52 protein-coding genes are annotated in these 57671 nt (G+C 70.4%); 19 read left to right on the forward strand and 33 right to left on the reverse strand.

Annotated features, from left to right (window positions below; genetic code table 11):
* Positions 1–99: 99 nt before the first annotated feature.
* The 3 genes from ACU6P3_RS13805 to ACU6P3_RS13815 form a co-directional block, all read right to left on the reverse strand.
* Entirely contained in the window at positions 100–549 is a 450-nt protein-coding gene (locus ACU6P3_RS13805; protein ID WP_447197362.1) for an imidazolonepropionase-like domain-containing protein, read from the reverse strand.
* A 17-nt stretch (positions 550–566) separates the two neighbouring features.
* Positions 567–1781 (reverse strand): cyclic dehypoxanthinyl futalosine synthase, encoded by a 1215-nt coding sequence (gene mqnC, locus ACU6P3_RS13810; RefSeq protein WP_344269527.1) that lies wholly within the window; start codon positions 1779–1781, stop codon positions 567–569.
* Positions 1782–1971: 190 nt separating this feature from the next.
* Entirely contained in the window at positions 1972–2841 is an 870-nt protein-coding gene (locus tag ACU6P3_RS13815; RefSeq protein WP_447197882.1) for a menaquinone biosynthetic enzyme MqnA/MqnD family protein, read from the reverse strand.
* Between the two features lie 343 nt (positions 2842–3184).
* Between ACU6P3_RS13815 and ACU6P3_RS13820 the strand changes: the two genes are divergently transcribed.
* Positions 3185–3388 carry a cold-shock protein gene (locus ACU6P3_RS13820; RefSeq protein WP_017948713.1) on the forward strand — a complete coding sequence of 68 codons (204 nt, stop codon included), beginning with the start codon at positions 3185–3187 and terminating at the stop codon, positions 3386–3388.
* A 183-nt stretch (positions 3389–3571) separates the two neighbouring features.
* Here ACU6P3_RS13820 and ACU6P3_RS13825 read toward each other — a convergent pair whose 3' ends face one another.
* The 10 genes from ACU6P3_RS13825 to ACU6P3_RS13870 form a co-directional block, all read right to left on the reverse strand.
* Positions 3572–5956 (reverse strand): AMP-dependent synthetase/ligase, encoded by a 2385-nt coding sequence (locus tag ACU6P3_RS13825; RefSeq protein ID WP_447197363.1) that lies wholly within the window; start codon positions 5954–5956, stop codon positions 3572–3574.
* A gap of 335 nt (positions 5957–6291) precedes the next feature.
* On the reverse strand, positions 6292–7590 hold the full coding sequence (locus ACU6P3_RS13830; protein WP_051764452.1) for a dicarboxylate/amino acid:cation symporter: 1299 nt from the start codon (positions 7588–7590) through the stop codon (positions 6292–6294).
* A 238-nt stretch (positions 7591–7828) separates the two neighbouring features.
* Complete coding sequence (locus ACU6P3_RS13835) at positions 7829–8137, reverse strand: DUF4229 domain-containing protein (RefSeq protein WP_447197364.1); 309 nt, start codon at positions 8135–8137, stop codon at positions 7829–7831.
* Between the two features lie 115 nt (positions 8138–8252).
* Entirely contained in the window at positions 8253–8864 is a 612-nt protein-coding gene (locus tag ACU6P3_RS13840; RefSeq protein ID WP_447197365.1) for a GNAT family N-acetyltransferase, read from the reverse strand.
* Between the two features lie 33 nt (positions 8865–8897).
* Positions 8898–10061, reverse strand: coding sequence for an aminofutalosine synthase MqnE (gene mqnE, locus ACU6P3_RS13845; protein ID WP_030742019.1), 1164 nt, complete (start codon positions 10059–10061; stop codon positions 8898–8900).
* Positions 10062–10216: 155 nt separating this feature from the next.
* Entirely contained in the window at positions 10217–10669 is a 453-nt protein-coding gene (locus ACU6P3_RS13850) for an Lrp/AsnC family transcriptional regulator (RefSeq protein ID WP_030742016.1), read from the reverse strand.
* Between the two features lie 136 nt (positions 10670–10805).
* Positions 10806–11513, reverse strand: coding sequence for a UbiX family flavin prenyltransferase (locus ACU6P3_RS13855; protein WP_447197366.1), 708 nt, complete (start codon positions 11511–11513; stop codon positions 10806–10808).
* Between the two features lie 38 nt (positions 11514–11551).
* A complete protein-coding gene (locus ACU6P3_RS13860; RefSeq protein WP_344269512.1) occupies positions 11552–12115 on the reverse strand; it encodes a Uma2 family endonuclease in 564 nt (187 codons plus the stop codon).
* Between the two features lie 49 nt (positions 12116–12164).
* Positions 12165–13064 carry a menaquinone biosynthesis prenyltransferase MqnP gene (gene mqnP / locus ACU6P3_RS13865; RefSeq protein WP_344269509.1) on the reverse strand — a complete coding sequence of 300 codons (900 nt, stop codon included), beginning with the start codon at positions 13062–13064 and terminating at the stop codon, positions 12165–12167.
* Positions 13061–14512 carry a menaquinone biosynthesis decarboxylase gene (locus tag ACU6P3_RS13870; RefSeq protein ID WP_447197367.1) on the reverse strand — a complete coding sequence of 484 codons (1452 nt, stop codon included), beginning with the start codon at positions 14510–14512 and terminating at the stop codon, positions 13061–13063. Before ACU6P3_RS13870 ends, mqnP begins: the two co-directional genes overlap by 4 nt.
* 98 nt (positions 14513–14610) lie before the next feature.
* Between ACU6P3_RS13870 and ACU6P3_RS13875 the strand changes: the two genes are divergently transcribed.
* Entirely contained in the window at positions 14611–15063 is a 453-nt protein-coding gene (locus ACU6P3_RS13875) for a PLD nuclease N-terminal domain-containing protein (protein ID WP_447197368.1), read from the forward strand.
* A 279-nt stretch (positions 15064–15342) separates the two neighbouring features.
* On the forward strand, positions 15343–16068 hold the full coding sequence (locus tag ACU6P3_RS13880; protein WP_447197369.1) for a DUF4142 domain-containing protein: 726 nt from the start codon (positions 15343–15345) through the stop codon (positions 16066–16068).
* A 360-nt stretch (positions 16069–16428) separates the two neighbouring features.
* Here the strand turns inward: ACU6P3_RS13880 and ccsB are convergent, their stop codons facing one another.
* The 7 genes from ccsB to hemL all read right to left on the reverse strand — a co-directional run bounded on the left by ccsB (position 16429) and on the right by hemL (position 24923).
* On the reverse strand, positions 16429–17469 hold the full coding sequence (gene ccsB, locus ACU6P3_RS13885; RefSeq protein ID WP_447197883.1) for a c-type cytochrome biogenesis protein CcsB: 1041 nt from the start codon (positions 17467–17469) through the stop codon (positions 16429–16431).
* A gap of 65 nt (positions 17470–17534) precedes the next feature.
* On the reverse strand, positions 17535–19562 hold the full coding sequence (gene resB, locus ACU6P3_RS13890; RefSeq protein ID WP_447197370.1) for a cytochrome c biogenesis protein ResB: 2028 nt from the start codon (positions 19560–19562) through the stop codon (positions 17535–17537).
* Positions 19563–19624: 62 nt separating this feature from the next.
* Positions 19625–20362, reverse strand: coding sequence for a cytochrome c biogenesis CcdA family protein (locus ACU6P3_RS13895; protein WP_030742000.1), 738 nt, complete (start codon positions 20360–20362; stop codon positions 19625–19627).
* Positions 20363–20474: 112 nt separating this feature from the next.
* Positions 20475–21158: a TlpA family protein disulfide reductase gene (locus ACU6P3_RS13900; RefSeq protein ID WP_447197371.1), complete on the reverse strand. Its 684-nt coding sequence runs from the start codon at positions 21156–21158 to the stop codon at positions 20475–20477.
* Between the two features lie 77 nt (positions 21159–21235).
* The gene (locus ACU6P3_RS13905; protein WP_447197884.1) at positions 21236–22501 is read right to left on the reverse strand and encodes a polysaccharide deacetylase family protein; all 1266 of its coding nucleotides are present in this window, start codon (positions 22499–22501) and stop codon (positions 21236–21238) included.
* A gap of 326 nt (positions 22502–22827) precedes the next feature.
* Positions 22828–23475 carry a histidine phosphatase family protein gene (locus tag ACU6P3_RS13910; RefSeq protein WP_447197885.1) on the reverse strand — a complete coding sequence of 216 codons (648 nt, stop codon included), beginning with the start codon at positions 23473–23475 and terminating at the stop codon, positions 22828–22830.
* A gap of 116 nt (positions 23476–23591) precedes the next feature.
* Positions 23592–24923: a glutamate-1-semialdehyde 2,1-aminomutase gene (gene hemL, locus ACU6P3_RS13915; RefSeq protein WP_447197372.1), complete on the reverse strand. Its 1332-nt coding sequence runs from the start codon at positions 24921–24923 to the stop codon at positions 23592–23594.
* A 116-nt stretch (positions 24924–25039) separates the two neighbouring features.
* On the opposite strand from hemL, the gene ACU6P3_RS13920 reads away from it, so the two are divergent.
* Positions 25040–25642 (forward strand): hypothetical protein, encoded by a 603-nt coding sequence (locus ACU6P3_RS13920; RefSeq protein WP_447197373.1) that lies wholly within the window; start codon positions 25040–25042, stop codon positions 25640–25642.
* 84 nt (positions 25643–25726) lie between these two features.
* On the opposite strand, the gene ACU6P3_RS13925 is transcribed toward ACU6P3_RS13920, so the two are convergent.
* From ACU6P3_RS13925 to ACU6P3_RS13950, 6 genes are all read right to left on the reverse strand, one after another.
* Positions 25727–26845, reverse strand: a complete 1119-nt coding sequence (locus ACU6P3_RS13925; RefSeq protein WP_447197374.1) for a hypothetical protein — start codon at positions 26843–26845, stop codon at positions 25727–25729.
* A gap of 88 nt (positions 26846–26933) precedes the next feature.
* Positions 26934–29015, reverse strand: a complete 2082-nt coding sequence (gene fxlM / locus ACU6P3_RS13930; RefSeq protein ID WP_447197375.1) for a methyltransferase, FxLD system — start codon at positions 29013–29015, stop codon at positions 26934–26936.
* A gap of 21 nt (positions 29016–29036) precedes the next feature.
* A complete protein-coding gene (locus ACU6P3_RS13935; protein ID WP_447197376.1) occupies positions 29037–30311 on the reverse strand; it encodes a lanthionine synthetase C family protein in 1275 nt (424 codons plus the stop codon).
* Positions 30308–33262: a lantibiotic dehydratase gene (locus ACU6P3_RS13940; RefSeq protein WP_447197886.1), complete on the reverse strand. Its 2955-nt coding sequence runs from the start codon at positions 33260–33262 to the stop codon at positions 30308–30310. Before ACU6P3_RS13940 ends, ACU6P3_RS13935 begins: the two co-directional genes overlap by 4 nt.
* Before the next feature lie 217 nt (positions 33263–33479).
* Complete coding sequence (locus ACU6P3_RS13945; RefSeq protein ID WP_447197377.1) at positions 33480–33659, reverse strand: FxLD family lanthipeptide; 180 nt, start codon at positions 33657–33659, stop codon at positions 33480–33482.
* 282 nt (positions 33660–33941) lie between these two features.
* The gene (locus ACU6P3_RS13950) at positions 33942–34388 is read right to left on the reverse strand and encodes an ATP-binding protein (RefSeq protein WP_447197378.1); all 447 of its coding nucleotides are present in this window, start codon (positions 34386–34388) and stop codon (positions 33942–33944) included.
* A 280-nt stretch (positions 34389–34668) separates the two neighbouring features.
* Here ACU6P3_RS13950 and ACU6P3_RS13955 point away from each other — a divergent pair, with 280 nt between their 5' ends.
* The 5 genes from ACU6P3_RS13955 to ACU6P3_RS13975 all read left to right on the forward strand — a co-directional run bounded on the left by ACU6P3_RS13955 (position 34669) and on the right by ACU6P3_RS13975 (position 38390).
* Entirely contained in the window at positions 34669–35916 is a 1248-nt protein-coding gene (locus tag ACU6P3_RS13955) for an NsdA family TPR-like regulatory protein (protein ID WP_514414747.1), read from the forward strand.
* Positions 35913–36452 carry a GNAT family N-acetyltransferase gene (locus tag ACU6P3_RS13960; protein ID WP_447197380.1) on the forward strand — a complete coding sequence of 180 codons (540 nt, stop codon included), beginning with the start codon at positions 35913–35915 and terminating at the stop codon, positions 36450–36452. The genes ACU6P3_RS13955 and ACU6P3_RS13960 overlap by 4 nt, the downstream gene beginning before the upstream one ends.
* A gap of 111 nt (positions 36453–36563) precedes the next feature.
* Positions 36564–36842: an acyl carrier protein gene (locus ACU6P3_RS13965; protein ID WP_447197381.1), complete on the forward strand. Its 279-nt coding sequence runs from the start codon at positions 36564–36566 to the stop codon at positions 36840–36842.
* Positions 36839–38047, forward strand: coding sequence for an enoyl-[acyl-carrier-protein] reductase FabV (gene fabV, locus ACU6P3_RS13970; protein WP_447197382.1), 1209 nt, complete (start codon positions 36839–36841; stop codon positions 38045–38047). Before ACU6P3_RS13965 ends, fabV begins: the two co-directional genes overlap by 4 nt.
* 19 nt (positions 38048–38066) lie before the next feature.
* Positions 38067–38390 (forward strand): hypothetical protein, encoded by a 324-nt coding sequence (locus ACU6P3_RS13975; RefSeq protein ID WP_447197383.1) that lies wholly within the window; start codon positions 38067–38069, stop codon positions 38388–38390.
* On the opposite strand, the gene ACU6P3_RS13980 is transcribed toward ACU6P3_RS13975, so the two are convergent.
* The 5 genes from ACU6P3_RS13980 to ACU6P3_RS14000 form a co-directional block, all read right to left on the reverse strand.
* Positions 38310–38849, reverse strand: a complete 540-nt coding sequence (locus ACU6P3_RS13980; RefSeq protein WP_447197384.1) for a hypothetical protein — start codon at positions 38847–38849, stop codon at positions 38310–38312. The two genes, ACU6P3_RS13975 and ACU6P3_RS13980, sit on opposite strands and share 81 nt — an antisense overlap.
* 88 nt (positions 38850–38937) lie before the next feature.
* Complete coding sequence (locus ACU6P3_RS13985) at positions 38938–40923, reverse strand: hypothetical protein (protein ID WP_447197385.1); 1986 nt, start codon at positions 40921–40923, stop codon at positions 38938–38940.
* Complete coding sequence (locus ACU6P3_RS13990; protein ID WP_447197386.1) at positions 40920–42083, reverse strand: 5'-methylthioadenosine/S-adenosylhomocysteine nucleosidase family protein; 1164 nt, start codon at positions 42081–42083, stop codon at positions 40920–40922. The genes ACU6P3_RS13985 and ACU6P3_RS13990 overlap by 4 nt, the downstream gene beginning before the upstream one ends.
* Positions 42084–42827 (reverse strand): NUDIX hydrolase, encoded by a 744-nt coding sequence (locus ACU6P3_RS13995; protein WP_447197387.1) that lies wholly within the window; start codon positions 42825–42827, stop codon positions 42084–42086.
* Between the two features lie 447 nt (positions 42828–43274).
* A complete protein-coding gene (locus ACU6P3_RS14000; protein ID WP_447197388.1) occupies positions 43275–44297 on the reverse strand; it encodes a LacI family DNA-binding transcriptional regulator in 1023 nt (340 codons plus the stop codon).
* A 230-nt stretch (positions 44298–44527) separates the two neighbouring features.
* On the opposite strand from ACU6P3_RS14000, the gene ACU6P3_RS14005 reads away from it, so the two are divergent.
* From ACU6P3_RS14005 to ACU6P3_RS14040, 8 genes are all read left to right on the forward strand, one after another.
* Positions 44528–44830: a hypothetical protein gene (locus ACU6P3_RS14005; protein ID WP_447197389.1), complete on the forward strand. Its 303-nt coding sequence runs from the start codon at positions 44528–44530 to the stop codon at positions 44828–44830.
* Positions 44831–44953: 123 nt separating this feature from the next.
* Positions 44954–45616, forward strand: a complete 663-nt coding sequence (locus ACU6P3_RS14010; RefSeq protein WP_447197390.1) for a pectate lyase family protein — start codon at positions 44954–44956, stop codon at positions 45614–45616.
* A gap of 108 nt (positions 45617–45724) precedes the next feature.
* Positions 45725–47530, forward strand: a complete 1806-nt coding sequence (locus tag ACU6P3_RS14015) for a glycoside hydrolase family 43 protein (protein ID WP_447197391.1) — start codon at positions 45725–45727, stop codon at positions 47528–47530.
* A gap of 223 nt (positions 47531–47753) precedes the next feature.
* Complete coding sequence (locus ACU6P3_RS14020; RefSeq protein ID WP_447197392.1) at positions 47754–49526, forward strand: sensor histidine kinase; 1773 nt, start codon at positions 47754–47756, stop codon at positions 49524–49526.
* Positions 49517–50161 carry a response regulator transcription factor gene (locus ACU6P3_RS14025; protein WP_447197393.1) on the forward strand — a complete coding sequence of 215 codons (645 nt, stop codon included), beginning with the start codon at positions 49517–49519 and terminating at the stop codon, positions 50159–50161. Before ACU6P3_RS14020 ends, ACU6P3_RS14025 begins: the two co-directional genes overlap by 10 nt.
* A gap of 163 nt (positions 50162–50324) precedes the next feature.
* Positions 50325–50777 (forward strand): hypothetical protein, encoded by a 453-nt coding sequence (locus ACU6P3_RS14030; protein ID WP_447197394.1) that lies wholly within the window; start codon positions 50325–50327, stop codon positions 50775–50777.
* Positions 50778–51040: 263 nt separating this feature from the next.
* Complete coding sequence (locus ACU6P3_RS14035) at positions 51041–52234, forward strand: amidohydrolase family protein (protein ID WP_447197395.1); 1194 nt, start codon at positions 51041–51043, stop codon at positions 52232–52234.
* 98 nt (positions 52235–52332) lie between these two features.
* The gene (locus ACU6P3_RS14040) at positions 52333–53697 is read left to right on the forward strand and encodes a type I glutamate--ammonia ligase (protein WP_447197396.1); all 1365 of its coding nucleotides are present in this window, start codon (positions 52333–52335) and stop codon (positions 53695–53697) included.
* 286 nt (positions 53698–53983) lie between these two features.
* On the opposite strand, the gene ACU6P3_RS14045 is transcribed toward ACU6P3_RS14040, so the two are convergent.
* Positions 53984–54106 (reverse strand): hypothetical protein, encoded by a 123-nt coding sequence (locus tag ACU6P3_RS14045; RefSeq protein ID WP_344269448.1) that lies wholly within the window; start codon positions 54104–54106, stop codon positions 53984–53986.
* Here ACU6P3_RS14045 and ACU6P3_RS14050 point away from each other — a divergent pair.
* Positions 54105–54524, forward strand: a complete 420-nt coding sequence (locus tag ACU6P3_RS14050) for a hypothetical protein (RefSeq protein WP_447197397.1) — start codon at positions 54105–54107, stop codon at positions 54522–54524. The two genes, ACU6P3_RS14045 and ACU6P3_RS14050, sit on opposite strands and share 2 nt — an antisense overlap.
* A 269-nt stretch (positions 54525–54793) precedes the next feature.
* A complete protein-coding gene (locus tag ACU6P3_RS14055) occupies positions 54794–55105 on the forward strand; it encodes a hypothetical protein (RefSeq protein ID WP_447197398.1) in 312 nt (103 codons plus the stop codon).
* A gap of 149 nt (positions 55106–55254) precedes the next feature.
* Here ACU6P3_RS14055 and ACU6P3_RS14060 read toward each other — a convergent pair whose 3' ends face one another.
* Complete coding sequence (locus tag ACU6P3_RS14060; protein WP_447197887.1) at positions 55255–57513, reverse strand: M4 family metallopeptidase; 2259 nt, start codon at positions 57511–57513, stop codon at positions 55255–55257.
* Positions 57514–57671: the final 158 nt, after the last annotated feature.

Genomic DNA, 57671 nt, shown 5'->3' on the forward strand with positions numbered 1-57671 from the left:
CGGTCGTCCCGGCCGGACCGGATGTCCCCAGGAGCCGGGAGCCAGGAGCCAGGAGCGGGAGCCGGGACTCAGGAGCCGGGAGCGGGAGCCGCGCCCGCCTCACGCCCGCCGGTGCACCAGCCGGCCCGCGCAGACCGTCGCCACGCACCGGCCCTCCGCGTCGAACACCGCCAGGTCCGCCCGGCCGTCCCGCGTGATGGCTCCGGCCCCCGCCACGGGCAGGACGCGGACGCCCACCCGCTCGGCCGCGGCGCCCAGGCCCGGCCCGGCCGCGTACTCCGCCCGCACCGCCGTCGCGCCCGTCTTCAGCACCGCGTGGATCCGCTCGCGCGGCGTCGGCGCGTCGGGCAGCGGGCCCTCGTGGACGCGCGCCGGACCGAGCACACCGTCCCAGTGCCGTACTCGCGCGTCCGGGAAGCGCGCCCTCAACTCCTCGTACGGACCGACCGCTCTCACCCGGTCCCGACCCACGACGACCGCCCCGTCCGGAATCGGCTCGGGATCGTCCCAGGTGCGCCGTACCTCGTCGGCCGCGTGCAAGGTCTCCACCGGCGCGCCGCCCCGGCTCAGTGGGAGGAGATGAGCTTGAGCTCGGGATGGGCCGTGCCGCCCTCGATCGCGGTCGAGGAGATGTGCGAGACCACGCGCTCGTCGACCGGGTCGTTCGCCGGGTCGTCGTGCACGACGAGGTGCTCGTACGTCGTGGCGCGCTGCGCCGGGACCCGGCCCGCCTTGCGGATCAGGTCGATGATCTCCAGCCGGTTCGAGCGGTGCCTGGCGCCGGCCGACGACACCACGTTCTCCTCCAGCATGATCGAGCCGAGGTCGTCGGCGCCGTAGTGCAGCGACAGCTGGCCGACCTCCTTGCCCGTGGTCAGCCAGGAGCCCTGGATGTGCGCGACGTTGTCCAGGAAGATCCGCGCGATGGCGATCATGCGCAGGTACTCGAAGAGGGTCGCCTGCGTCTGCCCCTTCAGGTGGTTGTTCTCGGGCTGGTAGGTGTACGGGATGAACGCGCGGAAGCCGCCCGTGCGGTCCTGCACGTCCCGGATCATCCGCAGGTGCTCGATGCGCTCGGCGTTGGTCTCGCCCGTGCCCATCAGCATCGTGGACGTCGACTCGACCCCCAGCCCGTGCGCCGCTTCCATGATCTCCAGCCAGCGCTCGCCGGACTCCTTGAGCGGCGCGATCGCCTTGCGGGGCCGCTCCGGCAGCAGCTCGGCGCCGGCGCCCGCGAACGAGTCGAGGCCGGCGGCGTGGATGCGCCGGATCGCCTCCTCGACGGAGACCTTGGAGATCCTGGCCATGTGCTCGACCTCGGAGGCCCCGAGGGAGTGGATGACGAGCTGCGGGAACTCCTTCTTGATCGCGGCGAAGTGCTTCTCGTAGTACTCGACGCCGAAGTCCGGGTGGTGCCCGCCCTGGAACATGATCTGCGTGCCGCCCAGCTCCACGGTCTCCGCGCAGCGGCGCAGGATGTCGTCGAGGTCCCGGGTCCAGCCCTTGGCGGTGTCCTTGGGCGCGGCGTAGAAGGCGCAGAACTTGCACGCCGTCACGCAGACGTTCGTGTAGTTGATGTTCCGCTCGATGATGTACGTGGCGATGTGCTCGGTCCCCGCGTACCGGCGGCGGCGCACCGCGTCGGCGGCGGCGCCCAGCGCGTGCAGCGGAGCCGAACGGTAGAGGACGAGCGCCTCTTCGGGGGTGATCCGGCCGCCGGCGGAGGCACGCTCCAGGACTTCGGTGACGTTCACGGACGTAGGGTCGGCCTTCTCGGTCACCGGGGCGGTCCTTCCCACAGAGGCGGTACGGGCGGGTGCGAGCGGTTGCTCACGACCGATCCAGCCTACGCCAGGGGGTACGGGGGACGGCGGCGGGCGCCCGGTGCTCGAGCCCGTGGGGCCGTACGGCGCCGACCGTACGGCCGTACGGCCCCGTGGGCACGCGACCCCGCGCCGCGTCCCGTGCGGCTCAGGGCGAGAGCAACTCGACGCGCACGTCCGGCGGGTAGCCGGTCGTCGCCCCGGTCCTGCGGGCGAATTCCCGCACCCCCGCCAGCTGGGCCTCGCCGAAGCGGAAGTCCAGCGTCGTGAAGTAACGCTCCAGCAGCACCTCGTCGAACAGCTCCCAGCGCGCCGCGTGCTTGGCGACCTTCGCGACCTCCACCAGGGACAGGTCCCGCGACGACAGGAACGCCTCGTGCGCCTTCCGTACGACCACGGGCTCCCTCGCCAGATAGTCCTTGCGCGCCGCCCACACGGCGAAGACGAACGGCAGCCCCGTCCACTCCTTCCACATCTGCCCCAGGTCGTGGACCTTCAGACCGAGCCGGGGGGCGTCGTGCAGGGAGGCGCGCAGCGCCGCGTCCCCGATCAGGACCGCCGCGTCGGCCTCCTGCATCATCAGGCCGAGGTCCGGCGGGCACGTGTAGTAGTCGGGCCGTACCCCGTACTGCTCGCTCAGCAGCAGCTGCGCCAGCCGCACGGAGGTGCGGGACGTGGAGCCGAGGGCGACCCGGGCGCCGTCCAGCTGCTCCAGCGGCGTCTGCGACACGATCACGCACGACATGACGGGGCCGTCGCAGCCGACCGCGATATCCGGGAACGCGACGAGGTCGTCGGCATTGCGGAGGAATTCGACGAGGGTGACGGGACCGATATCCAGGTCGCCGCGCACCAGCCGCTCACTGAGCTTCTCGGGCGTGTCCTTGGTCAGCTCCAGATCGAGGAGGGTTCCGGTGCGCGCGAGGCCCCAATAGAGCGGCATGCAGTTCAGGAACTGGATATGGCCGACGCGCGGCCGGGTCCGGGGCGGGCCGCCGCCGTTCGTCCCCGCCGCCACCTCGCCGCGCGGCGCGCCGCCCGCTTCCGCGTCCGCTCGCGTACCCGCTTCTGCCGCTGCGTTTTCCTCTGGACTGTCCACAGCGCGAGGCTAGCCCCGGGGCGAAAGACGGCGGCTTCCGGGGCGTGGTCCGTCATCATGAGGGGGGCCGCTCAGGCGTCCGGGTGAAGTGATCTTTCCCTCTACCGCCGCCCGCACACTGCGTGCTAGGCTCGTCGCAAGTTGCAGTTTGGTTTCCCTTGCAGTACAGAGCCTGCGGAGCATGTGACCCGCAGGCTCTCGTAGTTTTCAGACTTCTTTGCAGGTTCTGGAGCAGGGCAACCCTTTGGCCCAAGGAGGGCTTATGGCTACCGGAACCGTCAAGTGGTTCAACGCTGAAAAGGGCTTCGGCTTCATCGCCCAGGACGGCGGCGGCCCGGATGTCTTCGTCCACTACTCCGCGATCAACGCGACCGGCTTCCGCTCCCTCGAGGAGAACCAGGTCGTGAACTTCGACGTCACCCAGGGTCCGAAGGGCCCGCAGGCGGAGAACGTCACCCCGGCCTAGTTGCCAGGTCGGCGATCGCGCACTGATCGACAGAAGTACCCAAGGAGCCCTGCTTCCCTTCGGGGAAACAGGGCTCCTGCCTTTTCCGCTTCCTTCTGTCCACCGTCACTTTTGCGTTTACGTTCACATGTGCGTTCTGTATGGCTTACGCGGAATCCGTACACAATTCGGCTCGCCGCCGTCTCAGGCGCGGTACAGGCTCTCGATCTCGGCCGCGAAATCACGGGCGATCGCCTGGCGCCGCATCTTCAGCGAGGGCGTCAGATGGCCCGCCTCCTCGGTGAAGTCCACCGGCAGGACCCGGAACCGGCGGATCGATTCGGCGCGGGAGACCAGCCGGTTCGCCTCGTCTATGGCGCGCTGGAGCGACCCGCGCAGATCCGGGTCGTCGGCCAGCGCGCGCATCGGGATGTGCTGCTTCCGCTTCATCAGCCGCCAGTGGGCGAGCCCCTCCGGTTCGAGGGTGATCAGCGCGGTGACGTACGAGCGGTTGTCGCCGAGCACCATGCACTGGCTCACCAGGGGGTGCGCGCGCAGCCAGTCCTCCAGGGGCGCGGGGATGACGTTCTTCCCGCTCGACGTGATGATCACGTCCTTCTTCCGGCCGGTGAGGGTGAGGTAGCCGTCCTCGTCCAGCGAGCCCAGGTCGCCGGTGGCCAGCCAGCCGTCGGACCAGCCCGAGGCGTTCTCCCCGGTGGGTTCCGTACGGCTGCTGTCGCCGGGCCCGTGCGGGAGGACCGCCTCGCCGCGCTCGCCGTCCCAGTAGCCCCCGAACACCTGGCCGCCGCGCAGCAGGATCTCTCCGTCGTCGGCGATCCGCACGGCCGTCCCCGGCAGGGGCGGGCCCACGGTGCCCATACGGGGCCGGTGCGGCGGGATGACGGTCGCGGCGGCCGTGGTCTCCGTCAGGCCGTACCCCTCGAAGGTGGTGATGCCCGCGCCCAGGTAGAACGCGGTCAGCCGGCGCCCCAGCGGGGAACCGCCGCAGATCACATGCCTGACCCGGCCGCCGAGGGCGGCGCGGACACGGCGGTAGACCAGCGGGTCGTAGAGCGCCCGGGCCGCCCGCAGGGGCAGCGCGGGGCCGGGCCCCGTACCGCGCAGCGCCGCCTCCGTCGCCTCGCCGTACTCCTGGGCGACCTTCGCGGCGCGGTCGAAGGACGCGGCCCGGCCCATCCGCTCCGCCGTGGCGCGGGCGGTGTTGTAGACGCGCTCCATGACGTACGGCACGGCCAGCAGGAAGGTCGGCCGGAACGTGGCCAGGTCGGCCAGCAGGTCGTCGGTCTTGAGGGAGGGCGCGTGGCCGAGCCGTACCCGCGCGCGCAGGCAGCCGATGGCGACCATCCGGCCGAAGACGTGCGCGAGCGGGAGGAAGAGGAGGGTGGAGAGCCCGGCACCGGGGGCGGCGGCACCGGCGGTACGGGGCGCCCCCGCGCTCCCCGCGTCTCCCGGGGCACTGCCGGGGTCGCTGGTGACGCCCGCGCGGTCGCTGGTGGCTGTGGTTTCTGTGTCTGTGGTGCCTGTGGTGCGGGCGTTCCCGGTAGTCCCGGTGGTATCGGTGCCATCGGTCGCGTGTGCGGCACCCGCCGCCTCCGCGGCCGCCGCGGCGTCCGCCGATTTGAAGACGGGGTACAGCAGCTCGATCGCGTTGTCGACCTCGGCGAAGAAGTTGCCGTGGGTGAGCACGCAGCCCCTCGGGCGGCCCGTGGTGCCCGAGGTGTAGCAGATCGTGGCCACGGACTCCGGGCCGAGCCCCGTGCGGCGCTTGGCGACCTGCCGGTCCGGGACGTCCGCACCGGCCGCGCACAGGGTCTCGACGGCGCCGCCGTCGAACACCCAGAGGTGGGCCAGGCCCGGCAGCCGCTCGCGCTCCTGGCCGATCAGCCACTGCTGGTGCGCGTCCTCCACGACGCAGGCGACCGCCCCCGAGTCCTGGAGGATCCAGCGGGTCTGGAAGGCGGAGGAGGTCGGGTAGATGGGGACGGTGACCAGGCCGGCGGCCCAGGCGGCGAAGTCCAGCAGCGTCCACTCGTAGGTCGTACGGGACATGATCGCCAGCCGGTCGCCGGGGCGCAGACCGTGCGCGATCAGTCCCTTGGCGACGGCGTGGACCTCGGCGGCGAAGGCGGTGGCGGTGACGTCCTGCCAGTCGCCGGGCCGCCCCGCGGATCCGGCTCCCGGCCCGGACCCCGGACCGGCCCCGGCCCCGGCCCCGGAGCCCGTCCTGGCCCGGCCCAGGGGCAGGAGCCTGCGGCCGGGACCGGTCCCGGGCAGATGCCGACCGCTGCCGGTCCACCCACCCCCGGTCCGCCCGCCATCGGCCCGCCCGTCACCAGGTCGGCCGGCGCCCGGTCCGGGGCCGGGCCGGTCCGCCGCGCGCACCGGGCACTTGCGGCTGAGCACCACCGCGTCGGGGTCCTCACGGGCGTTGTCGAAGGGGATCTCGGCGAGGGACCCGGTCCGGACGGGCGGTGCGAGGGGCGGTACGTACACCTCTCTGACGACCCCGTTCACGCGCAGCTTCTCGGGCTCGGCCGGCGGCGGGGAGGCGGACGTCGGGACGGGCACGTGTAACTCCTGGCTCCTTGGTGCGGGTGATCCGGGGAGCAGCGTTCCGTGTTCCGCCGCCGGACGCCAGGGTCCCAGGTCAGGAAGGTTCCTGAACGCCCGTCACGGACGAGCCGGACCGGGCGGGAGCCGGGCCCGTGGCTCTGGCGCCCGCGCCGGCCCTCCGGCCGTGGCCGTTCTCCGGCCGTGGCCGTGCTCTGCCCGTGGCTCCGGCGCCGGCCGTGGCCGGCAACGCACCGTACGGCACAAGACCCGGCCACCGTACGCGTACGCGACGGCGCCCCTGCCCGGCTGGGCAGGGGCGCCGTGCGGCGAACGGTGCGGAAGCGAGCGGATCAGGCCGCCGCCGGGACCTTGCCCTCCACCGCGTCGGCGTCGGCCGGGTCGGCGACCGGCGACGACGACGCCGTGCGGTAGGCGTCGTGGTCCAGGATCTTCTCCCGCGAGGCCACGATCAACGGGGTGACGACCTGGCCGGCGACGTTCGTCGCCGTCCTCATCATGTCCAGGATCGGGTCGATCGCCATCAGCAGGCCCACGCCCTCCAGCGGCAGGCCCAGGGTGGACAGGGTCAGCGTGAGCATGACCGTCGCGCCCGTGAGGCCGGCCGTGGCGGCGGAGCCGACGACCGAGACGAAGGCGATCAGCAGGTAGTCCTGGATGCCCAGTTGCACGTCGAAGATCTGCGCGATGAAGATCGCCGCCAGTGCCGGGTAGATCGCGGCGCAGCCGTCCATCTTGGTCGTCGCGCCGAACGGGACGGCGAAGGAGGTGTACTCCTTGGGCACCCCCAGTCGCTCGGTGACCCTCTGGGTGACCGGCATCGTGCCGACCGAGGAGCGCGAGACGAAGGCCAGCTGGATGGCCGGCCAGGCGCCCTTGTAGAACTGGAGCGGGTTGACCTTCGCCACCGTCGCCAGCAGCACCGGGTAGACCACGAACAGCACCAGCGCGCAGCCGATGTAGACGTCCGCCGTGAACGTCGCGTACTTGCCGATGAGGTCCCAGCCGTAGTCGGCGATCGCGAAGCCGATCAGACCGATCGTGCCGATCGGGGCGAGCCGGATGACCCACCACAGGGCCTTCTGGAGCAGTTCCAGCACGGCCTCGCTGAGGGTGAGGATCGGCTTGGCCCGGTCTCCGAGCTTGAGCGCGGCGATGCCGGCGACGGCGGCCATGAAGACGATCTGGAGCACGTTCAGCTCGGTGAACGGCGTGATGACGTCCGTGGGCACGATCCCCGTCAGGAAGTCGAGCCAGGAGCCCGAGCCCTCGGGTGCCTTGCCGTCCTTCGGGGTGAGGCCGGTGCCCGCGCCCGGGTTGGTGAGCAGGCCGATCGCCAGGCCGATGGCGACCGCGATCAGCGAGGTGATCATGAACCAGAGCAGGGTTCGGGTGGCCAGCCTGGCCGCGTTGTTGACCTTGCGCAGGTTGGTGATCGACACGAGGATCGCGAAGAAGACGAGCGGCGCGACCGCCAGCTTCAGCAGCTGGACGAAGATGCTGCCGACCTTGTCGAGGGTGGTGTACAGCCAACTGATGTCCTGGCTGCGGGCGAGCCAGCCGAGCAGCACGCCGAGGACCAGGCCCGCGACGATCTGCGCCCAGAACGGGACCTTGAGAACCGACTTCATGTCCGAGACGTTAACACTTGAACTTTGAGGGTCTCAAAGTGCTTCTTTGGGATAGGAAGAGAGGCGATGAGGGGGCGAAAGCCTCAGAGCGCCATGAAATCCATGGAAAACGCACCACCCCGGCTCCGGAAGAATGGTTCCCGGAGTCGGGGTGATGTGAGGAACGTTACGTAAGCGGTGCAGGTGAGCGGCGCTGCGGAGGCGGCGCCACGCGAGCGCCGGAGGCGGCGCTCCACGGTCACCGCGCCGAGCGGTCCTCCTGGCCGCGGACCGCCTCGAGCCGGGCGTCCAGCTTGGCCTTCGCGCCCTCGACCCGGGGGGCGATCTGCACGGACATCTCGTCGCGCTGCTTGCGCAGCAGGACGAAGCTGAGCGGCGCCGAGAGCAGGATGGAGAGCAGCAGGATCCACAGGAGGCTCGAATCACCGAGTCCCTTGGGCACGATCCCGAACTGCACGAGAGCGGCCACCACGACGAAGCAGCCGACGAAGACGCCCAGGCGCATCGCGGTGTAGCGCAGCATGGCGTGCGACTTGGCAGCGGTCACGGCGGTTCCTCCCTCTCCTCTTCACCCCTCGCCGTTTCCGGTCTCCGTACGACGGGGGCTGACGGTGGCTGTCATCCAGTGAAGCACGCCCGCTTTGTCGGGCGTGCACCGGCCTTCAGCGCGTCCCCGAGTCCTCGGAGCCGTACGCGCCGTACGCGCCGTCCGAGCCCTCCGGGGCGTGCGCGCCTTCCGGGCCGGCCAAGGTGTGCAGGGGCAGCAGCATCATGATGTCGTCCCGGTCGTCACCCGGCGCGACCCTGATCGCGTCGGGCACCCGCCCCACCTCCTTGTAGCCGCACGACGCGTAGAAGCGGTCCACGCCCGTGCCGCCCCGGCAGGTGAGCCGGATCGCCTCGATGCCCTCGAACCCGGCGGCGGTCTCCGCCGCCGCGGCCATCAGGTCACGCCCGTACCCCTTGCCCTGGTGACGCGGGTGGACCATCACCGTGTACAGCCACAGCCAGTGCCGCATCAGGCGGTGGGTGTTGAGCGCGAAGAACGCCGTGGCCGCGACGGCGCCTTCCTCGTCGCGGCCGACGAGCAGCCGCATCCGGCCCTCGGCCATGGCCGTGAGGTGCTTGACCAGCTGCGGCCGGATCTCGTCGGGCGTGACCGGCGGTACAAAGCCGACCGCGCCGCCCGCGTTGGACACGTCCGCCCACAGCGCGAGCACGCCGTCGCGCAGGGCCGGGTCCACCGCCGGATCCAGTTCGAAAGTGAGCGCCATGCCCGGAATGCTCCTCGCTCCTCAGCCCCGTCCTCAGACCCGCATCGGCTGCGGGGACTCGCGGCGGTCCGCGTCCGGCCCCGGGTACTCGCGGATGATCTCGTAACGGGTGTTCCGCTCGACGGGGCGGAAGCCGGCGTCGCGGATCAGGTCGAGCAGGTCCTCGCGGCCGAGCTTGTTGGGCGTGCCGTAGTTGTCCGCGTCGTGCGTGATCTTGTACTCGACGACCGAGCCGTCCATGTCGTCCGCGCCGTGCTGGAGGGCGAGTTGGGCGGTCTGGACGCCGTGCATCACCCAGAAGACCTTCACGTGCGGCACGTTGTCGAAGAGCAGTCGCGAGACGGCGAAGGTCTTCAGCGCCTCGGCACCGGTGGCCATGGTCGTCCGCGCCTGGAGCCGGTTGCGGATCTTGCCGTCCTTCATGTCCACGAAGTCGTGCTGGTAGCGCAGCGGGATGAAGACCTGGAACCCGCCGGTCTCGTCCTGCAGTTCGCGCAGCCGCAGCACGTGGTCCACGCGGTGCCGGGGCTCCTCGATGTGCCCGTACAGCATGGTCGAGGGCGTCTTGAGCCCCTTCTCGTGCGCGAGCCGGTGGATGCGCGACCAGTCCTCCCAGTGGGTGGCGTGGTCCACGATGTGCTGCCGGACCTCCCAGTCGAAGATCTCGGCGCCGCCGCCGGTCAGCGACTCCAGGCCGGCGTCGATCAGTTCGTCGAGGATCTCGGAGGCCGTCAGACCGGAGATCGTCTCGAAGTGGTGGATCTCGGTGGCGGTGAACGCCTTGAGGGAGACCTGCGGGAGGGCTTCCTTGAGCGCGCTGAGCGACCGCGGGTAGTAACGCCACGGCAGGGTGGGGTGGAGGCCGTTGACGATGTGCAGCTCGGTGAGGTTCTCCCCCTCCATCGCCTTGGCGAGGCGGACGGCCTCCTCGATGCGCATGGTGTACGCGTCCTTCTCGCCGGGCTTGCGCTGGAAGGAGCAGTACGCGCAGGAGGCGGTGCACACGTTCGTCATGTTGAGGTGGCGGTTGACGTTGAAGTGGACGACGTCACCGTTCTTGCGCGTGCGCACCTCGTGGGCGAGTCCGCCGAGCCAGGCCAGGTCGTCCGACTCGTACAGGGCGATGCCGTCCTCGCGGGACAGCCGCTCACCGGCCCGGACCTTCTCCTCCAGCTCGCGCTTGAGCCCCGCGTCCATGTCGGCCGCCTCCCATACGTCTACCAATCGGGCCTGTCGAGCCTACGCCCCCGCTCGGACACCACGGACGCGGCCCTCCCGCCGACGCGCGGAAGCGCGCCCGCGGAGGCGTTTCCGCAGGCGCGCTTCCGCGCGTCGGCGGACCCGTCGCCGCCTCACTCCTCGGGCAGCTCCCCCACCCGGTTCTCCCACTTGGTGGAGAGCACGATGGTGGTACGGGTCCGGGAGACGCCCTTCGTCCCGGTGAGGCGGCCGATGGTCTTCTCCAGGCCGTCCACGTCGCTCGCCCGCACCTTGAGCATGTACGAGTCGTCGCCCGCGATGAACCAGCAGTCCTCGATCTCCCCGAGGTCCCGCATCCGGCGGGCCACGTCCTCGTGGTCGGCGGCGTCGGAGAGCGAGATCCCGATGAGCGCGGTGACCCCGAGGCCGAGCGAGGCCGAGTCGACCGTGGCGCGGTAACCGGTGATCACGCCCGCCGCTTCGAGCCGGTTGATCCGGTCGGTGACACTGGGACCGGAGAGCCCGACGAGCCGGCCGAGCTCGGCGTACGAGGCTCTGCCGTTCTCCCGCAGAGCCTGGATGAGCTGCCTATCCACGGCGTCCATATGCCTGAAGCCTTCCATTACTCAGCGATGCCACGTTTTACAGATAAAATCTAAGGCACGCAAGGGCCAGGGCATGCACTGTACGGAGAAGCACGACGGCGCCGGGTCACCGCCCCCGCCTTTACCCGTCCCCCCGTCACCCCCCGTCACCCCCGTCGCCGGCACGGCGCGAGCCGCCGCCGAGTTCCCCTGCCCAGCGGCGGTAGAGCCGGTGCGGTACGCCGGCCGCGTCCAGCACCCGCCCGGCGACGAAGTCCACCAGGTCCTGGATATGGGTCGCGCCCGCGTAGAACGCCGGGGACGCCGGCAGCACCACCGCGCCCGCCTCGTCCAGCGCCACCAGGTGCTTGAGCGTCTGCCCGTTCAGCGGGGTCTCCCGTACGGCGACCACCAGCGGGCGCCGTTCCTTGAGTGTCACGCTCGCGGCCCGCTGGAGCAGGTCCTTCGACAGCCCGAGCGCGACGCCGGCCACACTGGCCGTGGACGCGGGCACGATGAGCATGCCCTTGACGGGATACGAACCGGAGGACGGTCCGGCGGCCAGGTCCCCGGCGGGCCAGTGCCGCACGTCGCGCAGGTCCGGTGCCGTCCCCAGCGGCTTCCCGTCCGCGCCCCGCGCCAGCCAGGCGGCGAGATCGTCCCGCCAGTGCGCGTCGCGGAACGCGATGCCCGTCTCGTCCAGCAGCGTCAGCCGCGACGCCCTGCTGACCACGAGGTCGACGCTCTCCCCCGCGTCCAGCAATCCCCGCAGCACGGCCGCCGCGTACGGCGTCCCCGAAGCGCCGGACACCCCGACGACCCACGGAACGCGCCGCCGCTGACCGTCCACATTCGCCTGCTCCACGCGTACGAGCCTATCGGCGCCCGGAGCCGGGGCCGAGGTCAGGTGTGGCGGGGGTCCACCGGCAGTTCGCTCGTGTCGAAGGTGAGGCGGCCGACCGCGGTGTCAACCGTCACGGGCTTCCCGTAGGGAATCGTGTCGCGCCCGAGATAGCCCTCCGGCCCCGGGTTCCACAGGGTGACGCAGTGCGCCTTGTACGGGTCGAAGACGAGGTAGTGGGCGATGCCACGGGCCGCGTACGCCCGGTCCTTGACCGTGTAGTCGTTCCGGACGCTGCTCGGCGAGACCACTTCGATGACGATCTCGATCAGGTCGGGCGAGTAGGCGCCGAGGTTCTTCTCCACCTCTGCCCGGGGGATCACCGCGAGGTCGGGGCAGAACTCGTTGTCCCCGTCGAACGGGAAGGCCACGTCACTGGTGATCCCCCATTCGTCGGCCACCTGGTCCTCCAACGCGTTCCACACGCGCCGAATCGTCTGCCCATGGTGTGGTTTGACCGGACTCATCACGATGTTGCCCTCGACAATCTCCGTCCGGTAGCCAGGGAACATGTCCTCGAACCGGCTGAGCTGTGAGTGCAGGCGTTCGGTCTCCGAGATGGTCACGTCGGCCTCCCTGTCCCTGTCCTGCACTCGATGGTAGGGCCGACGGTAGCTACACCGTCAGACCCCGCACCAGCAGATCGAGCAGCGCGCACACGAAAAGGGCGATCCCGATAAAACCATTGACCGAGAAAAACGCCCTGTTCAGGCGGGACAGGTCGTGCGGCCGCACGATCGTGTGCTCGTAGAGGAACGCCCCCGCCACGATCAGCAGGCCCAGCCAGAAGAAGACCCCCGCGTCCGTCGCCAGGGCGTACCAGACCAGCAGCACCGTCGTCACGGCGTGCGCGGCGCGGGCGCCGTGGAGGGCGGCCGGGATGCCGAAGCGGGCCGGTACGGACATCACGCCGTGGGCGCGGTCCGCCTGGACGTCCTGGCAGCCGAAGATCAGGTCGAAGCCGCCGATCCAGACGCCGACCGCGAGACCGAGGATCACCGCGTCCCACGACCAGGTCCCGGTCACCGCTATCCAGGCGCCGACCGGGCCCATCGCCTGGGCGAGGCCGAGGATGGCGTGCGGGAAGTTCGTGAACCGCTTCCCGTACGGGTAGACCACCATCGGCACCACGGCGACGGGCGCGAGCGCGAGGCAGAGCGGGTTCAGCAGCGCGGCGGCGCCGAGGAATATGACGACGGCGATCAGCGCGCCGGTCCAGGCGGACCGTACGGACACCGCACCCGTGACCAGCTCCCGGCCGGCGGTGCGCGGGTTACGGGCGTCGATCTCGCGGTCGATGATCCGGTTGCAGGCCATCGCGAACGTGCGCAGGCCGACCATCGCGACCGTGACCAGCAGCAGGGTCCCCCAGTGGATGCTCCCGTCCTGGCGGAACATCGCGGTGAGCGAGGCGATGTAGGCGAAGGGCAGCGCGAAGACCGAGTGCTCGATCATCACCAGCCGCAGAAAGGCCCTGGTCCTGCCCGGCTGCGGGACGGCGGCGGCGCTGCTCACAGGCCGTACTCCTTCCAGCGCTTCGTCACCGTGGCCGCCGTCGCGGGGTCCGACTCGACCATCTGCGGCCAGCCGCCGTCCCGGGTGTAGCCCTCCTCGGGGAGCTTGCGCGTCGCGTCGATGCCCGCCTTGCCGCCCCAGAACTGCTGGTAGGAGGCGTGGTCGAGATGGTCGACCGGGCCCTCGACGACGGTGAGGTCGCGCGCGTAGTCCGTGTTCCCCAGCGCGCGCCAGGAGACCTCGTGCAGATCGTGGACGTCGCAGTCCGCGTCGACGACCACGATCAGCTTGGTCAGTGACATCATGTGCGCGCCCCAGATCGCGTGCATCACCTTCTGTGCGTGTTTGGGGTACTTCTTGTCGATCGAAACGATCGCACAGTTGTGGAATCCGCCCGACTCGGGGAGGTGGTAGTCCACGATGTCCGGCACGATGATCTTCAGCAGCGGCAGGAAGAACCGTTCCGTCGCGCGGCCCAGCGGCCCGTCCTCCGTCGGCGGCCGGCCGACCACGATCGACTGGAGCAGCGGCCTCCGCCGCATCGTCACGCAGTCGATGGTCAGCGCCGGGAACGGCTCCTGCGGGGTGTAGAAGCCCGTGTGGTCGCCGAACGGCCCCTCGGGCAGCATGGTGCCCGGCTCCAGCCAGCCCTCGATGACGACCTCGGCCTGCGCCGGGACCTGGAGCGGCACGGTCTTGCAGTCGACCATCTCGATCCGCCGCCCCTGGAGGAAGCCGGCGAAGAGGTATTCGTCGATGTCGCCGGGGAGCGGCGCGGTCGAGGCGTACGTGACGGCGGGCGGGCAGCCGAACGCGATGGCCACGGGCAGCCGTTCGCCGCGCCGGGCCGCCACCTGGTAGTGGTTGCGGCTGTCCTTGTGGATCTGCCAGTGCATGCCGATGGTGCGGCGGTCGTGCCGCTGGAGCCGGTAGAGCCCGAGGTTGCGGATACCGGTCTCGGGGTGCTTGGTGTGCGTGAGGCCGAGGTTGAAGAACGACCCGCCGTCGCCGGGCCAGGTGAACAGCGCGGGGAGCTGGTCGAGGTCCACCTCGTCCCCCGTCAGGACCCGCTCCTGGACCGGGGCGTCCTTGACCTTCTTCGGCGGCACGTGCGCCATCGACCCGAGCTTGCCGAACGCCTCGCGCACGCCGACGAACCCGTGCGGCAGCTCGGGCTTGAGCAGTCCGCCGATCTTCTCGCCGATCTCGCCGTACGAGGACAGCCCGAGGGCCTTGAGCAGCCGCCGGTCCGTGCCGTACACGTTCATGGCAAGGGGCATCGAGGACCCGCGTACGTTCTCGAAGAGCAACGCGGGCCCGCCCGCCTTGTTCACCCGGTCGACGATCTCCCCGACCTCCAGGTGGGGGTCGACTTCGGCCTTGATGCGCTTGAGGTCGCCCTCGCGCTCCAGAGCCCGCAGCAGCGAGCGGAGATCGTCGTAAGCCATGTGGTCCAGTATCCGCCACTCGCTACCCTGGACCTGTCACGGGGGGCCGCCCGGCCGGTCCCGATCTCCGTTCCCACTCCGTTCCCAGGGGGACCGCCATGCTTCGGGTGCTGATGATTCTGGTGCCACTGGCTCTCAGCATCTACGCGTTCATCGACTGCATCACCACCGAGGAGAAGGAGATCCGTTACCTCCCCAAGCCGATCTGGGCGATCCTCGTGCTGCTCTTCCCGCTGGTCGGGTCCATCTCGTGGCTGATCGTGGGCCGCGACCGCGCGAGGACCGCGCGGCGGGGGAACTGGGTCGCGCCCGACGACAATCCGGAGTTCCTCAACTCGCTCAAGGACGACAAGGCAAAGGGCGACCGGCTGAAGGACGACAGCGCGTCGAAAGACGCCCCGGCGAACGACGCGGGCGGCGAGCAGCGGCGGGAGCAGCAGGAGCAGTTGGCGCGCTGGGAGGCCGAGCTGAAGCGGCGCGAGGAAGAGGTCGAGCGGCGCGAGAAGGGCTCCGGGGGCGGCGGGAAGGGCACCGACGAATCCCCCTCCTGACCGGCCTCCTGACCGGCCTCCTGACCTGCCTGCCGACCGTGTTGTCCTTCTGACGGGGCCACCTGACAGGTCCTCCTGACGTGGTCCACCTGACGGGTCCTCCCGGCGCGGGCCCGGTGTGCGCTCGGGGTGTGACTCGGGGTGTGCGGGTCCGCCGCGCCTGACTCACGGTGAACGCCCGGGCGGTCGCGTCCGTATTCCTCTCTGCGCGCCGTGCCAGCCGCATCGTTCCGCTCCCGACGACCCGAAGGACATTTCACTGCTCAACCGGGAGGCGTCATGCGCACGAATCGACGCGCAGATCAGTCGAGGATCTCCATGCGGGCGGTCGTGGCCCTCGCGACCGCCGTCGTCGCGGCCGTGGCCGTGACGGTCTTCGTACAGAACGACCAGGGCGAGGCGAGCGCGGGGCCGGTCGCCGCGAACGCGCCTTACCAGCCCAACAGCGACCACGACAGCGGGAACGCGGGGCACGCGGCTTCCGGCCGGACCGACGCGGCGGAGGGTCAGGCGGCGTCAGGACCCCAGCCGGTGACCGAGGTGGACAAGACGTTCCTCGTCGCGGTCCGGCAGGCCGGGCTGTGGGAGATCCCGGCCGGCAAGCTCGCCCAGACGCAGGCGACCAGCGAGCAGGTCAAGCGCGCCGGGCTGCACCTGCTCGACGGGCACAGCAAGCTCGACCAGCTCGTACGCGAGGACGCCCGGATCCTCGGGGTCGACCTGCCCGACGAGGCCACCCCCGAGCAGCAGGAGTGGGTCACGAACCTGGAGAACGCCAAGGGGGCCGAGTTCGACCGCATGTTCGCCAACGTCCTGCGTGCCTCGCACGGCAAGATCTTCGCCACCATCGGCGAGGTGAGGGCGGCCACGCAGAACGACCTGATCCGGCGCCACGCACGGCAGGCCAACCAGACCGTCCTGGACCACATGGAGGTCCTGGAGGACACCGGGCTGGTCGACGGCTCGACCCTCGCGGACGTCGAGAAGGCCGTGACACCGAAGTAGACCTCCGAGTAGCCGCAAAGGCCGTCAAGTGGACTTTATGCAAAGGCAGTTCATAATCCTTTGCATTGTGCAATGATGGCTCTCGGGGGCCCGGCGCACGTACGGCCTCTGCTCGGGAACGGAACTGGCACGGTGCCGTGGCTCGATCCGCACGCCGCCCGTCCTCCGGGCCTCCCACCACCGCCGTCGGGCCTCATCGCCGTCGGCCGCTCAACCGAGGGCGCACACACCCCCCATCGCGCCTCCACAGCATCATCGGCGAATCTTCGCCGAATACACCGATGCCCCGCACGGAGTCAAGTCCGTGCGGGGCACTTTCGCATGAAGAGGGTGTACGCGGGCGCACGCCCCCCTCTTGCGTCACACGCCGGCGTACGAGTGCTTGCCGGTCACGAAGATGTTGACGCCGTAGTAGTTGAACAGCCAGCAGCCGAAGGCGATCAGCGCCAGGTAGGCGGCCTTGCGGCCCTTCCAGCCGGCCGTGGCACGGGCGTGCAGGTAGGCGGCGAACGCGACCCAGGTGATGAACGACCAGACCTCCTTGGGGTCCCAGCCCCAGTAGCGGCCCCAGGCGTCGCCGGCCCAGATCGCGCCCGCGATGATCGTGAACGTCCACAGCGGGAAGACGGCGGCGTTGACGCGGTACGCGAACTTGTCGAGCGTCATGGAGGCCGGCAGCCGTTCCATGACGGAGGTGGCGAACCTGCCGGGTGTCAGGCCGGCGGCCAGCTTGGTCTCGTACCGCTCCCGGAAGAGGTAGAGCAGGGTGGCGACCGCGCCGACGTAGAAGACCGCGCCGCAGAAGATGGCCGTGGAGACGTGGATCCACAGCCAGTACGAGTGGAGGGCGGGCACGAGCTGGGCGCTCGCGGTGTAGAGGACCGTGACCGCGAGTCCGAGGTCGAGCAGGACGGTGAGCACCAGCGGCAGGCCCAGCCACCGGACGTTCTTCCTCAGCGCGAGCAGTACGAGGTACACGCCGACGACCACGGTGGTGATCGTGATGTTGAACTCGTACATGTTGCCCCACGGCGCGCGCCGCACGGACAGCGCGCGAGTGAGGACGCCACCGGCCTCCAGGGCCCAGGCGAGGACCATGAGGGAGACGGCGATCCGGCCGTAGAGGTCGCCCTGTTCGTCCCCGCCGTGCGCGCCGGGGCCGTCCGGGACGTCGCGCGCGCCGGGCGCGGAGCGGGTGACGACCTTCGGCCGGTCCAGGACGGCGGTGCCGCCCTTGCCCTCGGCGGCGTCGGCCCGCGCCCGGGCAGCGGCCGGGCCGGCCGCCTTCCCCGTGCCCGTACGGTCGCTCGTCAGCGCGGCCGCCGTGCGGGCGACCTTGCTGCGACTGCCGAAGAGCCACTCCGCCATATGGGCGAAGAAGGCCAGCAGGTAGACGGCCATGGCCGAATAGATCAGCACATTGCTGGTGTTCGCCAGGCTCTCGTTGGTTGCTGCGGCGGCGAGATTCACTTCTCAGGCCCTTCGACAGGCTTCGCTTCAGGCTTCTCTGCGGACTCGGACTCGGACGGGGACTCGGATGCGGGCTCGGATGCGGACTCGGCCGAGGACTTCGGGCGCCCTGGGGGCTTCGGTGACTCCTCCGACGCCGCGGACTTCGGTGGCTCCGGCTCCGCGGAATCTCCAGTGTCGCTCGGCGCGGTGGACGCGTCGCCCGGCACGGCAGGTGCATTGCCCGACGCGGCGGGTGCGTCGCCCGGTGCGTTCGGTGCGTCGCCCGGCGCGGTCGGCGCCTTCTCGTGCACCGCGGCGGCCAGTTCGCCCAGTTCCTCGGGGAGCTTCGCGGACTCGCTGCGGCCGAGCCCGGCCATCTCGACCACGGTCACGCCGTCGGCCCCCCGTACGGCCCTGACCCAGACCCGGCGCCGCTGGATGAACAGCGAGGCGGCCAGTCCGCCGATGGCGGCGATCGCGCCGGCCAGCGCCCAGCCGTCACCGGGCTGTTCGGTGATCTGGAAGCTGGCCCACTCCTTGACGTCCTTCTCGAAGGTGATCGAGCCGGCGCCGTCCGGCAGCGTGAGCTTCTCACCGGGCAGCAGCGTCTTCTTCAGGACGTTGCCGTCCGCGTCCTTGAAGGGCTTCATCTTGCGGGTGTCCAGCTGGTACACGTTCTGCGGCAGCCCGGAGTCGACGCCCAGGCTGCCGTGGTACGCGCCCACGTTGAGCACCGGGAAGTCGAGCGCGGGGAACTGGGAGAACATCTGACCCGAGCCCTTGCCGCCGTACGTCGGCACGAAGAAGGCCGCGAAACCCAGTTGGTCCCGTTCGCCCTTCTTGTCGCGATATCCGTCCATGACCTTGATGGCGCCCGTGGACGAGACGTTGTTGTCGACGGGCAGCAGCGGCACCGCGCCGTTGTAGACGACCTTGCCGCGCCCGTCCCGGACGGTGACGACCGGCGCGTACCCGTGCGCGTTCAGGTAGACCTTGGTGTTGTCGATCACCAGCGGCTTGTTGACCTCGACGACGGACCTGCGCTCCTCCGTGCCGTTCCCGACGGTGTAGCGGAGGTCGGCCTTGTACGTGCGCGGGGTGCCCCGCTGCGGTCCGGTCCGCTCGTACGTCCCCGTGAACTTGTCCAGGGTGAAGGCGAACGGTTCGAGGTCGTCGGGGTCGAACAGCGAGCCGGACTTGAAGTCGTCGTACTGGAGGAGCGTGTTGGCGAAGCCGTCGCCCTCGACGATCAGCTTGCCGCCCTCGGACTTCAGCAGCTGTCCGCAGGCGAACGCGACCAGCATCACGATCAGCGCGACATGGAAGATCAGGTTCCCCGCCTCGCGGAGGTAACCCTTCTCGGCGGCGACCGCGTCACCGGCGACGTGCGAGCGGAACCGGCGCTTCTTCAGCAGCGCGCGCGCCGCCTCGCGGACGGCCTCCGGCTCGGCGGCGGTGCGCCAGGTGGTGTACGCGGGGAGCCGGTCGAGCCGCCCCGGCGCGCGCGGCGGGCGGGCCCGCAGCTGGCCGACGAACTGCCAGGTACGCGGGACGATACAGCCGATCAGCGAGACGAACAGCAGGATGTAGATCGCGGAGAACCACACCGAGCTGTAGACGTGGAAGAGCTGGAGCTTGTCGTAGACCGGCGCGAGGGTCTCGTGCCGGTCCTTGAACTCCTGCACCTTGAGCTCGTCGATCCCGGTCTGCGGGATCAGCGAGCCGGGGATGGAGGCGAGGGAGAGCAGGAAGAGGAGGATCAGCGCCACGCGCATGGAGGTGAGCTGCCGCCAGAACCAGCGCAGCCAGCCGATGATCCCGAGGGTGGGGCCGCCGACGACCGTCCCGTCGCGACCCTCGCCCTCCTCGCGCGGGGCGGTGGACAGGCGGGCGGCGGCGGCATCGTCGCCCGAATCGGCCGTGCCGCCCGAACCGGCCGAAGCCCCCGAACCGCCCGAGCCGGCCGAAGCCCCCTGGCGCTCCGGGCCGGGGGCCGTGTTCTGACCGGCGGCCGTGGTCTCGTCGGTCTCTGTCTCGCTCATGGAATCACTCGCGGAATTCTTGCTCGTGGGTGGCGTAGGGGCCGAACGCCTCGGTCATGGCGCTAGATCCCCACCGTGAAGCCGTCGGACCAGGACTGCGTCTGCTGCACGAGCAGGTCCCAGGCCCCGGTGATCAGCGCCAGCCCGGTCAGGATCATCATCACGCCGCCGATCCGCATGACCCAGGCGTAGTGCCGCTTGACCCAGGCGAAGGCGCCGAGCGCCCTGCGGAACGCCACCGCCGCGACGACGAACGGCAGCCCGAGGCCCAGGCAGTACGCCACGGTCAGTATGGCCCCGCGCCCCGCGCTGCCCTGACTGAGGGCGAGGGTGTTGACGGCGGAGATGGTCGGCCCCAGGCAGGGCGTCCAGCCGACCCCGAAGAGCGCGCCCAGCAGGGGGGCGCCCGCGAGGCCGGTCACCGGCCGCTTGTGCAGGCGGAACTCCCGCTGGGTGAGCCAGGGCATCAGCCCCATGAAGAACGCGCCCATGAGGATCATCAGCGCGCCCAGCACCTTGGACACCACGTCCCGGTAGCTCTGGAGCGTCGCGCCGAAATACCCGAACAGGGCCCCGCCCGAGACGAAGACCACGGTGAACCCGAGGACGAAGAGGGCGGCGCCGGCCGCCATCCGGCCCCGCCGGGCGTCCGCGAGGTCGGTGCCGCTGACACCGGTGACGTACGAGAGGTAGCCGGGCACGAGCGGCAGCACGCACGGCGAGAAGAACGAGACGAGCCCGCCGAGCAGCGCGATCGGCAGCGCGAGCAGCAGCGCCCCGCTGTAGACGGTCTCGTTCATGCCGGAGGTCGCGGCGAGCGCGGTGTACGTGCCGGGGGACGCGGCGAGCGCGGCGTACGCGTCGGAGGGCGCGGCGAGCAGTCCGGGGGCCGCGGCGAGAGCCTGCACGGGATCACTTCTCCGCGATCAGCGGGTCGATCATCTTGCGCAGCTTGGTCTCGTCCAGCGCCATCAGCGAGCGGGCCGCGACCTTGCCCTCCCGGTCCAGCACGATCGTGGAGGGGATGGCCTGCGGGTTGAGGTTGCCCTTGGGGAAGCCGGTGACGATCAGCTTGCCCGTCGGGTCGTAGAGGCTCGGGTAGCGGACGCCGTAGTCCTCCTCGAAGGCGAGGGCGGGGCCCTTGTTGGGATCGCGGGTGTTGATCCCGACGAACGCCACCCCCTTGGCCTCCGTCTCCTCCGAGACCTTCGCGAAGTGCGGGGCCTCGGCGCGGCAGGGGCCGCACCAGGAGCCCCAGACGTTCAACACGACGATCTTGCCCTTGAGGTCGGCGACGTCGAGCTTCTCCCCCTCCAGGGTCTCGCCCGCGAGCGTGTTGACGGGCTTGCGCTCACCCTTCGCGACGGTGGAGATACCACCCGTGTTCGTCACGAAGTTGGTGTCGCCGCCACCGCCGGACGTGCCGCCGCCCGAGCACGCGGAGAGCGTCAGCGCGGACACGGCGACGGCCGCGACGGACAGCAGCGCGCCGCGGGGACGGCGGCGCGGCGTGGGCTGCACAGCACGAAGGCGCCGGCCCGTCGGCAGGACGGGCCGGCGCCCGGTCGGGCGTCGGGGGGCGCGGCCTGAGTTCATGTGAAAAGTTTCGCATGGGCGATTCAGGGATCTTGCCCACCCCCCTGCTTGCCCGTTACGGGCGCTAAAGCTGCTTGTCAAGCCGCCTTAAAGAAAGCGTTCCACCCGCCCGCCGGTGCCTGTCCCGGCTGCAGGGTGCGCAACTTCGTGAGGACGGCGGGGTCCTGGACGTCGAGCCAGTCGACGAACTGCCGGAAGGACACCAGCCGCACGTCCTTCTTTCCCGCCATTCCCTTCAGCGCCTCTTCCACGGCGTCCATGTAGATACCGCCGTTCCACTCCTCGAAGTGGTTTCCGATGAAGAAGGGGGCGCGATTCGACTCGTACGCCCGGTTGAAACCGCCGAGGTACGCCTCCGTGGCCTGCTTGCGCCATGCCGGGTAATTCGCGGGGGGACCCTTGGTCGAATTCTGCGACTGGTTGGCGAGTATGTTGTAGTCCATCGAAAGGACTTCGAAGCTGTGGCCGGGGAAAGGCATTCCCTGGAGCGGCAGGTCCCATATTCCCTGCTTCTGCTCCGGCCACATCTGGTGGCCACCCGGGGAACTGGCGTCGTAACGCCAGCCGAGCTTCTTCGCGGTCGGCAGCAGGTTCTCCTGCCCGAGCAGGCACGGGGTCCGACCGCCCGTCAACTCCTCGCGGTAGTCGAAGGGCAGCGGCTCGAGGTCCTTCCAGCCCGTATTCGTACGCCACTCGGTGACGAAGGACACGGCCTGGTCTATCTCGCTGCGCCACTGCCCGGGAGTCCAGTTGGCCCCGGAACCGGAGCCGGCGCAGAAGTGGCCGTTGAAGTGGGTGCCTATCTCGTGGCCGTCCAGCCAGGCCCGGCGCACGTTCTCCAGGGTGGCCTTGACGTGGTCGTCGGTGAGATAGCCGATGTCGGAGGCGCCGACCGGGTTGTTCGGCGGGCGGTAGAGCGTCTTCTTCGACTCGGGCAGCAGGTAGATCCCGGAGAGGAAGAAGGTCATGGCCGCGCCGTGGTCCTTGGCGAGGTCCAGGAAACGCGGGAAGAGACCGTTGCCGACCTCGCCCGCGCCGTCCCAGGAGAAGACGACGAACTGCGGCGGCGTCTGACCGGGCTCCAGGGGAACGGGCTGGGGCGGCTGGTGCGGCTGCTTCCCGGTGTGCGCCGTGGACCCGTCGCCTATGGGCCGGACGTTCTTCCCCGGACCTTTGCCGCCGTTCTTTCCAATGGCGTTCTTTCCATTGCCGTTCTTCCCCCCGTCGCCAGCTCCGCCGGGGAGATGCGGCTTACCGCTGTCGGAGCCGCACGCCGCGAGCCCCATCGCGGCGGCGGCCCCCATTCCGGCTCCGAGCAGACCCCGTCGGCTGATGTCGCGCATTACCGTTCCCATCCGCGCTCGTTACTTCGTCGGCCGTTCATACGTGCGTACGATCGGCAGCACGGAAGAGGGTGACACGTGCGGGTGGGGTTCCAACAATTGTCGAACTTTTAATTGCCTTTACTTGCGTAACAGCGTCTGTGACGGGAAGCGTCAGACGCCGGACACGGCGCGTTACGCGCCAAGCGCCAAGCGCCAAGCGCCAAGCGCCAAGCGCCAAGCGGTGCATATCAGGCGGCGGGCAACGCGCATACCGGGTGGGGCGTCGGCCCACGTCGGCGGGCGACGCGCGTAGCGCGAGGGGCAGAGGCAGGGGCAGGGGCCGCTCAGGCCCCGTACGCCTTCGTGCCGCCCTTCACCGGCCTGGCACCGGCCAGGAGATGGGCGGGGACGAGATCGCGCGCGGGCTCGGAGTAGCCGACGGAGATGATCTTGTCCCCCCGGTAGGTGAAGGTCGTCAACGAGGCGAGCGTGCACTCCCGCCGGCGCGGATCGTGCCAGAGCCGGCGCCGCTCCACGAAACTGCGCACGATCCAGATCGGCAGCTGGTGGCTGACGCAGACCGCCTCGTGCCCACGGGCGGCGTCCCGCGCCGCGTTCAGGGCGGCGAGCATCCGTACGACCTGCTCCACGTACGGCTCGCCCCAGGACGGCCGGAAGGGATTCGTCAGGTGCTTCCAGTTGGCCGGCCGGCGCAGCGCGCCGTCGCCGACGCCGAAGTTCTTGCCCTCGAAGACGTTGGCCGCCTCGATCAGCCGGCCGTCGGTGGCGAGGGCCAGCCCGTGCGCCTGGGCGATGGGGGACGCGGTCTCCTGGGCACGCTCCAACGGGGAGGCGACGACATGGGTGATGTCGCGCTCCGCGAGATGCTCGGCGACCCGGTCCGCCATCTTCCGGCCCAGGTCGGAGAGGTGGTAGCCGGGCCTGCGGCCGTAGAGGACGCCGTCCGGGTTGTGGACCTCCCCGTGGCGCATGAGGTGGACGACGGTCAGGTCGCTCCTCTCGCCCCTCGTCCCGTCCTTCTTCTCTTCGTTCTTCGTCTCGCCGTTCGTCTCGTCGTTCTTCTCGTCGTTCTTCTCGTCGATCTCGCTCACGCGGCACTCTCCGGTTCGGTGGCTTCGGCGGCGGCGCGGGCCGCGGCGGGCAGGGCCGCGGCGATCCGCTCGATCGCGCGGTCGTCGTGCGTGGTGGAGACGAACCAGGACTCGAAGGAGGACGGCGGCAGGTAGACGCCGTCGGCCAGCATCGAGTGGAAGAACGGGGTGAAGCGGAACGACTCCTGCCGCTTCGCGTCCTCGTAGTCGTGGACCTCGTCGTCGGTGAAGAAGACGGAGAACATGTTGCTCGCCGTCTGGACGCGGTGGGGGACGCCCTCCTTGTCGAGCGCCTCGCTCACCAGCGCCTGGACCTGGCGCGAGACGGCGTCGACCTTCGCGTACTCCGCGTCCCCGAGCAGCCGCAGCTGCGCGAGGCCCGCGGCCGTGGCGACCGGGTTCCCGGAGAGCGTGCCCGCCTGGTAGACCGGGCCCGCCGGGGCGAGCCGGCCCATGACGTCGGCGCGCCCGCCGAACGCGGCGGCGGGGAAGCCGCCGCCCATGACCTTTCCGAACGTCATCAGATCGGGTACGACTCCGTCGATCCCGTACCAGCCGGCCTTCGACGTACGGAACCCGGTCATGACCTCGTCGGAGATGTAGAGCGCGCTGTCGGCAGCGCACAGTTCCTTGAGCCCGGCGTTGAACCCGTCGCGCGGCGGCACGACACCCATGTTGCCCGGTGACGCCTCCGTGATCACGCAGGCGATCTCGCCGGGGTGCGCGGCGAAGGCCGTCCGTACGGCGTCGAGGTCGTTGTAGGGCAGCACGATCGTGTCCCCCGCCTGCGCCCCGGTCACCCCGGGCGTGTCCGGCAGCCCGAACGTGGCGACCCCGGAGCCGGCCGCGGCCAGCAGCGCGTCGACGTGTCCGTGGTAGCAGCCGGCGAACTTCACGACCTTCGCGCGCCCGGTGAAACCCCTGGCCAGCCGGATGGCGGACATGGTCGCCTCGGTCCCGGACGACACGAGCCGCACCTGCTCGACGGGCGCCACCCGGGCCACGATCTCCTCGGCGAGCGCGACCTCGCCCTCACCGGGCGTGCCGAAGGACGTACCCCGCGCGACCGCGGCCTGGACGGCCTCGATGACCTGGGGGTGGGCGTGACCGAGAATCATCGGACCCCACGAACACACGAGGTCCACGTATTCGCGGCCGTCCGCGTCGGTGAGGTACGGACCGCGACCGGACACCATGAACCGGGGCGTACCGCCCACGGCGCGGAAGGCGCGCACGGGAGAGTTCACGCCGCCGGGCGTCACAACGGCCGCGCGGTCGAAAAGCGTCTGCGAAACTGGGGCGTCAAAGGGATGGCTCACAGAATCCATGGTGGCAGAGGTTCGGACGTTCTTGCGGGCTGGTGTTTCACGTGCCGTTCGTGGGGGAGGTCACTGTCACGATGATCGGGTTGCGCGGCCATGGCTGCGAGTGGTCGGGTGGAGATATGCATCGCGGTGGCGGACTGGGTGAGGGGACCGACGGCCTGGGTCCGGAGCCGGCCAGGCGGGGGAAGCACCGTCGTGGCGAGCGCGATGCGCGGGGGCGCTCCTCGGAATCCTCGGGCTCGGAGCGGTCCGAGGATGCACCGGAGATCAGGAGTGGTGGCCGGGTGGGGGTGACCTACAAATACTTCGGCGCGCCCGACGGCGCGACGGCCGCCCGCGTACCGATTTCCATGCGCCCGGAGGAGCTGGGCGGCGACGAGCTCGGCATGGGCGGCATGTTCACGAAGATCAAGCCCGAGACGATAGCGGCGATGGTCCTGACGGGAATTCAGGGAATGCCGCTGCACAAGGTCCCGCCGCTCGAACTGGTCGTCCTGCACCCGGATTACGCGGTGGTCAAGCTCCCCATGACGGTCGTCGACCCGCTGCGCGGCGTCGGCGAGGAGTCGGTGGGCGCGGCGGCGTTCATCTGGTCGACGGTCCCGGACAGGGGCGGCCCGAGGGACGCGTACAACGTGTACCAACTGCTGCACGAGTGGCAGGACTTCTCCAAGAGGCTGCACGAGAACGGCCACCAGCCGTACTGCCTGGTGTGGCCCTGACCCGAGGCGTGAGTTGACGTTGTCGGTCGGGGCGGGCTTCGTGTCTTGCCGCCCCGCCGAGTACCGACAGTAACCGTCGGGCGGTCAGGGCACGTCGCGGGCCCGTGGGTGCCCGAGGCTCTTCCGAATCACGCTGTCGCCAACGCGCAAAGCAGCGGCCAGTTGCACCCACAGCTCCTCGGGGATGGCCCCCGCCCCAAGAGCGCAGGCACGTAACAAAGCGTGGCAGTCGTGACCTTGCCGGTCCGTGGCAAGCGCGGCGAACAGAGGGTTCGCGAGGATCTCGCGGGCCGCGTAGCCGTCTTCGGCGTCCGTCGTCCTGCGGTGGAGGTCCGCGACGACGCGGTGCGCGGCGGGCGAATCAGCGGAGCCGAGCGCGTCCAGGACGGTTAGACCGAGCCGGATGTCGAACACGGTCATCCCAGGTTCGGCCTGCCGCTCGGAGTAGGTCGTCACCAGGTCCGCCAGGTGGCCGTTCACCGGCTGCCCGGCGTCGGGTCGGCACAAGACGGTCAGGCATGCCGTGACGGCCTGCTCCCAAGGGTCGCCCGGCATCGTGTCGGCGAGGAGAGCAGCGGCCCCTGCCGTGTTGTTCGCACTGAGGGCGGCGAGTACGGCGACCTGCCGACCGTCGAGCATCCGCTGCCCGATGCCATGGTGGGCTTCGATGTGCGCCAGGGCCTCGGCCCATCGCCTCTCGGTGGTGAGGGTGCGCGTGCCGTCGGCGAGGAGGACGCGCCACAGCCACGCGCGAACTTCCTGGCGGTCTTCTGCGGTCGCTGTGAGGTCCGCAGGTACGGTGACGCCCTCGAACCGTGCCGCTGTGCCCGTCTCGACGGCCTTGTACAGGTCGAGGAGTCGCTGGCGCCCCTCATCGGCGTGGCCGGCGCGGATCTGGAGGCGGGCGAGGTTGACGACCGGTTCCAGCCCTCGGATCGCGCTCATGCCGGGCAGGGGGCAAGCGTGGAGGTAGGCGGCGGCGTGCTGGTGGCACATCTCGCGGGCGAGGTCGGGGAGGGCAAGGTCGGAGGCGATGAGCGCGGCCTGGTTGTAGACGGCTGATGCGAGCCCCTGGTCGGCCTTTTTCACTGCGGTGTCGGCCAGGTCGACGAGTGCGCGTACGCGTTGAGGCAGGGGTAGGCAGGCGGGGCGGAATCGGGCGACGAGCGGGAAGCGCTGGGCTGTGAGGCCGTGCGGGTCCATGGATCCCCCGGATCGAGAGTGAGGGCTGCTGAGGCGGCGGTGCCTGCCAGTCGTGTGCCGGCGGGCACCGTCCGCTAGGGGTGGGGCGTCAGCACCAGTCGACGACGATGCGGTTCAGCGGGGTGTCGAGGGCGAAGAAACCGGGGCGCTGCTCGATCTCGGGGGCGTCGAGAGGCTGGATCTCGAACCTGACCTCACGGTCGCGGTAGTCGCGGTCCCAGGTGCGGATGGCATCGGCGACCCTCGCGGCCAGCTCATCGCTGCCGGGGCCGTGGCCGACGACGCCGAATTCCCAGAGCTTGCCACCCTCGGGGGTCTTCTTCTTCGAAAGGCGCCGGGCGAGGTAGGTGACGGCACCCTTGTCGACGACCGCGGTCGACGAGGGGTAGGGGTCCTCGGTGAGCAGAGTGCCCTTGGCGCTCTGGGGGAACAGCATCCGGATCAGGCCGGAGGGCAGGGAGCAGGTGACGAACAGTTCCATCCACTCCGGCGACTCCATGGCGCGGACCGTCATACCGGTCCACTCCTCGGTGCGCGGCTGGTCAAGTACGCCCGCGAGGGCGTCGGCGTCGATGTTGAGCCCGGCGGGGGCCTGGAGTCGTACGGCGCCGTCCGTGCTGAGAGGGATCACTCGGCGGTCGTCGTCAGCGATGCCCCGCCGGAGCGGCATGAAGGTGTTCATCTCGCTGCCGAGGGACACCCACCGGCCGTCGCGCTGCTCGTAGGCGATGGAGCGGGAGACGGTGCCCTTGAGGCGCTGGGGGACGAGGAGCCGGCCGCCGGGTGCGAGCTGCTGCAGCCAGGCGTGCGGTACGCCGTGCGCGCCAACGGTGGCGATGATCCGGTCGTACGGCGCTGCTTCGGCGTAGCCGAGAGCCCCGTCGCGGGTCACGGCCTCGACGTTGGTGATTCCGGCGGCGGCGAGGTGCGTGCGGGCACCTTCCACGAGGTCGTCGTCGACATCGAGGGTGGTCACGTGTCCGTTCTCGCCGACCAGGTGGGCGAGCAGACCGGCGTTGTAGCCGCTGCCGGCACCGAGTTCGAGGATGCGCTCGCCGGGCCGGGCGTCGAGCTGGTCCAGCATGAGGGCGACGACGCCTGGCTGGGAGGCGCAGGAGATGGACGTGCCGTCGGTGTCGTACTTGATGTGTACGGGTTCATTGGCGTAGGCGTATTCGAGTGACGCCTCGGGCACGAACACGTGGCGGGGCACGGTCCGCAACGCGGTCTCGACGGCAGTGGCGCGGGCGTGTCCGTCCGCACGGAGCTGGTCGACGAGGGCGTTACGAAGGCGCTCGGCGTCCGCCGTGGGGGTGGTGATCGTGTCGGTGTTCACCGCGCTGACGCTATCGATCTCGGCCGTTGCGCCGGTGGGCGACTCGGTGTGGTCACTCGTTCCCATGACTACCTCTCGTGCGATGTGGGACAGAGCGCTCTGGTCGTCGCGGAGGAGACCGGCGCGGTTGGCGTGGAAGATCACGTGATGGGCGATGACGGCTCGCAGGCCGCGGGTGAGAGCGCCGCGGCCTGCGAGGTCGGCGAGCGTGGCTCCTGTCCGTTCGAAGGCGGTAACCCACTCGTCATACCTGTGCAGTGGACCGTTCGGGCAGCAGAGGCTGTGCGCATCCGCGGTCATCAACTTCTGTACGGGCGAGATCAGTTCGGCGGCTCGTTCGCGTGGTGGTGGATTGGTGGCTGGTCTAAGGGCTGCGACTTTCGCCCATACGTCGCCCTGTTCGAACCAGTCGAGTCCAGCGCCGCGCATCAGGGCGCTCGCGAGCAGGATGGCGGTTTCCCGACGTCCCAAGTGCATCGGGCCCGGCTGGTAGGTGAGCAGGTGGCGGGAGTCGCTGTGGAACAGTTCGTGGGCCGCGTCCATGGCCTCGGGTCCGCCGAAGGTGTCGGTCTCGGGCTCGTAGATGCTGGGCAGGCACGACACGGCCACACCGTCGCCGATGAGATCGCTCAGGAGCGCCTCGATGGCTGGTGAGGGCTTGTCGGCGAGGTAACGCAGCGGCCAGGGCTGCTTGTTCATGAACCACCAGCCGGTGAGCTGCCCGTCGGCCTCTGCCTCGATCAGGCTAGGGGCGAGGCGTTCGGCGATGGTGCGCCGGGCACTCTCGCGGTCGACGAAGGTGATGTTGTGCTGTTGCCAGTGGTCGGGAGGCATAGAGATCCTTCGGTCGGTGGATCAGGCGATGAGGAGGCATGCGTCCCAGGCGGACCGGGGTGGTGCGGCGGTGCTGGACACGAGGAGGGCCAGGGCTATGCCGGCGGCGCCGTCGAGGAGGCCGGGGCCGCCTTCCTCGTCCTGGATGAGCGCCTTGGCCATGAGTTCGGGGTCGGTGCCCGGTGGGATGACCGCAGCCAGGAGAGCTGGGATCGCGACTCGGAGCTTTCCCGCGGTTGAGGGGTGGGCGTCGTCGGCCGTCCGCGCGGCAGCGTGGGCGAGGCCGGCGAACCCGTGGCAGAGGCCGTTGTCCGTTGTGGCCTTCAGCTGGTCGGGATCGGTGAGGGCGGCCACGAGCGCGTTCTCCGCGTCGATCTGGCGTCGGGTGTCGCCGAGGGCGAGCGCGGCAAGTTGCTGGGCGCGGGCGAGGCCGGCGGTGCCGTAGCACCAGGACGGTCGCCGGGGCGCGGACGAGGCGAGACGCGCCCTGCGCAGCTCGCCCCGAGTGACCCAGTACGGCCAGACCGGCCCGCCGTCGGCTCTCTGCTTCCAGCGGTCCAGCCAGGTCAGGATGGTGTGCAGTGCCGCGTGGTGCCCGTCGGTCACGGAGCCGTTCCGAGCGGCGAGGGCCAGGAGCGCGAGTACTCCGCCGATGCCGTGCGCCATGCCGGTGTTGGCGTGTCCGCCGGGGAATCGGTCGTCCGGACTGCCGGAGGGCCCGGTCTCCGTCCACCAGCCCGGCAGGGTCTCGTCGTGGTGGGTGATCGGTTCGGTGAGACGCACGCAGTAGTCGAGAACGGCGCGCATCGTGGAGCTGCGGGGGTTTCGGCGCAGTAGGTAGGCGCCGTATCCGGTGAGGCCCCGGATGGCGTCGAACTCGGCGAGTTGCGGCAGGCGTCCGGCGTCGATGCGGCGGTGTGCGGCGTCGAGACGGCGTCCGACGTCGACGGCGATCTGTCCGTCCATCGCGTCGAGGGCTCGCTGGTAGGAGCCGGGAAGGTGGTCGGCGGCACAGCTCAGGGCGTGGGCGAAGGCGGGCACTCCGTAGAACGGGTGGCTGTCCGGGCCGCTGGTGAGCGGCTGCCGACAGGCGGCGGCGAGCCAGGCGTGGGCGCAGTGCCTCGGGCCGAGGCCGCTCGCGGCCCGCTCGATGTGAAGGAGCGCGATTCCGGGCGGGCCGTAAGCAAGGTGCTGCCGGTCCGAGGACAGCGTCCTGGAGCCGAGGGGCACGGTGTCGGGATCGGCGAGCCGGGCGGCGATGGCGTCGACCAGGCCGAGCGTGGGGTGGGCGGTCACGAGGCCCTCCCACGGGTGCGGGCGGTCCAGGCCAGGGCGGCGGCACGCGCCAGGTAGAGGCACACCTCTTCCTCCGGGAAGTTCACGGCGACGTGGCGCACGAAATGGACGTGCAGTAGGGAGGTCAGGACGTCGTCGACGGCGATGCCCTGGGTGTCCGGGCCGGGCAAGTGCGGCCGGTACGCGGCGAGCGCCGTGTCCCGGTCGGCCCATCCCGACACGATGGCGTCCCCGCCTGGGACGCGGCGCAGCGCCGACCAGTCGTCGCTCGGGTCGGCGAGCCGTACGGCGTCGATGAACTGCGGGCGTGGAACCGGTTTGGGGACTGTCGGCGGGATGTGGTCGATCAGCCACCGCATCCCGGCTGCGGTGCTGCCGAGGAACGTGGAGGCGATGGCGACGGTGTGGGCCGCCACCAGCGTGCGCTGGCTGGGGCGCTGTGGCTGCATGAGCTGGGACAGGATGGCGCGCGAGTCCGCCCGGAACACCTCCTCGGCTGCCTCCCATGCGGTACCGGAGCCCCAGCGGCCCATCTCCCGGTAGGAGGTGGGATAGCGCAGGTCGGCCAGCAGGCCGATGCTTCGTAGCTCGTCGGCCCAGGCGCTCACCGTTCGGGCCGTGTCGGCGAAGGCTTCCGGGTCGGGGAGGGCGATGCGTACGCGGAGGTGCTGGTCCGGGTCGCGGAAGCGGATGAACCACCACGGCGGGTTGCCGAGTCGTTCCACGAGGTCGGGCAAGTGCCGGGAGAGCAAGACGACTTGGCGGCGGGGGTCTCCGTACAGGGCGGCCAGAAGAACCGAGGAAGAGGCAGGCGTCTGCATCTGGGCCGCAGACAGGGCACGGGCCCGGCTGGGGGCCGGCAGCGGCGGCCATGCCGACGGCCTGGTTGCTTTGAGGGGCACCACGACCTCGTGAGCTCGCCCTCCGCACCAGCCGTACGCCTCCGGTTCCGGAGCCTCGACGAGCACGGCCAGGCGCGCATGGTCCAGGTGCTGACGCAGGAGCGCTCGGTGGCCGGCCTCGTCGAGGTCGAGGAAGAGATGTCGGTCGTCCTCAACGAGATGGACGCGACACGGCAGCCTCCGCCGGACACGCCAGTCGCTGAGCGCGGCGTCCCACTCAGCCCGAGGGCGGGCATGGCCGGGCAGTTCGGACGCTTCCAGCCGCCAGCGTGCCGGAGCCAACACGGTGCGGCCGTACCGCAGGCGCGGTAGGAACGGCATCGCCGCCGCGGCGCCCCAGTCGAAGACGGTGACCTGCGCACACTGGGCACGGGACAGTTCGGTGAGAAACCGCGCCAACGGCGGGGTGTGCGTGTGCGGGTTCAGCGCGTTCATCCCGACGGCCTCGACGCGATGTCCGCGCTCGGGGACGGCGAGGTACATGCGGCGGCCGTCGCACCCCACAGCCAAGTCCTCCGGGGTGAGGACGGTGTCCTGCGGGGCTCGGTGCTCCTGAAGGCTGATCACGGTGGGCAGCACCTGTGGGGAGCGGGTGACGTGGGCGCTCTTGGGGAGCAGGGGTGGGAAAGAGAGCTGCGCGGGCATGGTGTTGCCGTCTGCGGCCGGGAGGTCGGCAAGCTCTGTGACCAGGGCCTCCCGTTCGGCGGGGGCCAGCACGCTGAGGAATCGGCCCGTGGAGACGCCGACACCACGGGACACGCTTACGACCTCCAGTCGAAACCGCCCGCGCTGCAACTCCTCCAGGCTGGCCGCGTACACCCGCACCCCGATCTCCAAATGCGGCGGCAGCCGAGGTTCGTCGGGACCCACGCCCAGCGCCTCAATCTGTTCGTCCGTGAGGATCACTTCGTCACACCCGTCGAGCGCGGCGGCCTGAGCCAGCCGTACGAGGGCGTCATCCCGCGCCGAGACGCGGGGCCTGCGTGCGCCGGCCGGAGCGCCGGGGTAGCCGTCGGGATAACCAGTGCCGCTGTCCGCCACCACCTTTGCGAGCGGCACCATCGTGCCGATGCCGTACCGCTCGTAGAACCGCTGGTGGTACTCGTTCCAGGCAGCGGTCCCGTACGGGCGGGTGCTTACACGGGTGAGGACGAGGGCGGCGCGCTCGATCTCTCGGGCGACCGCTTCCGGCAGAACGATCCGCGCGTCCAAGCGCAGGTCGAGCGCGACGGGGTGGCGGCGCAGCCCCGGAACGAGGGCACACATCCGTGCCGTAATGCTGTCCCGGCCGCCGCGCGTGGCGCACTTCTCCAGACCCGCCCGGACCCTGTGCAACTCGCGCACCGTCTCCGCGACCGAGGCGAGGCTTCCGGCGTCGATCGCGTCGAGTTGGTCGAGCAGATACCCGAGCGCGTCGGTCTCGGTGCTCGGCGCGTGCAGGCTCGTGATCAGCACGCGCCGCCGGATCAGCTCCGCCAGGAGACGGCGCGCCTTCGCCGGGCCTGCCTCGGGGAACTCCGCCCGGAGCCTGTCCACAAGCGTCTCGAACCGGACCGGCGCCCGGCTCGCGGCGAGAACCGCGCGGAGCGGTACGGTCAGGGCCAGGGACGCCTCGACCGCGCGAGGCCCGTCGTCCTGAATATCGGTCTGGAACGGCACGATAAGCCGGTCTCCTCGGCTCGTCATGGTGTTGTTGACGACAACCGGTAACCGTTCAAGGAGGTCCGGGCACGACTCCAACCATTCGACCACCGCGGCCAGCCACTCAGCCCCGGCACGGCCGACGACCACGTGCTCCCCACCCCAGCCGGCACGCGCCTGAGGGCCGAACCGCGCGGTGGCCACGCCGGCGAAGAGGCCGAAGGGGGTTGCCCGGTGTTGGGCACGTAGTAGGTAGTGGGCTACGGACGACGCCGTACGTCGCACGTCCCGGTGGGAAGGATGCCCGGCACTGCACAGCGCCCGTGCCCGCGCGGCCAGGGTCGGACTGGAGTACTGGAGCGCCTCGGCGACTTCCTCTTTCGCCCAGACCGCGCGCAGCCAGGCCACGCCGTCCGCCGGCCCCTCGGGCAAGCGGTCATCGAGGTCAGGGATCCGAGGAACCGGGAGAAACGGCCGGGCCACGGCGCGTACGAGAACGGTAGAGCCGGTTCGAAACGCTGCGGGTCGAGCAACCACCATTGCCTCCGTGGGCGAGGGGGCTGGGTGTCCGGTGCCGCAGCGTCGGGACGCGGCGGCACCGGACACGGGTGTAGTGGGGTCCGCGTCAGGCGACGTTGGTGGTGCAGGCGCCGCAGGTGGACCCGCAGTTGTCGTCGGTCAGGTTGACCACGCCCGCCGGGTCGGCGATCTCCACGAGAGAGACGTCCAGGTCGAAGCCGTCCGGTGCCCCCGGGATCTGTGGGCGCACGTCGGTGCGGCTGGGAACTACCGTGCTGCGCGTCATGCTTCACTCCTTGTGATCGTTCAGGTGTTGTTCGGCCGGGATGGCCACCAGGTGCCGTTGGGGAGAGCTCTTCCAGGCGGCTGGCTCTCGGACGGTTCCTGGCCGCCCGGCGCGAGGGATGTGCTCCGCGTGGGAACTTCTTGCGGGCTGTCCGCCTCACACCGGGAAGTCGTGTGCCGGAGGCTGATCAGGCCGACGCCGGTCGCCGACCGGGGAAGTAGGCGAGAGCCTGGACCTTGAGGCGGTCGAGGCACGCATACGAGGGCGCCACGGCCGGAACACTCACGCGCCCGCCTCCGTGCGAAGCTCGGCCCAGACTTCTTTGGCCCATGGGCGTCTGCCCGAGCCGTACAGGTCGCAGCCCCAGCGATCGGCGACGGCGTCGATGAGGAGCAGTCCGCGACCGGCTTCGTCGTCGTACTCGGCCTGGCCGAGTACGGGCAGACGGGACGGCTCCCGGTCCACGACCCCAAGACGCACTCGTCTCGCGCTCGGACGACGGACGATGAGACGGACGTCGGGGCACGGGGCGTGCCTGGAGGCGTTGGCGATCAGCTCTGTGACGATCAGCGCGGCCGGGTCGGCAAGGTCGTCGAGTTGCCATATGCCCAGGACGTCCAGAATGATCCTGCGGCCGATCTCGGCCGTGGCGGGCTCGTTCGGGAGGCTGTGGCTGTACGCGGGGTGGCCGACAGCTGTGGCATCGACCGGCGTTCTCAGACTCGTCATCGAGGTGGAGCCTTCGTGTCGTCTCGGCGCCCGGCCCGTACCCGTGGAGGAACCTCAGGGACAGGCCAGGCCGTCAACAGCCGCCCCGCACGGTGGAATGCGACCGGGGCGACCAGCACCAAGCCAACTCCCGTTCCCGGCAGCCTGGTTAGGGCGTTCGCCAGCTCATGCACGACAACGAGATAGGGTGTTTTGACCTGCTCTTTACCTGGCGAGTGGGGATCGTGCGGGCTACCTTGCCTGCATGGACACCACCCGCAACACCGTTCTTGAGGCGTGGATGGCCGAGCACGGCTACAGCTCCAACAGCCTTGCTGAGTCCGTGAACAGGGCCATTGATCGGTTGACCGGGCGCCTTGGCGGACTCGACGGATCATCGGTCCGGGCATGGAAGGCGGGCCGGGTCACGTGGCCGAAGTCAGCCGCGCGCAGGGCACTTGAGGACGTCAGCGGACTGCCTGCCGTCGCTTTAGGGTTCGTGCCACGGGGCCGGCCTTCGTCCAGCCCAGCCCCACCGCAGCAGGAGGACTCCGACATGAAGCGCCGTACCCTCGTCGGCGGCATCGCGGCAGCCGCCGCGGCGGCTGCCGCGCCCGGCACCGCATCCCCGCGCCGTATCGGCATGAGCGACGTCAACCGCCTGAACAAGCGCTTCGCCGAGATCATCGCCAGCGACCACCGGCACGGTGGACAGCTCGGCATCGAACAGCGAGCCGCCGCCCTCGCCGACGAGGCGCTGAACCTCCAGAACGCCGGAAGCGCCACCCAGCGCGTACGCAGCAGCCTCTACGCCTCCGCGGCCGCGTTCCGCTCCTCGGCGATGTGGGCCGCCATCGACGGCCGACGCCACGACGTCGCCAAGGCACATATGCGCGAGGCCCAGGCACTCGCCGAGATGTCCGGCGACCAGGCGATCAAGTTCCGTATCTGGAGCCACGCGGGCACCATGTACCGGCACATGGGCCGCCCCGCCGACGCGCTCGCGGCCAACGACGTCGCCCGCAGCCTCCACCTCACACGCCGGGACCCCCTGTTCGCCTCCCTCGGCATGGCCCGTCAGGGCGCCATCCAAGGCGGTGCGCAGGACCGCACCAGCACCCGCCGCGCGTTCGACCAGGCACAGGACGCCATGCTGCGCGCCGACCCCGCCGACTACCGGCCGGTGTGGATGCTCGCCTTCTACGACCAGGCCGAGCTGGACTCCCTGGCCCTCTCCGCGCACTTGGCGCTCGGCGACTACCCGACCGCCGAGTACCACGCCCACCGTTGTCTGTCGGCCCTCCGGCCCCACATGGTCAGGTCCCGGGCCATCACCACGACCCGGCTCGCCCACGCCCAGCTCGCCCAGGGCGACGCCGACGCCGCCACGGCCACCGCCATGAAGATCCCTGCCGACGCCGCCACCCGACACGCCCGTGTCTCGCGCATGCTGCAGGAGTTCGGTGCCGCTCTCCGCGCCACCGCGTCCGGCAGCGTCACCGTCCAGACCTGGACCGAGCACACCACCACCTGGAGGATGGCCGCATGACCACGGCGCCCGCCATCGACCTGCGCATCTTCACCGCCCTCGCCCCCGTCCGCGGCGATCTCCTCGACGTGTACGCCGACGTGCGCGCCCCGCTCCTCCACCTGCCGAACTACGCGGTCACCGCATTCGGCGAACGCCTGGACCGGCACGCCACCGAACCGGGCTTCACTGCCGTCCTCGCCTACGCCGGCGGGCACCCGGTCGGCTACGCCTACGGCAACACCATCGAGCACGGCGATCGCTACTGGCAGCGCACCAGCCCGGCACCGGCGCGGAAGTACACCGAGCGTCCAGCCGTGGCCCTGAAGGAGATCGGCGTCCGGCCGGCCTGGCGGAAGACCGGCACCGCCCGCCGCATCCATGACGCCCTCCTCGCCGCACGCGACGAGCCCTTCGTGACGCTCATGGTCAACCCGGCCGCCGGCGACGGAAAGGTCCGCGCGCTCTACGAATCGTGGGGCTACGAGGACATAGGCCAGAGCCAGCCATCCCCGGCCTCGCCGGTGCTCACCGTGATGATCCGGGCCATCCGCTGACTGGCGCCCATGACAGCCGCCTTCTCCAAGGAGCGCAGGGCGGCGACGACTGCCCAGCCTTCCCATCGCCGCACTGCTGTCCCGTACGGATCGCACGGCGGGAGAAGGAGCGTGAGCGACCGGACGGCGGCCAGCGTCGTGGTGGCCCTGGCTTTGATCACCGGCCGACCGCAGGAGGCGTGCGAGCGACCCGCGGCCGTACTCGAACACGACCTGGGTGTGGACAGTCTCGCGCTGCTCGAAGTGGTGGAGACCCTCCAAGAGCGCTTGGGCATTACTGTCCCGGACGAGGTGACCGCCCGTGTCCGCACGGTCGCAGACTTGCAGGATGCGGTGCGACCTCTGGTCACCGCCTCCGCGTCCACGACCTCGAAGGACACAGCCTCATGAGCGAACGCGTCATCACGCCCCGTAACCGCGGTTTCCTGTTCATCGACTCCCACCCGGCAGGCTGCGAGCGGGTGGTGAACGACATGTGGCAGGCCGCCGCCCCTTCCGTGCCCGTTCCGGACAACGCGCCCGTCGCGCTCATCATCGGATCGTCCGCCGGGTACGGGCTGGCCGCCACCATCGCCGGTCTGGCGCGGGTCGGCATCCGGGGCATCGGTGTCAGCTTCGAGAAGGCACCCGAGCGGCGTACCGGGACCGCCGGCTGGTATCGGACCGCCGCCACCGCGGAACTCGCCCGTCAGCACGGCCGCGACATGGTGTTCCTCAACGGTGACGCCTTCTCCGACGCGATGAAGGACCAGGTGGCCGAACTGATCGAGCGGCGCTTCGGCGGACGGCTCGACTACCTCATCTACTCGGTGGCCGCTCCGCGCCGTACCGATCCCGACACAGGCGTCACCTATGCCTCCGTGCTCAAGCCGATCGACGAGGTGTACCGGACGAAGACCCTCGTCTTCGACGGCGAGGGCAAGCCAGAGGTGAAGAACGTCGAAACGCAGCCGGCCGCAAGCGACGACATCGAGCAGACGGTGGCCGTGATGGGCGGTGCCGACTGGGAGCGGTGGATCGACCACCTCGCCGATCGAGGACTGCTCGCCGACGGCTTCACCACGGCCGCGCTCTCCTACATCGGCTCCACGCTGACCGGCGCGATCTACCGGCAAGGCACCATCGGAGCCGCCAAGAGCCACCTCGAGGAGACCGCACGTACGCTCGACGAGCGTCTGGGCAAGCTCGTCGGCGGCCGGGCGCTGACCTCCGTCAACGCGGCGGCCGTCACCCAGTCCAGCACCGCCATCCCCGGAATCGCCCTCTACGTGGGGTTGCTTCGCGGCGTCCTCGGCGACGCGATGGTGCCGCCCATCGCCCAGCTCGCCGAACTGTGGGACCAGCTCACCGGAACCTGCCCGCTCGACCTGGACGCCGAAGGCCGCGTACGCCTCGACACCTGGGAACTCGAACCCGGCGTCCAGACCGCCGTCGCCGAACGGTGGAACACCGCCACCACCGAGACCATCGACAAGCTCGCGGACATCCGATGGTTCCACGCCGAAGTCGAACGACTTTACGGCTTCGCCGTGCCCGGCATCGACTACACCCAGCCGGTCGAGACCGATGTCCCCTGGCCCGACTCCACTCCCTGACACCTCTCGGAGGAACGCCGTGCAGCTACCGTCCCACGGCACGCTCATCTCCTGGCAGCAGGAGCTGGAAGCGAAGCTCACCCGCCTCGCCTCTGACACGCGGTTCACCGCCCGGATCAGTGAGCCGCTCGTGCACGAAGCGGCCGTCGCCTACCTGACCCGTCCGAGCAAGAGGCTGCTCGGCATGGCGTTCCTCCACGCCGCCCACATGCTCGGCTGCGACGAGTACCGGTTCCATGACCTCATCGCCGTCTCGGCCGCGCTACCGCTCCGCATGGCACAAGAACTGCCAGCCCAGTACGGCCAGGGCAAGTGTCTGCGCGATGGAGACGATCACGAGTAAAGGCTGAACAGCGGGAGAGCACCAGAAGACGGTCACGCAGATCACCGGCGAGGCCAAGTACGTGAACAGATCCACAGCGCTCTGCAGTCGCTTGCGCGTGCTGCGTCTCGCATCGTCGCGGTGGTACATCTCCCAGCCGAACACCGCGCCGTGGGCGCCGCTGAGCTCGGCCAGCCGCGGCCCTAGCTGGTCGCGGATGTAGCCGCCGATCGCCGAGATCTTCTCGTCGTTGACAAGGTAGGTCCAGCCCAGGACCAGGCAGATCACGGGGACGGCGAGCAGTAGTTGAGCCTGCCCGCTCTGGACGGTGATCGCCAGGACCGCCGTGGACGCGGCGAGCGTGAAGTACAGCAGGTTGTCACGGAATCCTATCCGGGTTTTTTGCTCCTCCTTGATGCGGTCGTACTCGGCCAGCAGCAGTCTGCTTTCGGTGACGTCTTCCATGGCGGCCACGGCCATTCCTAAGCTCGAGTCCCGGCTGGGCTGATGAGTGGACGGGCAGGGCTCCGGCGATACGGCCCCTGCCCGCCCTGAAGGCCCGGAAGGCTCAGTCGTCAGCGCTGAAAGGCGGCAGGTTGTTGGGGTTGTTTCGTTCGATCCAACCCTTTCCGTCCGCCGCGATTCCTTCCAGGAGGCGGAAAGTGTGGATGAAACCAGCCGCATTGAGGTTGATTTCGGCGATTTCCTGGGCGTTTTCGTCCGGCCCCAGTTGATGAGTGTCAGCGTCTTTGACACGAATATTCCTGGCCGGCCCGTTGGTGAGAACGAGCTCCAGGTCGTAGCCGACATGAGAGCGTTCCGTAACCTGCACGGAGGACAAGGCGTCGAACCGATAGTTGCTTCGCTGCTCGTTCCCACGTTTTGCGTCGGTGAAATCGAATTCCGTGCTGATTTCACGAACGCCATCCTGTGTGACCAGGAAAAGGCGGAAGCTGTAGCGCGAGTAACGCCAGGGGCCGCCCTTCACACGCCCCCGCTTGTAGGGGCGTGCGGGTGTCATCAGGATGGTGTGGGTGATCAGGTCGCGCCAGGTGAGCTGGTAGTGGCGGAGTGCTTCGTCGACGAACAGCGTCTTGTCGCAGGTGAGCCAGGTCTCCATTTCCAGCTCACTGGGCCGCGTGGCGTCCAGGAACGACTTCCAGTTCTGGTACGCGACTTGCCGCGCGGTCAGCCGCTCTTGATATTCCTGGGTCTCCTCGACCAGTCGGTGCTTTTCACTACGGGCCTCCAGCCACGAGGACGCAGCCTCGCGCCCGAACCAGACCGCACCGACTACAGCCAGGACGGCCAGCAGCATCTGCGACGCACCAGCACCTGAGGCCACTGTTCCGAGCAGGTTCAGGGTCATGATGCCGAGAGTGATGAGGGCGACTACGCACAGCGCCTTCGCTACCGCCGACGTCTGGTTCTGGTGGCGGTGGTCGAACAGAGTGCCTTTGTTGTGGCGGTCTCGGGCGTCCTCGGCGAGATAGCGGATCAGCCAGTTGACCCGGTCCACGCCGATTCGGCTCTCGCGGTAGAGAAGCGCGATCTCGGTGACGAGACTGTTGCGGATATGGACGGTATAACCGAGCCATTCGTGCGGGGCGAACCCGTAAGGCACGCGAGCACTGAAGTAGTGATCGAACGAATGACGGACGCGGTTGGTGAACCCGTCCCCCATAGAGGCGGGATCGCCCGTGTACGGAGTGTGGGACTCACGGTTCTTCGCCTTCAGTCGATGTACCTGGTACCACCAACCGCGACCGAAATGAGCCGCGGTCAGGCCCGCACCGAGCGACACCAGAATCTCGACGACTGCCGCAGCCGGGCTCGCGACCAGCGCCAAGATCCAGAAAAATGCGGTGACGACGACGAACAAGCCGGCTTGGATCGGGAGGGCTGCCTGGGCGGCGGCAGCGGTGCTCGGACCGGGCGGCAGGGCCCGCGGCCCGATGGGATCGGGTTCGAAATAGGCCCACACCCGTTGGCCCCGGTCGTTGCCGAAGCGGTCTGCCTCCGCCCGCTCGCGGTTCTCGGCCCACAAGCTGTCCTTCAGCCCTCCAGTGAGAACGAGATCGAGGTGGCGGAGAATCGCGTCACGCCGGCGAGGTGTCAGGGCTTTTAACCGCTCCAGTACGCGTCCTGTTTCGCCGTCCGCGGTGCTGAGCATCGCCAGCAGTTCGAAAGCGACGCGCAGAGCGTCTTTCCACTCTCCCTCGGCGTAGGTCCGTACGAGCCGGGAGGCGTGGTGCAGCCGCTGAAGTTCTTCGGTGCTGAGGTCGTGGTAAGCGCGTGCACTCAGCATGGCAAGCACCCAGTGGAAACGGACCTCCGCGTTGTCGTGTCCGTGGGCGATCGCGTCACTGATCATGTCGCGAGCACGGCTGGGGATGCCGTCCTCCAGAAACCGCACACCTACCTTGTACTTTTCCTGCGGCGATGCATCCGGATGGACGAAGTAGACGTTGGAGTTGTGTACGGTCTCGGCCTGGATTCCCACGGTGGAGTCGTATGCGGCCGAATTGTGCGTGCCACTGCTGCCGTCGTTCATGACAAGTCACCCGCGGCAACCACCAGCGGCGCCACCTTGGCCACCAGCTCGGGAGAGTCTGCGATCAGGCCGCGTAACCTCTTGAGCGCCATGGTCGCCCTCTTGGACGATTCGGGAGTGTTCTCCGTTGCCGCCCGGCGGGCGAAACCCAGTTCGGCCAGTGCCTCTCGGCAGGTGTCATCGTCGAGGGCGCTCTCGGCGTGGTGACGCTTCAGGTACTCACGGAAACCGTCCAGTTCCGCAACCAGGTCCGTCGGCCTGGTCACCTTCGGGGCCGCGTTCACGTAGACGCTGCTCTCCTTGACCGAGCCGGCCATGATGCCGACGGTGCTGTTGTGGGCAGCGTTGCTGACGTTCTCTTTGAGTCCGTCGGCCATACGGGCCTTGTCTGCCTGGGACATGTCGATCTGCTCCTGTTCTCCCACCAGTTCCACGGCGAGCCGTGTGGCGAATGCCGCCGCGTTCGCCGCGGCCCGCGGTTGCGAGTTGCGGTCCTTCGCACTGCTCTTCGTACCGTCCGCCCGGTCGCTGATTCCCCGGATGATGGCCACCGGTGCCCCGTTGAGATGACCGGCCTGCGCCACACCGGCGGCCTCCATCTCGATCGCGAGCGCGTCGTTGTAGTGCTGCCGGATCCACCGCGCCTCGGCCGAGATCTTCGAGTTCTGTACGACCTCGCCGGCAGCGATCGCGCCGAAGCGCACCTGCGGTGCGCGCCCATGACCGGGCGTGTCGTCGGCCCAGTCGTTCAAGCGAGCCAGATGCGAACCGAGCTGGCTGATGCCGTGCGCCGCCTCCCACACCCGGGGACGGGCCTTGAGTCCGTCGTCCTCGCTGGTCCCACCGTGGTAGGCGTACACATGTGTCGCCATCACCACGTCGCCCAGCCTGGCGGTCTCCCACAGAGCACCGGCAACGCCGACGAACAACACGGCCACCGGCGAAAACTCCTGGATCGCGCGCTCGGCGATCACCGCGGCAGAGTGATTCCCCTTGTTCGTCAGACCGAGCGCGACACGACATGAAGTGCCCTGTACGGCCCCCACCTCGAACCGCGTCCCACGCTCATGCAGGTGCACCTGCGGGCCGGCCAGTTTCCGGCGCACGGCCTGGTACTCGAGATTGAGGGCGGTGAGAATCACCACCAGGTCTTTCGACATCTACTCCACTTCCTTTCTCGTGACCTCGCCCGTCGTGGACGGCACAGGTCTGATCAGCGGTGGGGACAGCACCGCATTCGGCCCTGCCTTGTACAATCGCGCGGGCCGTCCCCCCGTGGCCTTGCGTCCCGAGCCGGCGGGAATGATGAATCCCTTTATGGCCTGGACTTTCCGGTAGAAGTTACGGGTGTCGAGTTCGGCACCCCAAACTGCCTCGTACACCTGCTGCAGCTCGGCTATGGTGAAGAGTTCACCGCAGAATGCCGTGGCCAGCGCCGAGAATTCGAGCTTGGTACGTGCGCGTTCAATTCCGTCCGTCACGATCCGGAGGTGATCGAAGGCCAGTTCCACCTCACCGGACAGGACGGCTTCCGAGGGAACCCACGCGGCATCCATGGCATCCGTACCCGCGATCGGCTCGGGGAGTCCCGGCGCGATCGCCAAGTGGGCCACAGAAACGACTCGTCCCCGTGGATCACGGCCTGCGTCCCCGTAGGTGGCCAACTGTTCAAGATGCACCCACCCGGCAGTCAGAGCGGTTTCCTCACTCAATTCACGATGGGCGGCGTCCAGAATCTCCTCACCGGCGTGATTGAGGAATCCGCCAGGCAGAGCCAGCATGCCCTGAAAAGGATCTTCGCCCCGCTCCACGAGCAGGACACACAGTCGCCCCTCACGCAGCGTCAGGATCACGAGATCGACCGTCAGTAGTACCGGCGTGGGTGACCACGCGTCAGCTTGCATGTCACTGACGGTACTTCCGTTTCTGTCATTTTGACAAGAAGACTGCGGCGGAGACCGCCAACGCTGTTTGGCGATGCACTGCGGGCAGCCAACTCGTCGTCCGCTCCGCAACCAGGCGCGCGTCGGCCGTGGCTACTCGAAGCAACTCGGGACCAGCTACTCGCGCACCAGGAAGGCGTGGAGGACTGCCGGTCGGGCGGACGGGGGCGTCTCCACGTCGGTGAGGCAGAAGAAGTCGATGCCCCACCCGCCGCCAGGCGGGACAGGCGGGTCACCTTTCCCTACGAAGCCCAGGTCGGCGCCGCACCACTGCCACTCGCTGCACGAGTGGCAGGACTTCTCCAAGAGGGCGCACGAGAACGGGCACCAGCCGTACTGCCTGCTGTGACCCTGAGCAGAGTCGCGAGTTGCCGTTCCCTCAAGCGGATTTCCTCGATCCGATATGACTCAGCGCGGCGGCGCCGTGCTGTCTCTGACCACGAGTTCGGTCGCGAGTTCCACGCGGTGCTGGGGCAGCGGGGTGCCCTGGGAGAGGGTGACGATCATGGTGGCGGCGGTGGCGGCCATCTCGGTGAGCGGCTGGCGGACCGTGGTCAGTGGCGGAACGGTCCAGCGGGCCGGCGGAAGGTCGTCGAAGCCGACGATGCTGAGGTCCGCCGGGATGCGCAGGCCGGCTTCGGCGGCGGCCAGGTACGCGCCCTGAGCCTGGGCGTCATTGCAGGCGAACACGGCGGTGGGCGGGTCCGGCAGACGGAGCAGGGCGCGGGTGTGCGACAGGCCGTCCTCGTGCAGAAAGTCGCCCACGCGGACGAGCGCGGGGTCCACGGGTACGCCCGCCGTCTCCAGCGCGGTGCGGTAGCCGTCGAGCCGGGCGCGGGCCGCCAGGGAGTGTGCCGGGCCGGTGACGACCGCGATGCGGCGGTGCCCGAGTTCCAGGAGGTGGCGGGTGGCCGCCAGTCCGCCGTTCCAGTTGGTCGCTCCGACCGACGGGGCGGCGTGGGCCGGTTCGCCGCCAGGGTCGACGAGGACGAACGGGACCCCCAGGCTGCGCAGTTGGGCGCTCTGGGCGTCGGTGAGGCCGGCGTACACCGAGATGACGCCGGTCGGGCGGCGTGCCAGCACGTCCTCGACCCAGCCCCGCCCCGGCGTGTGACGGCCGTGCAACTCGGAGAGTACGACGGCGAGACGGTTCTCTCGCGCCACCTGTTGCACACCATTGATGATCTCGACGGCATAGGCGTCCCGTACCTGACGGAAGACCAGTTCCAGCAGGGGTGCGCGCCCGGTGACCCGCTGCTTCTGCCACCGGTACCCGTGCCGGCGGATGACGTCCTCGATGCGGGCGCGGGTCTCGGCTCCGACGTCCGCGCGCCCGTTGACCACCTTGGAGACGGTCGACAGCGAGACCCCGGCATGCCGGGCGATCTCCGCGCTGGTCAACGGCCCCCTTCCTGAATCCGCTGAGGGCATGGGGCGATTCTAGCCAGCGGCTTCGAAATTTTCGCAGGCACGGCTTCGCCGGGATTCGCTTGGATTCACTCGCCTCCGAGCTCTTGACGGCCATGACAGCGAGTCCTACGTTCTCGGCAAGCGCTTACTAGCGGACCGGAAATAACGAAAATTTCGAGAAGTCCTGGGCTCCCCCGGTCCAGGATGCCGGTCCGGTACCCCGCCCCCCACACCATGTCTGGAGACGATCCATGACCGAGAGAAGCGCAACGCGACACCGGTCACCCCGCTCGTTACTCGTGGCGCTCGTGGTGGCCCTCTGCGGCCTGCTGGCGGGCGCCCCCGCGTACGGCGTGCCCGCGCCCCTGGCGGCGGCGCCGGCCCTCAAGGCGGCCCCGGCCCTGAACCCGGGCCCGGCCGCGGAGAACGCCGTCGGGACGGCCGCGGTTTGGGCGGACGGGCCCGAGGGGTTCGCGGCCACCGATGGCGGTACGACGGGCGGCGCCGCCGGGCCCACCGTCACGGTCAGCACGTTCGCCGACCTCGACCGCTAGGCCACCGCCACCACCCCGTACGTCATCAAGGTCGCCGCCGCCATCGGCGTCAGCCCCTTCGGCCACGAGATCCGCGTCACCTCGAACAAGACGATCATCGGCGTCGGCACCAAGGGCCAGATCGTGGGCGGCGGGTTCTTCCTCGGCACCGGCGTCCGCAACGTCATCATCCGCAACCTCACGATCCGTGACACCCGGATGCCCGACGACGACCCGGACGACAAGGCCTACGACTACGACGGCATCCAGATGGACACCGCGGACCACATCTGGATCGACCACAACCGCATCGAGCGGATGAACGACGGCCTGATCGACAGCCGTAAGGACACCACCAACCTCACCGTGTCCTGGAACATCCTCAACGAGGGCAACAAGTCCTTCGGCATCGGCTGGACCGACAACGTCACCGCCCGGATCACCATCCACCACAACTGGATCCGCGGCACCAACTCCCGCAACCCCAGCATCGACAACGTCGCCTACGCCCACCTCTACAACAACTACATGCAGAACGTGACCGGTTACGGCAACTACTCGCGGGGTTCGTCCAGGACCGTCATCGAAAACGGGTACTTCGAGAAGGTCAAGGACCCCTACTACCGGGACTCCACCGCCTCGCTGACGCAGACCGGCAGCATCCTGAACGGGTGCACGGGCCTCCAACAGACCGGCGGTACGACGTTCAACCCCCGGGACCACTACTCCTACACGCTGGACGCCGCCGCGCAGGTCCCGTCCCTGGTCGGCAAGGGCGCCGGGCCCCAGGCCGCCATCGGCGCCTGACGATAGGACACCAGGCTGTAGGGCCGGGCGCACCGTGGCGAGCCTGCCGTGGTGCGCCCGGCACACCAGTGCGCCCGCACCCCCGATCCGAGACGCGGAGGAGATCAGATGGACGAGCACAGTCGCAGGCAGGTGCTGCGGGCCGGCCTCGGTGCGGCGGCGGCCGGGTCGGCGGTGCTCGGCGGCGTCGGTGGTGCCGCCCACGCCTCGGCGCCACCGGGGTCCGGCGGGCCGGCGGGGGAAGCGGGGCCGGCGGGGGAAGCGGGGCCGGCGGGCGGGGACATCGCGGGCGAAGCCGCGGGAAGCGAGGCGGTCTCGGCTCGGCAGCGGCTCCCGTGGGTGGCGGACCTCGGGGACGGCCGCTACCGGAACCCGGTGCTCAACGCCGACTGGTCCGATCCCGACGCTGTCCGGGTGGGCGCGTACTTCTACCTGGTCGCCTCCTCGTTCAACCGCGTACCCGGGCTGCCGGTCCTGCGCTCGGCCGACCTGGTCAACTGGAGCGTCATCGGGCACGCCCTGACCGAGCTGGAGCCCGAGGACCACTTCAGCACCCCGCGGCACGGCGGCGGGGTGTGGGCCCCGGCCCTGCGCCACCACGACGGCACGTTCTGGATCTTCTATCCGGACCCGGACTTCGGGATCTTCGTGGTGACCGCCACCGACCCGAGTGGACCGTGGAGCAGACCCCACCCGGTCAAGCTGGGCAAGGGTCTGATCGACCCGTGCCCGCTGTGGGACGACGACGGGCGGGCCTACCTGGTCCACGCCTGGGCCAAGAGCCGGAGCGGCATCAACAACCGGCTGACCCTGCACCGTATGAGCCCGGACGGCACGCGGCTGCTCGACGAGGGCCGGATCGTGGTCGACGGCGACGAGCTGCCCGGCTACACCACGCTCGAAGGCCCGAAACTGTACAAGCGGGACGGCTGGTACTGGATCTTCGCTCCGGCCGGTGGAGTCACCCACGGCTGGCAGTCGGCGTTCCGTTCCCGCTCGGTCTGGGGCCCGTACGAGGACCGTGTCGTGCTCGCCCAGGGCGACAGCCCCGTCAACGGGCCGCACCAGGGGGCCTGGGTGAGTACGGCGGGCGGAGAGGACTGGTTCCTGCACTTCCAGGACCGCGCGGCCTACGGGCGGGTGGTGCACCTCCAGCCGATGCGCTGGCGTACGGACGGCTGGCCGGTGATGGGCGCCGACAACGACGACGGCCGGGGCACCCCGGTGCCGGTGCACGCCAAGCCGCGCGTCGACGCCCGGGTGAGGGTGACCGCGCCGGCCACGAGCGACGAGTTCACCGGCCCGGAACTCGGGAAGCAGTGGATCTGGCAGGCGAACGCCGACCCGTCCTGGTGGTCCCTGCGCCGGTTCCCGGGCCGGCTGGCGCTGGCCTGCCGGCCGAGCCCCGTCGCCCATGACCTCCGGCTGCTGCCCAATGTGCTGGGCCAGCGGTTTCCCGCGGAGACCTTCACCGCGACGACCTCGGTGACGCTGTCCACCACGACCGCCGGGGCCCGTGCCGGGCTGGTCGTCCTGGGCGGGACGTACGCCTGGGCGGGCCTCCGCCACGACGGCGACCGGATCGTTCTGACGTACCGCACCGCGGCGGTCGACGCCGCCGAGACGGAGGCCGCCCGCCCAGTGCCGTTGGGGAGGGGGAAGGCGGCGGTACGGCTGCGGGTGAGCGTGGGCCCCGGGGCGGTGTGCCGGTTCGCGGCGGACGTGGACGGCCGGGGATTCGCTCCGCTCGGTGCGCCGTTCACCGCGACGGCGGGGAAGTGGATCGGCGCGACCGTGGGCCTCTTCGCCACCGGGCCGGAGGCCGACAACGCAACCGTCGGCACAACAGGGAACGCGGCCGTCAGCAGAGGCGAGGCGGAGTTCGACTGGTTCCGCGTGCGCCCCGGCGGGTGAACCCGGGTCGTTGCCTCGGCCCACGGGTTCCGGGCGATGGGCCCCGGCGAGCGCCGCCGATGAGCCCCGGCCGGTGAACCCGCGCCATTACCGGGACTTCACGGTTGTACGGGACGGGTGCCGCGGTAAGAGTCCTATCGTGGTGCCTGTGGAGGGGACTCGACGGGAAGTCCGGCCATGGCGCCGGGGCCGGGTTTTCGGCCGGTCCGGAGTGAAGTCCCGGTTGCTGTTATGGGGAACCGCCTCGGTCGCGGCCGGAACCTGTGGGGCGTGGGCCTATACCCGCGCCGGCGCGGCGGGGACCGATGTCCTGCGTGATCTGGCCGTGGGCTGGTCCTTCGCGGGCGCGGGCCTGATCGCCCGGTGGCGGCGGCCCGCCAACCGCACCGGACCTCTGATGCTGGCCGAGGGGCTGACCTGGTTCCTCGGCAATCTGCAGGGCACCGGCGTGCCGGTGCTGTTCGCCCTCGGCGCGTGGTGCGAGGCGCTGAACCTGGCGGTGCTCGCGCACCTCGTGCTGGCCTTCCCCGACGGACGGCTCGCATCGACCGCGCACCGTGTCGTCGTGGCGGCGGGCTACGGCCTGGTCGCCGGTGGAGGACTGCTGCGCACGCTCGTGTACGACCCTGGGGCGGACGGCTCGGCCAGTTATCTGGACTGCCGCGACTGCGGGCCCAACGCGCTGCTGCTCCGCTCCGATCCGGAGCTGTTCACAGCGGTCGACCTCGTGTACCGGTGGCTCGGTGCGCTGCTCACCGTCGTGTGCGTCATGGCGTTGGTACGCCGCTGGCGGGCGAGCCGCCGCGCCCGTCGACGCGTGCTGCTGCCGGCGTGGGTGGCGACCGCCATCGCGGTGGCGTTCGTCGGCTGGGAAGTGGTGTACCTGCTGGCGCCGGACGCGCTGGCCGCGGCCGACTCGATGCTGACCCTGCCGTCGGACCTGAGCCAGATCGCCGTTCCCGTCACCTTTCTGATCAGTCTGCTGCGGATGCGGCTGGTGGGCGCGTCCGTCGGCAATCTCGCGCTGGAGGCGGGCGTGGATCCGACGCCGCGCCGCCTGCAGGACGTACTCACGAACGTCCTCGGGGATCCGTCGCTGCGGCTCGGCGTACGGTCCTCCGTCGAAGCCGGTGCCTGGGTCGACCCGGACGGCCGCCCCTTCCGCCTTCCCCCGCCCGGAGGAGACCTCGGCGTCCTGCGCGTGGGGAGCGATGAGGGTCCGGCCGCGGTGCTGGTGCACGATGCCGCGCTCGACGACCAACCCGAGTTGCTCGCTGCGGTGGGCGCCGCGCTCGGTCTCTGCCTTCGGAACGCCTGGTTGCGGTCGGAGGCCGAGACGAACCTGAGGGAGGCCGCGGCCTCCAGGTCCCGTCTGGCGGAGGCCACGGCGTTCCGGTCCCGCCTGCTGCAGGCCGCGTACGAGGAGCGGCGGCGGCTGGAGCGGGATCTGCACGACGGCGCGCAGACCCGGTTGGTCTTCGCCCTGATGACACTGCGACGGGTCAAGGTCCAGCTCGGGACCGGTGGGGAGGAACGGCTCCGCCACACGGTCGCGGAGGCCGACCGGGCCCTCCGGCAGGCGCTGGACGAGCTTCGGGACCTCGCCCGCGGCATCCACCCAGCCGTCCTGACCCGGGAGGGGCTCGGTCCGGCCATCAGCGCCCTGGCGGATCAGGCCGAGCTGCCCGTGCTGTGCGTGGTGGATCCCGGCCGGTACCCGCCGCTGATCGAGTCGACCGCGTACTTCACGGTGTGCGAGGCCTTGTCCAACGCGGCGAAGCACGCGGGGGCCCGGTCCGTGGGCGTGTCGGTTCGCCGCGTCGACGAGCGGCTCGTCGTCGACGTCACCGACGACGGAAGCGGCGGAGCCGACCCGATCGGCGGGAGCGGCCTGCGCGGACTCTCCGACCGGGTGGCCTCGGCGGGCGGCACGCTGCTCGTGTCCAGCCCGCCGGGGGGCGGCACACGCGTAAGGGCCGAGCTGCCGTGCGTGTGATCGTGGCCGAGGACTCCGTGCTGCTGCGGGAGGGGCTGGTGCGGCTGCTGGAGGATTCGGGCGTCACGGTGATCGGTCAGGCCGGCGACGCGGAAGGGCTCCTCGCCCTCGTCGGCGACCTCCGTCCCGATGTGGCCGTGGTGGACATCCGTATGCCTCCCACGCATTCCGACGAGGGGGTCCGCGCCGCCCGTCGGATACGGGAGCGCTTTCCGGCCGTCGGGGTGCTGCTGCTGTCCCAGTACGTCGAGACCGGCCGTGCGGTCGAGGCGATGTCGCGACAGCCCGGCGGGTTCGGCTACCTGCTCAAGGAGCGGATCGCGGACGTCGACGAACTCACCGACGCCATCAAGCGGGTGGACGCGGGCGAACCGGTGATGGATCCCGAGGTGGTGGCGCGGCTGCTGGGACGCCGACGCGTCGCCTCCGCCCTGGACACGCTCACCCGGCGGGAACGGGACGTCCTGGCCCTGATGGCGGAAGGCCGTTCCAACGAGGCGATCGGCCAGCGCCTCTACGTCAGCGGCAAGACCGTCGAGACACACGTACGGAACGTGTTCACCAAGCTGGGCCTGGAGCCGGCCGTGGCGGACCACCGGCGGGTGCTCGCCGTGCTGGCCTACCTCCAGTCGTGAGGACCTCACGTCATGAGAACGGTCGTGCGGTCATGAGGAAAGTGGTCCCCCTCGTAAGGAAGTTCAGGGTCTGCCCTGATTTCCGCGAGAGGCCGCACGACTAACGTCGAAGTCGCGAATCAAACTCCGCATCAGGAACTTCTGCGACTCATCGGAGGAAACCATGAACATTCGCACCAGGACGGCTCTTGCCGTCGGCAGCGTGGCCCTGGGATCCGCGGGCATACTGAGCGCCGGCCCCGCCACCGCCGCTCCCGCGTCCGCCACCGCCGTCCCCGCCCAGGCAGCAGCCGACCGCGGCGAGGTGCGGGCCGGATCGGGCAACGCCAGTCGGACGCTGTGGACCAGCAACCGAGCCGGTTCGATCAGCATCAAGTGGACCTGGCATTCGAGCGCGGACGGCAAGACCTACTACGGCAGCTACAGCGGAAAGTTCTACGACCACAAGCTCGACAAGAAGTACGTCCTGCTCCAGGCCAAGTGGCAGGGCAAGGGCTGGACGACGATCCGCACCGCCGCGAACGGCGAGAACTTCAAGGGCGACTACAGCAAGCTCAAGGGCCTGAACTTCCGGGCCTGCCTCCAAGGCGGCAACTGCGGCGCGGCCGCGTGGTGAGCGACGCCCCGCCCTCGCGGCCCGACCGGCAACACCCCGCCACCCGGGTTCACACCGGACCGGAACGCGTCGAGTCGATCCGGGAGTGAGGACGGCGACCGCTTGACCGGCCGGCAACGGAGCGCACGGGGCCCGGCCCCGCCGGGGCCGGGTGCCGCATACCGACGGCACCCGGCCCGAACCCCGCCGGGATGACCTGGACCCCGAGCGCCGTGGAGACGTCCTGACGGCGCCCGCACCGAATCTGTTGTTACATGACGGTCATGACAGACATCACGGACACGGTTTCCGGCGGGCCACACCCGGCCGGCGCCCCTCCCGTGCTCGCGGCCGAGATCGCGGCCCTGAACCTCGTGGACCACCACGCGCACAGCGTCTTCCGTGACGACGTCGACCACACGGGCCTGGAGGCGGCGCTGAGCGAGGCGCCCACCGCGCCCGAGCCGCCCTGGACGCGGTTCGACTCGCAGCTGGGGTTCGCCGTACGGCGGCACTGCGCGCCCCTGCTGGACCTGCCACCCTTCGCGGCGCCCGAGGCGTACAGCGCCCGCCGCGCGGAGCTGGGGGTCGTCGAGGTCACGGCCCGGCTCACCCGTACCGCCGGTATCGGCGACCACCTCCTCGACGGCGGTCACGCGGCCCAACGGCTGCTGAGCGACGAGGAGTTCGCGCGCGTCAGCGGGGCGCGCGTGCACCGCGTCGTCCGGCTGGAGTCCGTGGCGGAGCGGGTCATGCGCGACGCGGCGTCCCCGGAGGGCTTCCTCGACTCACTGGCCGCCGCGCTCGAGGCCCGCCGCGCCACCTGCGTCGGCTACAAGTCCATCGCCGCCTACCGCTGCGGCCTGCTCCTCGACCCGGCCGAGCCCGACGACGAGAAGGTCGCGGGCGCGGCCCGGGCGTGGTTCGCGGAGGTCCGCACCACCGGCGAGTGCCGGCTCCGGGACCCGGTGCTCATCCGCCACCTCATCTGGTGGGCCCTGGAACGCCGGGCGCCCCTCCAACTGCACACCGGCTTCGGCGACCCCGACCTGCGCCTGCTCGACGCCAACCCCCTGCACCTGCAACCGCTGATCGACCGCTCCCGGCCCACCGGCGGCCGTGTCCTCCTGCTCCACTGCTACCCGTACGAACGGGAAGCCGGATATCTGGCGCACGCCTATCCGCACGTCTACCTGGACGTCGGCCTCGCCGCTCACCACCTCGGCGCGAACGCCGACAGCGCGGTGCGCCACAGCCTCGAACTCGCCCCCTTCCACAAGGTGCTGTTCTCCACCGACGCCTGGGGTCTGCCCGAACTGACGTATCTCGGCGCCCTGATGTGGCGGCGCGCGCTCGGCCGTGTACTGGGGCGCCACATCACGGACGGCGAGTGGCGGGCGGAGGACGCCGTCCGGGTCGCCCGCATGATCGGACGGGACAACGCCCTGCGGGTGTACGGACTCGACCGGAACGCGTGACCCGGCCGCCGGGAGATTCCTCACCCGCCGCCGAGGGAGCCTCACCCGGCCCCCGGCGGGATGCCTCGTCCACCAACCCACTCACCCGGAAGGGCGCCGTGACCGTACAGCCCCCAGCCCCAGCTTCCGACCACGCCCCAGCACCAGCGGCCCCCGCCTCCGCCGGCCTGATCATCGGCTCCACGGTCGACATGGCCGGGGTCAGCCGCGCCAAGGCCGTACCCGCCCACCGCCTCGCCGACTACGTCCGTACGGGCATGGGCGCGTCCCCGAGCTGGAACGTCTTCTGCGCCGACGACCGGATCGCCTTCACCCCTCGCTTCTCCGTCACCGGCGACCTGCGGCTGCGCATCGCCGAGGCGGACCTGCGGAACCTCGGCGACGACGTCTCCTGGGCGCCCGCGACCCTGTACGAACAGGACGGCACGGCGGCCGCGGTGTGCCCCCGTTCCGCGCTGCGCCGTGTCGAGGACCGGCTCACCGGGTGCGGGCTCTCCGCGCTCGTCGGCCACGAGCTGGAGTTCACGCTGTTCGGCGCGACGGCCCCCGCCCCCGCCCTCGCCACCGGCCGCTGGTCGGCGTACGGCCTGGGCAGCGCGCTCACCGCCAAGGAGTTCCTCGAGAACCTGCTGGCCGCGAGCGCGCGGGCAGGTCTGTCCGTGGAACAGGTGCACGCCGAGTACGCGCCCGGCCAGTACGAGATGTCGCTGACCCCTGCCTCGCCCGTCGCGGCGGCCGACCACCTGGTCCTGGGCCGCGTCCTCGTCGGTGAGACCGCCCGCAGGCACGGGCTGGCCGTGTCGTTCTCCCCCGTCCCCGTCCACGGCACCACGGGCAACGGCGCGCACCAGCACCTGTCCCTCGCCCGCGACGGCCACCCCCTGCTGTCGGGCGGCCCGCACGCCCACGGCCTGACCGACGAGGGGGCGTCCGCCGTCGGGGGCATCGTCGCCCACCTGCCCGAGCTCATGGGCGTACTGGCCGGTTCCGTACTGTCGCACCTGCGCCTGCAGCCGGGCATGTGGTCGGGCGCGTACGCCTGTTGGGGCCTGGAGAACCGCGAGGCGGCCGTCCGCCTCTGCGCCGCCACCCACGGCAATCCACGGGGCGCGCACCTCGAGGTCAAGGCCGTGGATCCGTCCGCCAACCCGTACCTGAGCAGCGCGGTCCTCCTGGGCGCGGCCCTGCGCGGCATCCAGGACGGCACTCCGCCGCCGCCCGAGGTACGGGTCGATCCCGCCACCCTGTCGGACGCGGAACGCGCCCGCGCCGGCGCGTCCCTCCTCCCCGGCCGTCTCCCCGGCGTTCTCGGCCTGCTGCGGGCCTCGGACCTGGCACACGAGGTACTGGGCGAGGCGATCCTGGAGGCGCTGCTCGCGGTGCGGACGAGGGAGTACGAAACCTTCGGCACCCAGGACCCGGCCGCCACCGCCGAACGCCTCCGCTTCGTCTGGAGCGCCTGAACCATCCGGAGCGCCCGACCGACTCCGGTGAACGGCTCGTGCCCGGGGCGGCTGCCCCAAGGCTCCGTGCACGTACCGGTAGTTGACGCCTTTTGTGTCGGACGGCGCGTTCATCGCCACGCCCCGCGCGACTGTCACCGCGGGGCGCCCACGCGAAGGGCGTAACGGCCAGAACCGGCCGGTAACGGATGGGCGCGGTCCTACGATGAGGGCCTCGCACGTTCCTCCCCCTTCGCCCGGGAGCCGCCATGCCGTCACCGTCGCCGGACGCCGGTCACCAGCCCGACTACCCGCCGAAGACCCCTCCGCCGCCGAAGAGTCCGGCGCAGCCGCCGCGTCCGAGTCCGGACACGAAGCCGCGTTCCGCGACGGGCACGGTCGCCAGGGCGAGCCGGCGGGCGGTGACCATGGCGAACCGCCGGGGGGCCAACTGGACGCTGGAGGCCCAGCCGTGGTCGGTCGGCCGCGCCCGGACGCAGGTGCTGGACCGGCTGCGCGACTGGGGCTGTACGGGGCCGGGGCCGGGACCGGGGCGTACGGGGTCCGAGCGCCTGGTCGGCGAGGCGGTGACGCTGCTGGTGGAGACCGCCCTGTCCGACGGCGGCCGACGGCTGAGCGTCCATCTGGCGGACCAGGACGGGCAGGCGCTGGTCGTGGTCCTCAGCCACCGCGCGGACCTGGCCCTGCCGGGCACGGACGTGCTGCCGCGGCTGGCCGCGCTGGGCGCGACCAGTTGCGGTACGGACATGGCGGAGGACGGGCGCCGGCTGTGGGCGGTGCTGGACCTGCGGGCGGCGGGCCGGGGCGTACGCGGACCGGCTCGGTAGCCTCCGGCACCGTTCCGGCGGCGCGTTCCGGGGGCGCCCCGGGGGCGCGTTCCGATGGCGTGGCGCAGCCGAAGCTCGTCTCTCCGACCAGGCCCATCTCGCCCTACGTGAGCGAGTATTGACGTTTCGTGTTCAACCCGGAGTCGATGCCGCTAGGGTCGGAAAGGGGTGGCCGGTACAACGGGCTTGCCGGAGACCGGAGTCAGTCCGTGGCCAAAGGTGAGAGACCCGGAGCGCTCGGCCCCGTTCGCGGGCCGCGAGGAGGACCCGTGACCACCCAGCCCGAGCGTGGTTGGAGCCTGCAGCGCACGGAGCACGCCGCGCGCGTCCTGGAGGCCATGCGGGCCGGCGGGTACGGGGAGACGTACCGGGCGGTCGTGCTCTTCGTCCGCGCGCTCGCCATCGAGGCCGGGAACGCCGTCGCCGCGGGCAAGGGACTGCCCGGCCTGCCCGTCGGCGACGGCGGCAGGTACGTCATCGATGTGCCGCGCCTGCCCGTGCTCGTCAGTTATCGCTGGTTTCCCGGGACGCGTGAGTTCCGCGTGCTCGATCTGGTGTGGATCGACGTCGGATGCGACTGATCCGGCACGGCTGACCCGACGTGACCCGGCACGCTCCGGAGCCGGGCGTCACCCCCGGAACCGGGCGTCACCCCCGCAACCGGGCGCCGCGCCTCGCAACCGGGCGTCACGCCCCGGAACCGGGCGCCGCGCCCCGGAACCGGGCGCCGTCAGAACGTCAGCTTCCAGCTGTCGATGTAGCCCGTGTCCCTCGCGTAGACATCGGTGACGCGCAGCTTCCACGTCCCGTCGGCCGGGAGGGCCGAGGCGTCCACCGTGTAGGTCTCGTGCACGTCGTCCGCGCTGCTCGAGTCCGGGGCCTTCAGGCGGCGGACCACCGTGCCGTCCGGACCCACCAGGTCGATCGCCAGGTCACCGCGCCAGGTGTGCACGATGTCGACGGTCACCTGGAGGTCGCTCGGGGCGTTGCCGTCGCGGCCCGTGACGATCAGGGGCGACTCGGCGCCGGCCGGGTCGGCGTCGGGGATCGGCACGTTGCCCGGGTTGACGAAGAAGTCGCCGCCCGAGGGGATGACCGTCCAGCTGAACGTCCTGGACAGGGAGGTGTCCGCCGTCCTCGCCGTGATCGTCGGCGTGTGGGCGCCGGCCTCCTCCGGGATGCCGGTGATCAGGCCGGTGGCGGCGTCGAGCGTCAGGCCGGCGGGCAGGTCCGTGGCCTCGTAGGTCAGGCCGGAGGCGCGGCTCGTCGTCGCGGTGACCCGGAAGGACGCCGGCTGGCCGACGGCCGCTTCCTGGGCGGCCGGGGTGGCGAACGCGATGTGGTCGACGAAGCGCTCACCGACGTTGACGGCGGCCCAGGTGTTGCCGACCGTCTCGTACACCTCGCTCGACCGGCCGAACAGGTCGGCGGCGGCCTGGAGCGTGGCGGTGCGGGCGTCCGCGTAGTCGGTGCCGGATGTCATGTAAAGGGTCAGCGCCCGGTACCAGACGTTGATCGCGTTGTGCAGGCCGATCCCCGGGACCGGCAGATCGTCGTAGGTGGGGCTGTCGTACGCCACGCCCTCCACCGACTTGGTTCCACTGCCCTCGGCGAGCAGGTAGAAGAAGTGGTTGGCCACGCCCGAGGAGTAGTGCGGGTCGAGGCTCGCCGTGCCGGGGGTCCAGTAGTCCTGGGAGACGCCGTCCTTCGACGGCTGGTCCATGTAGCGCAGCGGGGTGCCGTCGCCGTTGATGTCGATGAGCTCGCCGACGGTGTAGTCCGGTACGTCGGCGGGGTTGTCGGCGAAGAACTCGACGGCGGCGGCCATGATGTCGCTGGTGCCCTCGTTGAGGCCGCCGGACTCGCCGCTGTAGATCAGGTCCGCCGTCACGGAGGTGACGCCGTGGCTCATCTCGTGGGCGGCGACGTCGAGTTCGGTGAGCGGGTTGGCGTCTCCCGCGCCGTCTCCGTACGTCATGCAGAAGCAGGCGTCGCTCCAGAAGGCGTTGACGTACTGGGTGCCGTAGTGGACCCGGGAGTACGCGCCGATGCCGTCGCCGGCTATGCCGTCGCGGCCGAAGCGGTCGTGGTAGAAGTCGTACGTCTTGCGCGCGCCGTACGCGGCGTCGACGGCGGCCGTCTGCCGGTCGGCGACCGTGCCGTCGCCCCAGACGTCGTCGGCGTCGGTGACGAGGGCGCCGGTGCCGGACGAGTTGGTGTTGTCCAGGTCGTACGTGCTGTGGTTGCCGCCCTGGGGGTCGGTCAGTTCGAAGACGTCGCCGTTACGGACGCTGCCGACCTGGACCTTCCCGTTGAACTGGCCGTGGCCGACGCCCGTGTGCACGCGGTCGAACTCCGCGAGCTTCTTGCCGCTCCTGGCGTCGGTGACGACGTGGAGTTCGCTGGGGGTGCCGTCCTCGCGTACGCCGTTGACCACGGACTCCCAGGCGAGCGTGGCGGCGCCGTCCTCGGCCCACACGACCCGACGGGGGGCGCCGTCCGCGGCCGTCTCCGTCGTGCCGTCGGCCTTCGCGGTGGCGAGCGCGGTCTTCCGCGCGGCGGCGGCCGGGACGGTGGCGGTGGTCGTGGGGACGGCGACCGAGGCGTCCGTGGTCCGGGAGACGGTGGGCGTACGGTCGCCGGGCCGGGCGTGGACGACGAGGTCGCCGCCGAGGACGGGCAGGCCCGCGTAGGTCCGCTCGTAGCGGGTGTGGACGGTGCCGTCGGCGTCCTTGACGACGTCCTTGGGCAGCAGTTTCTCCTTGTCGCCGAGGCCCAGGGCGCGGGCGGTGGCGGGGCCGGTCTCGGCCGCGGCCCGGAGGGACTTCGCGCGCTGGGCGGGGCTGAGCCCCACGGATCTCGCGCCGGGTCTGGGCTCGGCGGCGACGAGGCGCTGCCGGGCGGCCTCGGTGGCCGCGCTCGGGGAGCCGTCACCGGTGGGGGCGGGGGCGGCCGAGGCCGGGAGGGCGGAGACGAAGAGCGCGGCCACGGTGGCGGCGGCGAGGACCGCGATGCGGCCGGGGCGGAACGGACGCGATGCGTACGGCGAACCGCCGCCGGTACTGGCGCCGTTGGTGGTGCTGCTGGTGGTGGTACGGGAGGTGTTCGTCACTCCTGGTGCTCCTTCTGCCGGGCGCGCGGTGACGG

Source organism: Streptomyces hebeiensis, from assembly GCF_052983195.1.

Excerpts from the sequence above, each read along its gene's own strand:
- ACU6P3_RS13820 (WP_017948713.1), top strand. The coding sequence starts at position 3,185 with ATGGCTACCGGAACCGTCAAGTGGTTCAACGCTGAAAAGGGCTTCGGC.
- ACU6P3_RS13830 (WP_051764452.1), bottom strand. The coding sequence starts at position 7,590 with ATGAAGTCGGTTCTCAAGGTCCCGTTCTGGGCGCAGATCGTCGCGGGC.
- ACU6P3_RS13840 (WP_447197365.1), bottom strand. The coding sequence starts at position 8,864 with ATGGCGCTCACTTTCGAACTGGATCCGGCGGTGGACCCGGCCCTGCGC.
- mqnE (WP_030742019.1), bottom strand. The coding sequence starts at position 10,061 with ATGGACGCGGGGCTCAAGCGCGAGCTGGAGGAGAAGGTCCGGGCCGGT.
- ACU6P3_RS13850 (WP_030742016.1), bottom strand. The coding sequence starts at position 10,669 with ATGGACGCCGTGGATAGGCAGCTCATCCAGGCTCTGCGGGAGAACGGC.
- ACU6P3_RS13870 (WP_447197367.1), bottom strand. The coding sequence starts at position 14,512 with ATGGCTTACGACGATCTCCGCTCGCTGCTGCGGGCTCTGGAGCGCGAG.
- ACU6P3_RS13875 (WP_447197368.1), top strand. The coding sequence starts at position 14,611 with ATGCTTCGGGTGCTGATGATTCTGGTGCCACTGGCTCTCAGCATCTAC.
- ACU6P3_RS13880 (WP_447197369.1), top strand. The coding sequence starts at position 15,343 with ATGCGCACGAATCGACGCGCAGATCAGTCGAGGATCTCCATGCGGGCG.
- ccsB (WP_447197883.1), bottom strand. The coding sequence starts at position 17,469 with ATGGCCGTCTACCTGCTGGCCTTCTTCGCCCATATGGCGGAGTGGCTC.
- resB (WP_447197370.1), bottom strand. The coding sequence starts at position 19,562 with ATGAGCGAGACAGAGACCGACGAGACCACGGCCGCCGGTCAGAACACG.
- ACU6P3_RS13895 (WP_030742000.1), bottom strand. The coding sequence starts at position 20,362 with ATGAACGAGACCGTCTACAGCGGGGCGCTGCTGCTCGCGCTGCCGATC.
- ACU6P3_RS13900 (WP_447197371.1), bottom strand. The coding sequence starts at position 21,158 with ATGAACTCAGGCCGCGCCCCCCGACGCCCGACCGGGCGCCGGCCCGTC.
- ACU6P3_RS13905 (WP_447197884.1), bottom strand. The coding sequence starts at position 22,501 with ATGCGCGACATCAGCCGACGGGGTCTGCTCGGAGCCGGAATGGGGGCC.
- ACU6P3_RS13910 (WP_447197885.1), bottom strand. The coding sequence starts at position 23,475 with ATGCGCCACGGGGAGGTCCACAACCCGGACGGCGTCCTCTACGGCCGC.
- hemL (WP_447197372.1), bottom strand. The coding sequence starts at position 24,923 with ATGGATTCTGTGAGCCATCCCTTTGACGCCCCAGTTTCGCAGACGCTT.
- ACU6P3_RS13920 (WP_447197373.1), top strand. The coding sequence starts at position 25,040 with ATGCATCGCGGTGGCGGACTGGGTGAGGGGACCGACGGCCTGGGTCCG.
- ACU6P3_RS13925 (WP_447197374.1), bottom strand. The coding sequence starts at position 26,845 with ATGGACCCGCACGGCCTCACAGCCCAGCGCTTCCCGCTCGTCGCCCGA.
- fxlM (WP_447197375.1), bottom strand. The coding sequence starts at position 29,015 with ATGCCTCCCGACCACTGGCAACAGCACAACATCACCTTCGTCGACCGC.
- ACU6P3_RS13945 (WP_447197377.1), bottom strand. The coding sequence starts at position 33,659 with ATGACGCGCAGCACGGTAGTTCCCAGCCGCACCGACGTGCGCCCACAG.
- ACU6P3_RS13950 (WP_447197378.1), bottom strand. The coding sequence starts at position 34,388 with ATGACGAGTCTGAGAACGCCGGTCGATGCCACAGCTGTCGGCCACCCC.
- ACU6P3_RS13955 (WP_514414747.1), top strand. The coding sequence starts at position 34,669 with ATGGCCGAGCACGGCTACAGCTCCAACAGCCTTGCTGAGTCCGTGAAC.
- ACU6P3_RS13960 (WP_447197380.1), top strand. The coding sequence starts at position 35,913 with ATGACCACGGCGCCCGCCATCGACCTGCGCATCTTCACCGCCCTCGCC.
- fabV (WP_447197382.1), top strand. The coding sequence starts at position 36,839 with ATGAGCGAACGCGTCATCACGCCCCGTAACCGCGGTTTCCTGTTCATC.
- ACU6P3_RS13980 (WP_447197384.1), bottom strand. The coding sequence starts at position 38,849 with ATGGCCGTGGCCGCCATGGAAGACGTCACCGAAAGCAGACTGCTGCTG.
- ACU6P3_RS13985 (WP_447197385.1), bottom strand. The coding sequence starts at position 40,923 with ATGAACGACGGCAGCAGTGGCACGCACAATTCGGCCGCATACGACTCC.
- ACU6P3_RS13990 (WP_447197386.1), bottom strand. The coding sequence starts at position 42,083 with ATGTCGAAAGACCTGGTGGTGATTCTCACCGCCCTCAATCTCGAGTAC.
- ACU6P3_RS13995 (WP_447197387.1), bottom strand. The coding sequence starts at position 42,827 with ATGCAAGCTGACGCGTGGTCACCCACGCCGGTACTACTGACGGTCGAT.
- ACU6P3_RS14000 (WP_447197388.1), bottom strand. The coding sequence starts at position 44,297 with ATGCCCTCAGCGGATTCAGGAAGGGGGCCGTTGACCAGCGCGGAGATC.
- ACU6P3_RS14005 (WP_447197389.1), top strand. The coding sequence starts at position 44,528 with ATGACCGAGAGAAGCGCAACGCGACACCGGTCACCCCGCTCGTTACTC.
- ACU6P3_RS14015 (WP_447197391.1), top strand. The coding sequence starts at position 45,725 with ATGGACGAGCACAGTCGCAGGCAGGTGCTGCGGGCCGGCCTCGGTGCG.
- ACU6P3_RS14030 (WP_447197394.1), top strand. The coding sequence starts at position 50,325 with ATGAACATTCGCACCAGGACGGCTCTTGCCGTCGGCAGCGTGGCCCTG.
- ACU6P3_RS14035 (WP_447197395.1), top strand. The coding sequence starts at position 51,041 with ATGACAGACATCACGGACACGGTTTCCGGCGGGCCACACCCGGCCGGC.
- ACU6P3_RS14050 (WP_447197397.1), top strand. The coding sequence starts at position 54,105 with ATGGCGAACCGCCGGGGGGCCAACTGGACGCTGGAGGCCCAGCCGTGG.
- ACU6P3_RS14045 (WP_344269448.1), bottom strand. The coding sequence starts at position 54,106 with ATGGTCACCGCCCGCCGGCTCGCCCTGGCGACCGTGCCCGTCGCGGAA.